This is a genomic window from Pseudomonas sp. R45(2017) (assembly GCF_002112305.1).
GTDB classification, from domain to species: domain Bacteria; phylum Pseudomonadota; class Gammaproteobacteria; order Pseudomonadales; family Pseudomonadaceae; genus Aquipseudomonas; species Aquipseudomonas paraglycinae.
Window position 1 is genome coordinate 230,687 of sequence record NZ_NEHH01000010.1, and the last position, 57,671, is coordinate 288,357.

General features: G+C 61.3%; 43 protein-coding genes (2 of these 43 running past the window's edge). 20 read left to right on the forward strand and 23 right to left on the reverse strand.

The genetic code is table 11. The annotated features are described in order from the left end of the window. From ligA to CAF74_RS23190, 4 genes are all read right to left on the reverse strand, one after another. Positions 1-400, reverse strand: the start of a protein-coding gene (gene ligA, locus CAF74_RS23175; RefSeq protein ID WP_085747894.1) for an NAD-dependent DNA ligase LigA. It extends 1,958 nt beyond the left edge of the window; only the first 400 of its 2,358 coding nucleotides appear in the window; its start codon is at positions 398-400; the stop codon falls past the left edge of the window. A gap of 87 nt (positions 401-487) precedes the next feature. Further along, positions 488-1,354 carry a cell division protein ZipA gene (zipA, locus tag CAF74_RS23180; protein ID WP_064378762.1) on the reverse strand — a complete coding sequence of 289 codons (867 nt, stop codon included), beginning with the start codon at positions 1,352-1,354 and terminating at the stop codon, positions 488-490. Between the two features lie 258 nt (positions 1,355-1,612). Continuing rightward, a complete protein-coding gene (smc, locus tag CAF74_RS23185) occupies positions 1,613-5,101 on the reverse strand; it encodes a chromosome segregation protein SMC (RefSeq protein WP_085747895.1) in 3,489 nt (1,162 codons plus the stop codon). A gap of 2 nt (positions 5,102-5,103) precedes the next feature. After that, entirely contained in the window at positions 5,104-5,763 is a 660-nt protein-coding gene (locus CAF74_RS23190; RefSeq protein ID WP_011333269.1) for a GntR family transcriptional regulator, read from the reverse strand. 266 nt (positions 5,764-6,029) lie between these two features. Between CAF74_RS23190 and xdhA the strand changes: the two genes are divergently transcribed. The 4 genes from xdhA (at position 6,030) to guaD (ending at position 12,187) form a co-directional block, all read left to right on the forward strand. Beyond that, the gene (gene xdhA, locus CAF74_RS23195) at positions 6,030-7,484 is read left to right on the forward strand and encodes a xanthine dehydrogenase small subunit (RefSeq protein ID WP_085747896.1); all 1,455 of its coding nucleotides are present in this window, start codon (positions 6,030-6,032) and stop codon (positions 7,482-7,484) included. Further along, entirely contained in the window at positions 7,477-9,870 is a 2,394-nt protein-coding gene (gene xdhB, locus CAF74_RS23200) for a xanthine dehydrogenase molybdopterin binding subunit (RefSeq protein ID WP_085747897.1), read from the forward strand. Before xdhA ends, xdhB begins: the two co-directional genes overlap by 8 nt. Positions 9,871-10,011: 141 nt before the next feature. Beyond that, positions 10,012-10,869 carry a xanthine dehydrogenase accessory protein XdhC gene (xdhC, locus tag CAF74_RS23205; RefSeq protein WP_085747898.1) on the forward strand — a complete coding sequence of 286 codons (858 nt, stop codon included), beginning with the start codon at positions 10,012-10,014 and terminating at the stop codon, positions 10,867-10,869. A 13-nt stretch (positions 10,870-10,882) separates the two neighbouring features. Then, positions 10,883-12,187: a guanine deaminase gene (guaD, locus tag CAF74_RS23210; RefSeq protein WP_085747899.1), complete on the forward strand. Its 1,305-nt coding sequence runs from the start codon at positions 10,883-10,885 to the stop codon at positions 12,185-12,187. A gap of 178 nt (positions 12,188-12,365) precedes the next feature. Here the strand turns inward: guaD and CAF74_RS23215 are convergent, their stop codons facing one another. Then, positions 12,366-13,130, reverse strand: coding sequence for a GntR family transcriptional regulator (locus tag CAF74_RS23215; protein WP_007952027.1), 765 nt, complete (start codon positions 13,128-13,130; stop codon positions 12,366-12,368). 224 nt (positions 13,131-13,354) lie between these two features. On the opposite strand from CAF74_RS23215, the gene CAF74_RS23220 reads away from it, so the two are divergent. Then, positions 13,355-14,545, forward strand: coding sequence for a benzoate/H(+) symporter BenE family transporter (locus CAF74_RS23220; protein WP_085747900.1), 1,191 nt, complete (start codon positions 13,355-13,357; stop codon positions 14,543-14,545). 61 nt (positions 14,546-14,606) lie between these two features. Here CAF74_RS23220 and CAF74_RS23225 read toward each other — a convergent pair whose 3' ends face one another. After that, the gene (locus tag CAF74_RS23225; RefSeq protein WP_085747901.1) at positions 14,607-14,951 is read right to left on the reverse strand and encodes a YggL family protein; all 345 of its coding nucleotides are present in this window, start codon (positions 14,949-14,951) and stop codon (positions 14,607-14,609) included. 234 nt (positions 14,952-15,185) lie between these two features. On the opposite strand from CAF74_RS23225, the gene dacB reads away from it, so the two are divergent. Next, positions 15,186-16,646 carry a D-alanyl-D-alanine carboxypeptidase/D-alanyl-D-alanine-endopeptidase gene (dacB, locus tag CAF74_RS23230; protein WP_007952030.1) on the forward strand — a complete coding sequence of 487 codons (1,461 nt, stop codon included), beginning with the start codon at positions 15,186-15,188 and terminating at the stop codon, positions 16,644-16,646. 129 nt (positions 16,647-16,775) lie between these two features. Here dacB and CAF74_RS23235 read toward each other — a convergent pair whose 3' ends face one another. After that, complete coding sequence (locus CAF74_RS23235) at positions 16,776-19,160, reverse strand: diguanylate cyclase (protein WP_085747902.1); 2,385 nt, start codon at positions 19,158-19,160, stop codon at positions 16,776-16,778. A gap of 146 nt (positions 19,161-19,306) precedes the next feature. Continuing rightward, positions 19,307-21,577: a bifunctional 23S rRNA (guanine(2069)-N(7))-methyltransferase RlmK/23S rRNA (guanine(2445)-N(2))-methyltransferase RlmL gene (gene rlmKL, locus CAF74_RS23240; protein WP_085747903.1), complete on the reverse strand. Its 2,271-nt coding sequence runs from the start codon at positions 21,575-21,577 to the stop codon at positions 19,307-19,309. A 530-nt stretch (positions 21,578-22,107) separates the two neighbouring features. On the opposite strand from rlmKL, the gene rmf reads away from it, so the two are divergent. Next, positions 22,108-22,323 (forward strand): ribosome modulation factor, encoded by a 216-nt coding sequence (gene rmf / locus CAF74_RS23250; protein WP_003223300.1) that lies wholly within the window; start codon positions 22,108-22,110, stop codon positions 22,321-22,323. 138 nt (positions 22,324-22,461) lie between these two features. On the opposite strand, the gene CAF74_RS23255 is transcribed toward rmf, so the two are convergent. Beyond that, complete coding sequence (locus CAF74_RS23255) at positions 22,462-23,481, reverse strand: quinone-dependent dihydroorotate dehydrogenase (protein ID WP_085747904.1); 1,020 nt, start codon at positions 23,479-23,481, stop codon at positions 22,462-22,464. A 222-nt stretch (positions 23,482-23,703) separates the two neighbouring features. Here CAF74_RS23255 and CAF74_RS23260 point away from each other — a divergent pair, with 222 nt between their 5' ends. The 8 genes from CAF74_RS23260 (at position 23,704) to cobA (ending at position 35,173) form a co-directional block, all read left to right on the forward strand. Continuing rightward, positions 23,704-24,915 carry a CmpA/NrtA family ABC transporter substrate-binding protein gene (locus tag CAF74_RS23260; protein ID WP_085747905.1) on the forward strand — a complete coding sequence of 404 codons (1,212 nt, stop codon included), beginning with the start codon at positions 23,704-23,706 and terminating at the stop codon, positions 24,913-24,915. Positions 24,916-24,930: 15 nt separating this feature from the next. Continuing rightward, entirely contained in the window at positions 24,931-25,506 is a 576-nt protein-coding gene (locus CAF74_RS23265; protein ID WP_007916390.1) for an ANTAR domain-containing response regulator, read from the forward strand. Between the two features lie 220 nt (positions 25,507-25,726). Further along, a complete protein-coding gene (locus CAF74_RS23270; RefSeq protein ID WP_007952035.1) occupies positions 25,727-26,938 on the forward strand; it encodes a NarK/NasA family nitrate transporter in 1,212 nt (403 codons plus the stop codon). Positions 26,939-26,945: 7 nt separating this feature from the next. Then, entirely contained in the window at positions 26,946-28,616 is a 1,671-nt protein-coding gene (locus CAF74_RS23275; RefSeq protein ID WP_085747906.1) for a bifunctional protein-serine/threonine kinase/phosphatase, read from the forward strand. Between the two features lie 309 nt (positions 28,617-28,925). Continuing rightward, the gene (nirB, locus tag CAF74_RS23280) at positions 28,926-31,379 is read left to right on the forward strand and encodes a nitrite reductase large subunit NirB (RefSeq protein WP_045121673.1); all 2,454 of its coding nucleotides are present in this window, start codon (positions 28,926-28,928) and stop codon (positions 31,377-31,379) included. After that, complete coding sequence (gene nirD / locus CAF74_RS23285) at positions 31,376-31,693, forward strand: nitrite reductase small subunit NirD (protein WP_007951992.1); 318 nt, start codon at positions 31,376-31,378, stop codon at positions 31,691-31,693. The genes nirB and nirD overlap by 4 nt, the downstream gene beginning before the upstream one ends. Then, the gene (locus tag CAF74_RS23290) at positions 31,693-34,407 is read left to right on the forward strand and encodes a nitrate reductase (protein ID WP_085747907.1); all 2,715 of its coding nucleotides are present in this window, start codon (positions 31,693-31,695) and stop codon (positions 34,405-34,407) included. Before nirD ends, CAF74_RS23290 begins: the two co-directional genes overlap by 1 nt. A gap of 13 nt (positions 34,408-34,420) precedes the next feature. Then, positions 34,421-35,173, forward strand: coding sequence for a uroporphyrinogen-III C-methyltransferase (gene cobA / locus CAF74_RS23295; RefSeq protein WP_085747908.1), 753 nt, complete (start codon positions 34,421-34,423; stop codon positions 35,171-35,173). Between the two features lie 74 nt (positions 35,174-35,247). On the opposite strand, the gene CAF74_RS23300 is transcribed toward cobA, so the two are convergent. The 8 genes from CAF74_RS23300 to ppsA all read right to left on the reverse strand — a co-directional run bounded on the left by CAF74_RS23300 (position 35,248) and on the right by ppsA (position 43,411). Then, positions 35,248-36,282 carry an OmpA family protein gene (locus tag CAF74_RS23300; RefSeq protein ID WP_085747909.1) on the reverse strand — a complete coding sequence of 345 codons (1,035 nt, stop codon included), beginning with the start codon at positions 36,280-36,282 and terminating at the stop codon, positions 35,248-35,250. 107 nt (positions 36,283-36,389) lie between these two features. After that, the gene (gene sigX / locus CAF74_RS23305) at positions 36,390-36,980 is read right to left on the reverse strand and encodes an RNA polymerase sigma factor SigX (RefSeq protein ID WP_011333251.1); all 591 of its coding nucleotides are present in this window, start codon (positions 36,978-36,980) and stop codon (positions 36,390-36,392) included. 90 nt (positions 36,981-37,070) lie between these two features. Further along, the gene (locus tag CAF74_RS23310; RefSeq protein ID WP_007951987.1) at positions 37,071-37,895 is read right to left on the reverse strand and encodes a mechanosensitive ion channel domain-containing protein; all 825 of its coding nucleotides are present in this window, start codon (positions 37,893-37,895) and stop codon (positions 37,071-37,073) included. A gap of 2 nt (positions 37,896-37,897) precedes the next feature. Beyond that, complete coding sequence (locus CAF74_RS23315; protein WP_085700244.1) at positions 37,898-38,146, reverse strand: CrfX protein; 249 nt, start codon at positions 38,144-38,146, stop codon at positions 37,898-37,900. A gap of 63 nt (positions 38,147-38,209) precedes the next feature. Continuing rightward, the gene (locus CAF74_RS23320; RefSeq protein ID WP_011333249.1) at positions 38,210-39,205 is read right to left on the reverse strand and encodes a zinc transporter ZntB; all 996 of its coding nucleotides are present in this window, start codon (positions 39,203-39,205) and stop codon (positions 38,210-38,212) included. A 24-nt stretch (positions 39,206-39,229) separates the two neighbouring features. Further along, on the reverse strand, positions 39,230-39,721 hold the full coding sequence (rraA, locus tag CAF74_RS23325) for a ribonuclease E activity regulator RraA (RefSeq protein WP_007951984.1): 492 nt from the start codon (positions 39,719-39,721) through the stop codon (positions 39,230-39,232). Between the two features lie 226 nt (positions 39,722-39,947). Continuing rightward, complete coding sequence (locus CAF74_RS23330; RefSeq protein WP_007951983.1) at positions 39,948-40,937, reverse strand: alpha/beta fold hydrolase; 990 nt, start codon at positions 40,935-40,937, stop codon at positions 39,948-39,950. A 98-nt stretch (positions 40,938-41,035) separates the two neighbouring features. Continuing rightward, positions 41,036-43,411, reverse strand: a complete 2,376-nt coding sequence (gene ppsA, locus CAF74_RS23335) for a phosphoenolpyruvate synthase (RefSeq protein ID WP_085747910.1) — start codon at positions 43,409-43,411, stop codon at positions 41,036-41,038. A gap of 174 nt (positions 43,412-43,585) precedes the next feature. Between ppsA and CAF74_RS23340 the strand changes: the two genes are divergently transcribed. Beyond that, positions 43,586-44,404, forward strand: a complete 819-nt coding sequence (locus CAF74_RS23340) for a pyruvate, water dikinase regulatory protein (protein WP_007951980.1) — start codon at positions 43,586-43,588, stop codon at positions 44,402-44,404. Here the strand turns inward: CAF74_RS23340 and prpD are convergent. The 6 genes from prpD to CAF74_RS23370 all read right to left on the reverse strand — a co-directional run bounded on the left by prpD (position 44,397) and on the right by CAF74_RS23370 (position 52,885). Beyond that, entirely contained in the window at positions 44,397-45,881 is a 1,485-nt protein-coding gene (gene prpD / locus CAF74_RS23345) for a 2-methylcitrate dehydratase (RefSeq protein ID WP_085747911.1), read from the reverse strand. The genes CAF74_RS23340 and prpD overlap by 8 nt on opposite strands. Before the next feature lie 310 nt (positions 45,882-46,191). Then, positions 46,192-47,394, reverse strand: a complete 1,203-nt coding sequence (gene prpF / locus CAF74_RS23350; RefSeq protein ID WP_085747912.1) for a 2-methylaconitate cis-trans isomerase PrpF — start codon at positions 47,392-47,394, stop codon at positions 46,192-46,194. Positions 47,395-47,448: 54 nt separating this feature from the next. Then, positions 47,449-50,043: a Fe/S-dependent 2-methylisocitrate dehydratase AcnD gene (acnD, locus tag CAF74_RS23355; RefSeq protein WP_011333242.1), complete on the reverse strand. Its 2,595-nt coding sequence runs from the start codon at positions 50,041-50,043 to the stop codon at positions 47,449-47,451. A 61-nt stretch (positions 50,044-50,104) separates the two neighbouring features. Then, positions 50,105-51,232 carry a 2-methylcitrate synthase gene (gene prpC / locus CAF74_RS23360; protein ID WP_085747913.1) on the reverse strand — a complete coding sequence of 376 codons (1,128 nt, stop codon included), beginning with the start codon at positions 51,230-51,232 and terminating at the stop codon, positions 50,105-50,107. Between the two features lie 43 nt (positions 51,233-51,275). Then, positions 51,276-52,166: a methylisocitrate lyase gene (gene prpB, locus CAF74_RS23365; protein ID WP_007951973.1), complete on the reverse strand. Its 891-nt coding sequence runs from the start codon at positions 52,164-52,166 to the stop codon at positions 51,276-51,278. Further along, positions 52,163-52,885 carry a GntR family transcriptional regulator gene (locus tag CAF74_RS23370; RefSeq protein ID WP_173892848.1) on the reverse strand — a complete coding sequence of 241 codons (723 nt, stop codon included), beginning with the start codon at positions 52,883-52,885 and terminating at the stop codon, positions 52,163-52,165. Before CAF74_RS23370 ends, prpB begins: the two co-directional genes overlap by 4 nt. A gap of 300 nt (positions 52,886-53,185) precedes the next feature. Between CAF74_RS23370 and CAF74_RS23375 the strand changes: the two genes are divergently transcribed. The 4 genes from CAF74_RS23375 to pabB form a co-directional block, all read left to right on the forward strand. Further along, positions 53,186-53,722, forward strand: a complete 537-nt coding sequence (locus CAF74_RS23375; protein WP_011333239.1) for an ATP-dependent zinc protease — start codon at positions 53,186-53,188, stop codon at positions 53,720-53,722. 5 nt (positions 53,723-53,727) lie between these two features. Next, positions 53,728-55,263 carry an inactive transglutaminase family protein gene (locus CAF74_RS23380; RefSeq protein WP_007951967.1) on the forward strand — a complete coding sequence of 512 codons (1,536 nt, stop codon included), beginning with the start codon at positions 53,728-53,730 and terminating at the stop codon, positions 55,261-55,263. Continuing rightward, entirely contained in the window at positions 55,263-56,249 is a 987-nt protein-coding gene (locus CAF74_RS23385; protein WP_085747914.1) for an alpha-L-glutamate ligase-like protein, read from the forward strand. Before CAF74_RS23380 ends, CAF74_RS23385 begins: the two co-directional genes overlap by 1 nt. Before the next feature lie 254 nt (positions 56,250-56,503). Next, positions 56,504-57,671, forward strand: partial view of an aminodeoxychorismate synthase component I gene (pabB, locus tag CAF74_RS23390; RefSeq protein WP_085747915.1) — the 5' portion only. The gene runs 176 nt beyond the window's last position; 1,168 of the gene's 1,344 nt are visible here — the first part of the coding sequence; it begins with the start codon at positions 56,504-56,506; its stop codon lies off the right edge, out of view.

Below are 57,671 nucleotides of genomic sequence, written 5' to 3' on the forward strand. Positions count from 1 at the left end.
GATACAGCAGGCTGACCGCCAGGCCATCGAGTTTCGGCTCGCAGCTGTATTCCACCGCCGCGCCACCGCCGAACAGGTCGCCGGCCGGGAGATCCAGACCTTCGGTCACCCGGCGATCGAACTCGCGCATGTCGGTTTCTTCGAAGGCGTTGCCGAGGCTGAGCATCGGCACTTCGTGACGCACCTGGGTGAACGCGGTCAGCGCCACGCTGCCGACACGCTGGGTCGGCGAGTCGCTGGTGATCAATTCCGGATTGGCCGCTTCCAGCGCCTTGAGCTCGTGGAACAACCGGTCGTACTCGGCATCCGGAATGCTCGGCTCATCGAGGACGTGGTAACGGTAGTTGTGCTGATCGAGTTCAGCGCGCAGCTCTAGAATGCGGTCTTTGGCGGCAGTCATGGGTGTTCTCTCATAAAGCAAAAGAGCAGCCGAGGCTGCTCAATCTATTTTGCCGATTGCCCCTTTATTGCGAGGCAACCTTTTCAATCAACGCTTCTGGGTCAGGGCGCGACGTTCGAATTCGACGATGCGCTGACGGTAGTGCTCGATGGTCTGCGCGGTCAGGACGCTGCGCTGGTCATCTTTCAACTCGCCGTTCAGTTCCTGGGACAGCTTGCGGGCTGCCGCGACCATCACATCGAAGGCCTGCTTCGGATGACGCGGGCCTGGCAGGCCGAGGAAGAAGCTCACCGCCGGGGTGCTGAAATGGTCGATGTCGTCCAGATCAAAGATGCCCGGCTTGACCGCGTTGGCCATGGAGAACAGCACTTCACCGTTGCCGGCCATGCTTTCGTGACGGTGGAAGATATCCATCTCGCCGAAACGCAGACCGCTTTCCAGAATGTTCTGCAGCAGTGCCGGGCCCTTGAAGCCGGCCGGGTCGCGGCAGATCACGCTGATCACCAGCACTTCTTCGGCTTGCGGCTGATCTTTATCAGCAACCGCCGGCGACGACTTGGCGGCAGGCTCGACGAAATCATCGTCGCGGCTGCTGAAGCTCGGGCCGCCGTCCAGATCCAGATCGAGGTTCAGGTCGCCCTGGGCCGGACCGTTGCTGCCGCGCTTGCCGCGCTTGGAACCGGATTCGCGAGGCTCGCGTGCTTCGCGGGCCGGCATGCTCACCGATGGCAGATCGTGTTCGTCCAGTTGCGGCTCTTTATGGGTATCCAGCACGCGGGCCGGGCCCAACAGCTCAGCGCTGGTGTCCTCGTCCGGCAGGTTGGACAGACTTCGGTCAAGACGGAATTTCAGTTTTCCCTTGCCGCCGCGCATACGGCGCCAGCCATCGAAAAGAATACCGGCTATCACAATGATGCCGATGACGATCAGCCACTCGCGCAGACCGATTTCCATGTAATCCCGTGCCTCTATAAAAAATGCTGAAAAATAAGGGGTTTACACTGTGCAAACCGCTTTAAAACGTGGCGCCAACTCTATGTTCTGACAGGCGTTTTGCCCACGTATACGAAAAATTGACATTAAACTAGCACGACCAAAGACAACTTTACACCGTCTGTCTCATTGGCTTGCGCGATTATATCGATTGGCCAGCAAGTCGAAGCCGGTAAATATGTCCTACAGACTACAAATACCTTTTCCGACAGCGCCGGCTCAGGCATCCACCATCGCCATCGCCTCCTCGACATCCACGGCTACCAGTCGCGAACAACCCGGCTCGTGCATCGTCACGCCCATCAACTGGTCAGCCATTTCCATGGCGATCTTGTTGTGGGTGATATAGATGAACTGCACGGTCTGCGACATCTCTTTGACCAATCGTGCGTAGCGTCCAACGTTAGCGTCATCCAGTGGTGCGTCAACTTCATCGAGCATGCAGAACGGCGCCGGATTCAACTTGAAGATCGCAAAAACCAGTGCCAGCGCGGTCAGGGCCTTCTCGCCACCGGAGAGCAAATGGATGGTGCTGTTCTTCTTCCCGGGCGGCTGCGCCATGATCGTCACCCCTGTATCGAGTAGATCTTCGCCCGTCAGTTCCAAATACGCCCGCCCGCCACCGAAAACTTTCGGGAAAAGCGCCTGTAAACCGCCATTGATCTGATCAAAGGTATCTTTGAAACGGTTACGGGTTTCCTTGTCGATCTTGCGGATGACGTTTTCCAGGGTCTCCAGGGCTTCGACCAGATCGGCGTCCTGGGCATCCAGATAACGTTTACGCTCGGATTGTTGCGTGTATTCGTCGATCGCCGCGAGGTTGATCGCGCCCAGGCGCTGAATGCGCGCGGCAATGCGTTCAAGTTCTTCTTCGGCAGCCTTCTCGCTGGCCTCGGCGGTCAGGGTGTTGAGCACGCCGTGCAGATCGTAGCCGTCTTCCAGCAATTGATCCTGCAGGGCCTTGCGGCGCACGGTCAGGGCTTGCCATTCCATGCGTTGCTGTTCGAGCTGGCCACGGATCAATTGCGATTGCTGCTCGGCCTGGGTCCGGCGTTTTTCCGCGTCGCGCAGTTCGCGATCGGCATCTTCCAGGGCGATCTGCGCGGTCTTGAGTTCGTCGTCGACGCTCATGCGCTTGTCGAGCAACTCTTCGAGTTTGAGGCGCAACTCTTCCAGCGGCGCCTCGCCCTCCTCCAGATTCAGGCTGAGCTGTTCACGTTTTTCGGTGAGGCGCTCGGCCTGCATTTCCAGACGTTCAAGGGCCTGGCGGGTCGAATCGTGTTGTGCGCGCAGCGAGCCGAGGCGCACGGCCAATTGATGGGCGTGATCCTTGTGCTGGCGCGCTTCCTGACGCACCCGATCCAGGCGTTCGCGCAGGCTGTCGCGCTGGGCCAGCAGCAATTCGCGCTGCTCGGTGTCGAGGGCCATCGCGTCGAGAGCGTCCTGCAACTGGATCCGCGCTTCGCCGATGTTTTCGTGTTCCAGCTCGCGCTGCTCGGCGAGCTCCACCAGTTCTTCGTCGAGACGGGTGCGACGCAGGTTCAACTGCTCGGCCTTGGCTTTACCGGCGGAAAGCTGAGCTTTCAGTTCGCCTTGCTGACGGGCTTCGTCCTGCAACAGTCGACGCAAATGTTCGCGACCGTTTTCCTGCTGACGCTGTTGCGCGCGCAGGGTTTGCAGACGGGTTTCCATGGCCTCGACCGTGGCTTCACGCTCTTCGCGTTCCGCATGCAGCGATTCGATTTCCTGGCCGCGCGCAAGCATGCCGCTTTCGGCTTCACTGGCGCGGCGCACCCGCAGGAAATGCCGGCCGACCCAGTAACCGTCGCGACTGATCAGGCTCTGGCCGGCAGCCAGTTGGCCACGCATAGCCAGCGCCTGTTCAAGGCTGTCGACCGGCTTGACCTGAGCGAGCCAGGGCGACAGATCGACCTGCGCCTCGACCTTGTCCAGCAGGCTGCCGGCCACGCGCACGCCGTCGTTGCCGGGGCTGAGCAAACGCAGATCGCCCTGGGCAAAACCAGACAGATCGAAGCCGTCGAAATCATCCACCAGCACCGCTTGCAGGTCGGCGCCGAGCACGGTTTCCACCGCCAGCTCCCAACCGGCCTCGACCTTCAGGCCTTCGGCGAGACGCGGGCGCTCGGCGAGGTTGTGTTCCTTCAGCCATTCGGCAGTGCCGGTGCCCGGATCGAGCGCGGCCTGCTGCAAGGCTTCCAGCGATGCAAGGCGACCATTGAGGCGCTGCAAATCGCCCTGCGCCTGTTGCTGCGCGGTCAGCGCTTGCTGCAATTCCTGACGCAGTTGCTCAAGTTTTTCGACCTGGGCTTCTTCGCTGGTCTGCAAATCTTCAAGGGTGGCTTCGGACTCGGCGAGCTGTTCGCTGAGTTCCATGATCGCCGCGTCTTCCGGATCGGCCGACAGCAGCGCGCGCTCTTCGCCCAGACGCTTTTGCCGATCGGCCAGGCGCTCCATGCTGGTTTCCAGCTGCTGGATGCGCGACTGCTGCACTTCGGCCTGACGACGGGGTTCGGCGGCGGTCAAATTGAAGGCGTCCCACTGCTCCTGCCAGCCGTGCATGACGGCTTCGGAATCTTCCAGCGCAGCGGCAGCTTCTTCGGCCGCGGCGTTGGTGATTTCCTGCTCGGGGGTCAGTTGATCGAGCTCTTCGCCGAGGGTCAGCAGCAAGGTGCGGTCGTGGCCCAGGTGCGATTCGGTTTCGAGGCGTGCGCGCTCGGCTTCTTTCAAATCGTCCTGCAATTGGCGCAAGCGCTGCTGGCCGTGCTGGATGCTCTGCTCGACCCGGGCGATGTCGCCGCCGACCGAATAGAAGCGCCCCTGCACCAGATTGAAGCGCTCGGACAGGTCATGGTGCCCGTCGCGCAGGCGTTCAATCGCCGCGTCGGCGTTGCGCTGTTCGGCGACCAGCGCTTCAAAGCTGATTTCCTGGTTGCCGATGATCGATTCGCGCTGACCGACCTGATCGTTCAGATCCTGCCAGCGCAGGGCCGACAATTGCGCCTTGAGCTGGCGTTCTTCGGCTTTGTATTCCTGATACTTCTTGGCGGCCTCGGCCTGACGGTGCAGGCGTTCGAGCTGGCGTTCAAGCTCTTCACGCAGGTCAGTCAGACGGGCAAGGTTTTCGTGGGTTCGACGGATGCGGTTTTCGGTCTCGCGCCGGCGCTCCTTGTACTTGGAGATGCCGGCGGCTTCTTCGATGAAGTTACGCAGGTCTTCCGGCTTGGACTCGATCAGCTTGGAGATCATCCCCTGCTCGATGATCGAGTAGCTGCGCGGGCCGAGGCCGGTGCCGAGGAAAATGTCGGTGATGTCGCGACGACGGCATTTGGCGCCGTTGAGGTAATAAGTCGTCTGGCTGTCGCGGGTCACTTTGCGGCGAATCGAGATTTCCGCATACGCCGCCCACTCGCCCAGCAGCGTGCCGTCGGAGTTGTCGAACACCAGTTCGATGCTCGCCTGGCTCACCGGTTTGCGGCTGGTCGAGCCGTTGAAGATGACGTCGGTCATCGACTCGCCACGCAGGTTCTTGGCCGAGCTTTCGCCCATCACCCAGCGCACGGCGTCGATGATGTTCGACTTGCCGCAACCGTTCGGCCCGACGACCGCCGCCATGTTACTGGGGAAGTTCACCGTGGTCGGATCGACGAAGGATTTGAACCCCGCCAGCTTGATGCACTTGAGCCGCAAGGTCAGGCAACCGTCAGGGCGGACACCACCAGATCGCAGCTGCGCTGGGCGTAAGCCGTCAGCACGATGCGGATCTGCGGCAGGTCACGGGCGAGGACGGCGGCCAGCAAGCGTTCGAACAGTTCGAGGAATTCGCTCATCTCGGCCTTGCGCTGCTCCAGCGCGAGGAAGTACGCACGGCTCATGGCCGGTTGCAGGTTCTCGACGGTTTCCTGCAGGTACGGGTTGTTGGCGAACGGATACGCGGCGCGCATCACGTTGAAGCTGTCGTCGACGAAGGTGCGGATGTCCTGACGCTCGTAGCTGGCGGTCAGACGCTGCTGGATCTGCACGAACGGCGCCATGTCGGCCTGGGTCTGCCAGCCATTGGCCACGGCGTTGCCGAGCAGGATGTACAACTCGCTCATCAACGTGCACAGGCTCTGCACCTTGTGCGCCGTCAGCTCAGTGACGTGGGCGCCGCGGCGCGGCAGGATCGCGATCAGGTGACGGCGCTCGAGGATCAGCAAGGCTTCGCGGACCGAGCCGCGGCTGACGTTCAGCGCCAGCGTGACCTTCTGTTCCTGGATGCGCTCTCCCGGCTTCATTTCGCCGCGAATGATCCGTTCGGCGAGGTGGTGAGCGATTTGCTCGGCGAGGCTGTCCGGCGCCTTGAACGTCATGGTTGTCCTTCAAACTCTTCGATCTGCACAAGCGGCGCAGTGTAGCGCAATGCGCGGTCATGGCGGAGTGCCCGCACAGCGGTTTTTGGCACGAATCCCGCAAAAAAGCGCTTGATCCAATGAGGGTCAATACTGAAGAGACACGAGGTTGAGCGACAAAACGGTTTTTCCTGACCTTTAAGTCAGAAAACAATTGACCGAAAAGTCAGACCTGCTAAATTCGGCTCAAGTCGCTCAACAACAATAATGAGTCTGCGAGGCCTTCCGTGATCCAGTTTTTACTTAACCAGGAACTCCGTAGCGAGCACGCCCTGGACCCGAACCTGACTGTGCTCAACTACCTGCGCGAACACGTGGGTAAATCCGGCACCAAAGAAGGCTGCGCCAGCGGTGACTGCGGCGCCTGTACGGTGGTGGTCGGCGAGTTGCAGACGGATGACGATGGCCGCGAGCACATTCGCTATCGCAGCCTCAACTCGTGCCTGACGTTCGTTTCGTCGCTGCACGGCAAGCAATTGATCAGCGTCGAAGACCTCAAGCACAAGGGCGAACTGCACAGCGTGCAGAAAGCCATGGTCGAGTGCCACGGTTCGCAGTGCGGTTTCTGCACCCCCGGTTTCGTGATGTCGCTGTTCGCCCTGCAAAAGAACAGCGATGCACCGGATCAGGCCAAGGCCCACGAAGCGCTGGCGGGCAATCTCTGCCGCTGCACCGGCTACCGGCCGATCCTGGCCGCCGCCGAACAATCCTGCTGCGCCAAGCAACCGGACCAGTTCGACGCCCGTGAAGCCGAAACCATCTCCCGCCTCAAAGCCATTGCCCCGACGTCGATCGGCGAACTCAACAGCGGCGACAAACGCTGCCTGGTGCCGCTGACCGTGGCCGATCTGGCCGATCTCTACGACGCTTATCCACAGGCCCGCCTGCTGGCTGGCGGCACTGATCTGGCGCTGGAAGTCACTCAGTTCCACCGCACCCTGCCGGTGATGATCTACGTCGGCAACGTCGCCGAAATGAAGCGCATCGAGCACTTCGACGATCGCATCGAAATCGGCGCCGCCACCGCCCTCTCCGACTGCTACGAAGCGCTGAACGCCGAGTACCCGGACTTCGGCGAACTGCTGCACCGCTTCGCCTCGCTGCAGATCCGCAACCAGGGCACCCTCGGCGGCAACATCGGCAACGCCTCGCCGATCGGTGACTCGCCGCCCCTGCTGATCGCCCTCGGCGCGCAGATCGTGCTGTGCAAAGGCGAGACCCGCCGCACGCTGGCGCTAGAGGATTACTTCATCGATTACCGGGTCACCGCGCGCCAGGAAAGCGAGTTCATCGAGAAAATCATCGTGCCGCGCGCCACGGCCGAGCAGCGCTTCCGCGCCTACAAAGTCTCCAAGCGTCTGGACGACGATATCTCTGCCGTCTGCGCCGCGTTCAACCTGCGGGTCGAGAACGGCGTGATCACCGACGCCCGCGTCGCCTTCGGTGGCATGGCCGCAATCCCGAAACGCGCCGCTCATTGCGAAGCCGTGCTGCTCGGTCAGCCGTTCAACAACGCTGTGGTCGAACGCGCCTGCACCGCGCTGGGCGAGGATTTCACCCCGCTCTCGGACTTCCGCGCCAGCAAGGAATACCGCCTGCTCAGCGCGCAGAACCTGCTGCGCAAATACTTCATCGAACTGCAAACACCGCACATCGAGACTCGGGTGACCGCTTATGTCTAACCATCACGGCGTAGAGAAAACTCAAGCTGAACTGGCTGAATTGTTCGCCAGGGACCTGACCACCGGCGTCGGCCGCAGCGTCAAGCACGACAGCGCCGCCAAGCATGTGTCCGGTGAAGCGCAGTACATCGACGACCGCCTGGAATTCCCCAACCAGTTGCACGTTTACGCACGGCTGTCGGATCGCGCCCACGCGAAAATCATCAGCATCGACACCAAGCCCTGCTACGCCTTCGAAGGCGTACGCATCGCCATCACCCACGAAGATGTGCCGGGCCTGAAAGACATCGGCCCGCTACTGCCGGGCGATCCGCTGCTGGCCATCGATGACGTGCAGTTCGTCGGTCAACCGGTGCTGGCCGTGGCCGCAAAAGATCTGGAAACCGCACGCAAGGCCGCCATGGCCGCGATCATCGAATACGAAGATCTGGAGCCGGTGCTGGACGTGGTCGAAGCCCTGCGCAAACGCCACTTCGTGCTCGACAGCCACACCCATCAGCGCGGCGATTCGACCACGGCTCTGGCCACGGCCGAACATCGTATTCAGGGCACGCTGCACATCGGCGGCCAGGAACACTTCTATCTGGAGACCCAGATATCCTCGGTGATGCCGACCGAAGACGGCGGCATGATCGTTTACTGCTCGACCCAGAACCCCACCGAAGTGCAGAAACTGGTGGCCGAAGTTCTCGATGTGTCGATGAACAAGATCGTGGTGGACATGCGCCGCATGGGCGGTGGTTTCGGCGGCAAGGAAACTCAGGCCGCGAGCCCGGCCTGCCTGTGCGCAGTGATCGCGCACCTCACCGGCCAGCCGACCAAGATGCGCCTGCCACGGGTCGAAGACATGCTGATGACCGGCAAGCGTCACCCGTTCTACGTCGAGTACGACGTCGGCTTCGACAGCACCGGGCGTCTGCACGGGATCGCGATGGATCTGGCCGGTAACTGCGGCTGCTCGCCTGACCTGTCGGCCTCGATCGTTGACCGGGCGATGTTCCACTCGGACAACTCGTACTACCTGGGCGATGCGACCATCAACGGTCACCGCTGCAAGACCAACACCGCGTCGAACACCGCGTACCGTGGTTTCGGCGGCCCGCAAGGAATGGTCGCGATCGAAGAAGTGATGGACGCCATCGCCCGTCACCTGAACCTCGATCCGCTGGCCGTGCGCAAGGCCAACTACTACGGCAAGACCGAGCGCAACGTCACCCACTACTACCAGACCGTCGAGCACAACATGCTCGAGGAGATGACCGCTGAACTGGAAGAAAGCAGCCAGTACGCCGAGCGCCGCGAAGCGATCCGTCGCTACAACGCCAACAGCCCGATCCTGAAAAAAGGCCTGGCGCTGACCCCGGTGAAATTCGGCATTTCCTTCACCGCCAGCTTCCTCAACCAGGCAGGTGCCTTGGTACACGTCTACACCGACGGCAGCATCCACCTGAACCATGGCGGCACGGAAATGGGCCAGGGTCTGAACACCAAAGTCGCGCAAGTCGTGGCCGAAGTGTTCCAGGTGGAAATGGACCGCGTGCAGATCACCGCGACCAACACCGACAAAGTGCCGAACACCTCGCCGACCGCGGCCTCCAGCGGCGCCGACCTCAACGGCAAAGCGGCGCAGAACGCTGCCGAGACAATCAAGCAGCGGCTGGTCGAATTCGCCGCGCGGCACTACAAAGTCAGCGAAGAAGACGTGGAATTCCACAACGGCCACGTACGGGTGCGTGACCACATTCTGACCTTCGAAGCGCTGATCCAGCTGGCGTATTTCAACCAGGTTTCGCTGTCGAGCACCGGGTTCTACAAGACCCCGAAAATCTACTACGACCGCAGCCAGGCCCGTGGCCGGCCGTTCTACTACTTCGCCTTCGGCGCGGCGTGCTGCGAAGTGATCGTCGACACCCTGACCGGCGAGTACAAAATGCTGCGTACCGACATCCTCCACGACGTCGGCGCCTCGCTGAACCCGGCCATCGACATCGGCCAGGTCGAGGGCGGTTTCGTTCAGGGCATGGGCTGGCTGACCATGGAAGAGCTGGTGTGGAACAACAAAGGCAAGCTGATGACCAACGGCCCGGCCAGCTACAAGATCCCGGCGGTGGCGGACATGCCGCTGGACCTGCGGGTGAAGCTGGTGGAAAACCGCAAGAACCCGGAAGACACGGTGTTCCATTCCAAGGCTGTGGGTGAGCCGCCGTTCATGCTCGGCATCGCCGCGTGGTGTGCGATCAAGGATGCGGTGGCCAGCCTTGGCGACTACAAGCATCAGCCGAAGATCGACGCGCCGGCGACCCCGGAGCGGGTCTTGTGGGGTTGCGAGCAGATGCGCCAGCTCAAGGCGGTGAAAGCCGTCGAAGCTGAAACCGAGGTCGTTTGATGATCGTTCCCACGCTCTGCGTGGGAATGCAGCCGGCGACGCTCTGCGTCGCATCCTGAACAGCGGACGCGGAGCGTCCAGTGATGCATTCCCACGCGACGGTTCGACGCCTCGACGTGGGAACGATCTGAGAGGTGAGATATGTACAACTGGATCGACGCCCTCGCCGACCTGCAGAACCAGGGCGAACCCTGTGTTCTGGTGACGATCATCGAAGAGCTCGGCTCGACGCCGCGCAATGCCGGCTCGAAGATGGTCGTCAGCACCCGCCAGACGTTCGACACCATCGGTGGCGGGCACCTGGAATACAAAGCCATGCAGATCGCCCGCGAGATGCTCGCCAGCGGCAAGCAGGACACCCATCTGGAGCGCTTCAGCCTCGGCGCCAGCCTCGGCCAGTGCTGCGGCGGCGCCACGGTGCTGCTGTTCGAACCGATGGGCCAGGTGCAGGCGCAGATCGCCGTGTTCGGCGCCGGTCATGTCGGTCGCGCGCTGGTACCCTTGCTCGCCAGCCTGCCCTGCCGGGTGCGCTGGATCGATTCCCGGGAAGAGGAATTCCCCGAGCAGATTCCCCACGGCGTGCGCAAAATCGTCGCCGAGGAGCCTGTGGATGAAATCGACGACCTGCCCGCCGGCAGCTACTGCATCGTCATGACCCACAACCATCAGCTGGATCTGGAACTCACCGCCGCGATCCTCAAGCGCAACGACTTTACCTGGTTCGGCCTGATCGGTTCGAAAACCAAACGGGCCAAGTTCGAACATCGCCTGCGTGACCGTGGCTTCGACGCCAGCGTCGTGCAACGCATGCGCTGCCCGATGGGCATCGGCGAAGTCAAAGGCAAGTTGCCTGTGGAAATCGCCATCTCCATCGCCGGCGAAATCATCGCCACCTATAACGCCAATTTCGGCCAGCACACCGCCAGCGCCGAACCGATTGCCAAACTGCTGCCGGTTTCGCGCCGCAGTCAGGCCGCCACACTCAAAGCCTCAAACTGATTAGAGAACCCTCATGCCTCTGACTCGCAAAGCCTACCGCGCCGCCATCCTGCACAGCATCGCCGACCCTGCCGAGGTCGGCATCGAAGCCTCCTACGAGTATTTCGAGGACGGCCTGCTGGTGGTCGATGACGGCAAGATCAGCGCCCTCGGCCACGCCAGCGAACTGCTGCCGACCCTGCCGGCGGACATCGAGATCACGCATCACAAGGATGCGCTGATCACCCCGGGCTTCATCGACACCCACATCCACCTGCCGCAGACCGGCATGGTCGGCGCCTATGGCGAGCAACTGCTGGACTGGCTGAACACCTACACCTTCCCGTGCGAAAGCCAGTTCGCCGACAAGGCCCACGCCGATGAAGTGGCGGACATTTTCATCAAGGAACTGCTGCGCAACGGCACCACCACCGCGCTGGTGTTCGGCAGCGTGCATCCGCAATCGGTGAACTCGTTCTTCGAAGCGGCCGAGAAGCTGGATCTGCGGATGATCGCCGGCAAGGTGATGATGGACCGCAACGCGCCGGACTACCTGACCGACACCCCGGAATCGAGCTACGTCGACAGCAAGGCGCTGATCGAGCGCTGGCACGGCAAGGGTCGTCTGCACTATGCCGTCACCCCGCGTTTCGCCCCGACCAGCACCCCGGAACAGCTGACCCTCGCCGGCCAGTTGCTCAGCGAATACCCGGATCTGTACATGCAGACCCACATCAGCGAAAACCTCAAGGAAGTCGAGTGGGTCAAGGCGCTGTTCCCTGAGCGCAAGGGCTATCTGGACGTCTACGACCACTACCAATTGCTCGGCGAGCGCTCGGTGTTCGCCCACGGCGTGCACCTGTGCGACGACGAATGTGCGCGTCTGGCGGAGACCGGTTCGGCGGTTGCGTTCTGCCCGACCTCGAACTTCTTCCTCGGCAGCGGCCTGTTCAACCTGCCGATGGCCGAGAAGCACAAACTGAACGTCGGCCTCGGGACTGACGTCGGCGGCGGCACCAGTTTCTCGCTGCTGCAAACCCTGAACGAAGCCTACAAGGTGATGCAACTGCAAGGCGCACGCCTGAGCCCGTTCAAATCGCTATACCTCGCTACCCTCGGCGGCGCGCGGGCACTGCGTCTGGAAGACAGGATCGGCAACCTGCAACCAGGCTCCGACGCCGACTTCCTGGTGCTGGACTACAACGCCACGCCGCTGCTGAGCTACCGCTTGAAGCAGGCCAACAACATTGCCGAAACGCTGTTCGTGCTGATGACCCTGGGCGATGACCGCACTGTGGCTCAGACCTATGCGGCGGGCGCGCTGGTGCACCAGCGCTAACTGATCGCTTGATCGTTCCCACGCTCCGCGTGGGAATGCAGCCCGTGACGCTCCGCGTCACTGGACGCGGAGCGTCCCCAGAGGCATTCCCACGCAGAGCGTGGGAACGATCAGACGGACAAAAAAAATCCCCCGGTACTTTGCAGTCCGGGGGATTTTTATTGCCTGTCGATTCGCCTCAGAGCTTGACCGCCGGACGCCCTGGCTTCTTGGTCTGCAACAGGTGCGAGAACACTGCATGCAGATCGTCCGAAGCACTTTCCTCGTCGAGGTTGAGCTTGCTGTCGATGTGATCCATGTGATGCATCATCAGGTCCACCGCCAGCTCGCCATTGCGCGCTTCGATGGCATCGATCAACTGGGTGTGCTCGTCGTAGGAACAGTGCGAGCGGTTGCCGCTTTCATATTGGGCAATGATCAGCGACGTCTGCGAAACCAGGCTGCGCTGGAAGCTGATCAACGGCGCGTTCTTCGCCGCTTCGGCCAGTTTCAGGTGGAATTCACCCGAGAGACGGATGCCGGCACCGCGATCGCCACGGGAGAAGCTGTCGCGCTCGTCGTTGACCATCTGGCGCAGTTCGGCGATCTGCTCGGCGGTGGCGTGTTGCACCGCCAGCTCGGTGATCGCGCGTTCCACCAGACGTCGGGCGAGGAACACCTGACGCGCCTCTTCAACGCTCGGGCTGGCAACGACTGCGCCACGGTTCGGCCGCAACAGCACCACGCCTTCATGGGCCAGACGCGAGAGCGCGCGGCGAATGATGGTGCGGCTGACCCCGAAAATTTCCCCCAGCGCTTCTTCGCTCAACTTTGTGCCGGGCGCCAGGCGCTGTTCGAGGATGGCCTCGAAGATATGCGCATAGACAATATCGTCCTGGGTTCCGCTGCGGCCGGCTTTGCCTGCTCGCGGTTGTTTCTTGAGGGGTTGCAACTGTTCGTTCATGGGCACTCGAGTCGGGAAGAACGGCGGCGAATTGACCGTGACTGTAATACGGCACAGTGGGTCGCTGGCAAGTATCGCGTAAAAAACAGCGCGATTGTACACAATGGAAGGTGGCAACACGACTGTACGGCTGTTTGTGGCTTCGGCTGTATTGCAACGCTCCGTTACGTTTGAGTTTAGGCTTAAACCCGAAATCCGTGGTTTGAACAAGGAACGCCGCTGTCATGAACGAAATTACCCACACCCGACTGCGCCCGCTGGCGGACACATCGCCCTCCGCCATCGTCGCCGGGTTCATCGCGATGATGACCGGCTACACCAGTTCGCTGGTGCTGATGTTCCAGGCAGGGCAAGCGGCGGGCCTGACCAGCGGGCAGATTTCGTCGTGGATCTGGGCGATCTCCATCGGCATGGCGGTGTGTTCGATCGGCCTGTCGCTGCGCTATCGCACGCCAATCACGATTGCCTGGTCGACGCCCGGCGCGGCGCTGCTGATCACCAGTCTTGGCGGCGTGAGCTACGGCGAAGCCATCGGTGCCTACATTACCTGCGCGGTGCTGGTGACGATTTGCGGCCTGACCGGCAGCTTCGAACGGCTGGTGAAAAAGATCCCGGCCTCCCTCGCCGCCGCGCTGCTGGCGGGGATTCTGTTCAAGATTGGCAGCGAAATCTTCGTCGCCGCGCAACACCGCACCGGTCTGGTGCTGGGGATGTTCTTCACTTATCTCATCGTCAAACGCCTGTCGCCACGCTATGCGGTGCTTGCCGCGCTGCTGATCGGCACCGCGCTGTCGGGTTTCATGGGTTTGCTGGACTTCAGCGGCTTTCATCTGGAAGTGGCGACACCGGTCTGGACCACGCCGCACTTTTCCCTGGCCGCGACCATCAGCATCGGCATTCCGCTGTTTGTCGTAGCGATGACCTCGCAAAACATGCCCGGCATCGCCGTGCTGCGGGCCGACGGCTACAACGTCCCGGCCTCGCCGCTGATCACCTCCACCGGCATCGCGTCCCTGCTGCTGGCGCCGTTTGGTTCCCACGGCATCAACCTCGCAGCGATCAGCGCGGCGATCTGCACCGGGCCGCATGCCCATGAGGATCGCAACAAACGTTACACCGCTGCGGTGTGGTGCGGGATTTTCTACGGGATTGCCGGGGTGTTCGGCGCCACGCTGGCGGCGCTGTTCGCCGCGCTGCCGAAGGAATTGGTGCTGTCGATTGCCGCACTGGCGCTTTTCGGCTCGATCATCAACGGCTTGAGCATCGCCATGACCGAGGTGAAGGAACGGGAAGCGGCGCTGATCACTTTCATGGTCACGGCGTCGGGGCTGACGCTGTTTTCCATCGGTTCGGCGTTCTGGGGGATTGTCGCGGGGGTGTTGACCTTGCTGATCCTCAACTGGCGCAAGGCTTGAGGCCTCGTTAAAAAGCAGGCATAAAAAAACGGCGACCCTCAGGTCGCCGTTTTTTTCAGTATCACTTAGCCGGGTTGATCGGCTTTTCCGGATACCAAACGTCCAGCAGCGGGCTGATTTCAGTAGAAGTCAGCTCGGAGCGGGTTTTCAGCCAGGCTTCAACAGCAGCGCGCTGCTCTTCGGAGACCGAACCACGCTTCTGCAGGCAAACCAGACCGAAGTCGTCGCCGCCGACATAGCCCAGACCGTTGGCTTCCATGGCTTCTTTGATGAATGCTTCGAGGAAAGCGTCAATGGCTTCTTCGGACAGGTCTTCTTTGAAGCCCAGGTTCAGTTCGAAACCCAGCTCTTGAAATTCATCGACGCACAGTTTTTTGCGCAGACGCTGGGAACGGTTAGTCGCCATTGGAACAATCCTCTTAAGTAATAACGGCCGGCACTTTACCAGTTTAAGCCGGCGATTGCCCGACTCTCTGGGACGTGCGTGCGACCGCCTGTAAAAAAATAACGAATTGGCGCCCTTGCGAAAGGCACAAGCTGTTACACCTTGGGGCATAATGCCGACACTTTCATGACCACTGAGGGCCTTTTCATCCATGTCCTCGTCTTTTTTCCCCTCGGCTGTAGGGTTTTATTTCATATGATCAAATCGTTGCGTCCTCTGCTCCTGGCCGGTCTTCTTCTGCCGCTGGCCCTGCCCGTCTCCGCTGCCACCATCAACACCGCCCTGACCCCCAACGTCGAAAAAGCCCTCAAGGCCAGCAAGCTGCAGCCCACCGCCCTGTCGCTGGTGATGGTGCCGCTGGACGGCCCGGGCACGCCGACCGTGTACAACGCCGACGTCTCGGTCAACCCGGCCTCGACCATGAAGCTGGTCACCACGTACGCGGCGCTGGAAATGCTCGGCCCCAACCATCAGTGGAAAACCGAGTTCTACACCGACGGCGACCTGAACGGCGGGATCCTCAACGGCAACCTCTACCTCAAGGGTGGCGGCGATCCGAAGCTGAACATGGAAAAACTCTGGCTGCTGATGCGCGACCTGCGTGCCAACGGCGTAACCCAGGTCACCGGTGATCTGGTATTGGATCGCAGCTTCTTCGTGCAGCCGCAACTGCCGGAATTCAACGATGACGGCAACGACGAGAACAAGCCGTTCCTGGTCAAGCCGGATTCACTGCTGGTCAACCTCAAGGCCCTGCGTTTCGTGGCCCGCAACGACAATGGTCGGGTGTTGATCTCGGTTGAACCGCCGATTGCCAGCATCAACATCGAAAACACCGTCAAAGCGCTCAACTCCAAACAATGCACCGGCGGCGTGCGCTACAACCCGGTGCCGCAAGCCGATGGCAGCGTGACCGTGACCGTGGCCGGCCAGTTGGGCGAAGGCTGCAGCTCGCAGACTTATCTGTCGCTGCTCGACCACGCGACCTACACCGCCGGCGCCGTGCGGGCGATCTGGAAGGAACTGGGCGGCAGCATCCAGGGCAAGGATCGTCTGGCCCCGACCCCGAGCAGCGCCAAAGTGCTGGCCCGCGCGTTTTCGCCGGATCTGGCGGAAATCATCCGCGACATCAACAAGTACAGTAACAACACCATGGCTCAGCAGCTGTTCCTGAGCCTGGGCCAGAAATTCCGCAACGACGCCGACGGCGATGACGCCAAGGCCGCGCAACGCGTGGTGCGTCAGTGGCTGGCGAAGAAAGGCATCACCGCGCCGCACCTGGTGATGGAGAACGGCTCCGGTCTGTCGCGCTCCGAGCGAGTCAGTGCCCGTGAAATGGCCAGCATGCTGCAAGCGGCCTGGCACAGCCCGTACGCCGCCGAGTACATCAGCTCGCTGCCGATTGCCGGCACCGACGGCACCATGCGCAAACGCCTGAAGACCACCGCGATGCGCGGCGAAGCCCACGTCAAGACCGGCACCCTGAACACCGTACGGGCGATTGCCGGCTTCAGCCGCGACGTCAACGGCAACACCTGGGCGGTGGTGGCGATCCTCAACGATAAGGCCCCGTTCGGCGCGTCGTCGGTGCTGGATCAGGTGCTGCTGGATCTCTACAAACAGCCGCGGACGCCGCAGACTGCTTCGGTTCTGTAATCCCCCGTACATGATTGTTCCCACGCTCTGCGTGCGAATACAGCCCGTGACGCTCTGCGTCACTGGACGCGGAGCGTCCCCGGAGGCATTCCCACGCAGAGCGTGGGAACGATCAGGTGGCAGAGGGGCTCAGTTCATCTGCCGCTCAACCCGATCCCGTCCGCCCTGCTTCGCCGCATAGACCCCGGAATCCGCCCGCAGCAACAGCGCGTCCGCGCCCTCTCCCGGTCGCCAGCTGGCAATCCCGAAACTGGCCGTCACCACCCCCACCACGTCGATCGGCGCACTGCGCAGGCTGTGCCATAACTCCTCGGCCAGCATGTGGGCGTGATCGCCGTCGATGTCCGGGCACAGCACCATGAACTCTTCGCCGCCCAACCGGCAGAACACGTCGGTACGCCGCAGACGATGGCCGATGCGCTCGCAGACCGCCTGCAATACGCGGTCGCCCACCGCGTGACCGTACTGATCGTTGATCCGCTTGAAGTGGTCGATGTCGAGCATGATCACCGACAACTCGCCGCCCCCACGCTCGACTCGGGCCATTTCGGTGGTCAAGCGCTCCTGGAAATAGCGCCGATTGTGAATGCCTGTCAGGGAATCGGTCACAGACAGTGCGCGCAGTTCTTCTTCGACGCGCTTCAGGTCGGAAATGTCGGAGATATAACCGTGCCACAGCACGCCGCCGCCCGGCAATTCCTCCGGGGTCGCCTCACCGCGAACCCAGCGCAGACCGCGCCCGGGTAACTGCACGCGGTATTCCTCGCGCCACGGGCTGAGGTTGTCCGCCGAGGCACGGATCGACTTGCGCACGCGGCTGACGTCCTGCGGGTGGATGCGGGTGAAGATCGCTTCGGCGTTGAGCAGCAGCACGTCCGGCTCCAGCTCGTAGATCTCACGGATGCCGTCGCTGGCGTAGATCACGCTGAAGCGACCGTCGAACTCCATTTTGAATTGATAGATCCCACCGGGCACGTGGGCGCTGAGTTTCTTCAACAGCACGTCCCGTGCGGCCAGCGCTTCGTGCACGCGCTTGCGCTCGGTGATGTCGATGCAGATCGCCAGATGGCCGACCCACAGCCCCTGCTCGTCCAGCACCGGCGTGGCCAGCATGTTCACTGGAATGTGGCTGCCGTCCTTGCGCACCAGCGTCCACTCGCGCGCCTCGTGCCCGCCCACTTCCCCGCCCTCCACCAGCATCGCCTGACAGGTCGGAATGGTCTTGCCATAACGGGCGCTGAGCTCCGCCGCGCGGGCCACCAGTTCCCGGGGAAAGTGCAGATTTTCCAGGGTCATGTGGCCGACCACTTCGCTGCTGAGATAACCGAGCATCTGCTCGGCGCCGGGGTTGAAGGTGTTGATCACCCCGCGCAGGTCAGTGGCGATGATTGCCACCTGGGTCGCCGCGTTGAGCACCCCGCGCAACTGACCGTGGGTGCCGCGCAGTTCCTGTTCGCGCTCATGCAGTTCCTGGGTGCGCAATTCGACCATGCGCAACGCGCGCTGGCGCTGACTGACCAGCACATAAAGCAGCGCGCTCAGCAGCAGACTGAGCAGTCCGCCCAGCACCACCACGCTGCCAACCGACGAATGGTTGGCCTGCATGAACGCTTCGCTCGGCAGGATATCCACCTGATAGTCGTGATCGGCCATGCGCACCAGCCGGGTAGCGGACAGATCGCTCGGCGCCGGTTCATTGGTCGATTCGAACAGCACTTCATGCTGATCGTTGGTAGACAGATCGAGAATGCGCACCGACAGATAGTCATGAAATGCATCCGGCAAGCCGTCTGCCAGCAGCTGACGCATGCTGATCACAGCCATCACATAGCCGTATGATCTGGGCTCGCCTTCGCGCAACACCGGTGCCACCAGCAATACGCCGCGGGCGTAAGCCGGCTCGATACCGACCAGATGCATCGGCTGCGACACTGCCAGACTGCGAAGCTGGTCGGCGCGCTCCAGTGTCGTGCGGCGCAACGGTTGTGCAAGCAGGTCGTACCCCAACGGTGAGCCGAGCCGGCTCTGGGTCTGGCTGTACAACACCACCACGTATTCATCGCGGGCGGAGGCCAGTTGCAGTTCGCCGCGCGCATTGAGTTCGCGCACGCTGAAGGTGCTCAGGCCCTCATCTCGCACGCGCTGCTCGAAGGCGGCACGTTCGGCACCGCTCACCCGCAAGGCAAACGAATAAGCCTGGGTGCGCAGCAATAGAGGATGGGTGTAACCGTCGAATTCGGCGCGAGACACCGATTCGGAGTTGGCGAAGAACCGGCGCAGGCCGTCGAGGCGTTGCTCCTGATCCTGAAAACGTTCTTCGATGCGGCTATAGCGTTCGTTGGCCAGCAGCTGAAAGCGTTGGCGCAACTGGCTGTGAAACTGATTGAGGGTGCCCCAGGCGAGCAGCCCCGTGAGAATTCCGCCGGCGAGCAATACCAGCACCCCGACCAGCCAGGCCGAGACGTCTTCGCTGATAAAACCCAATATCTTCGGGCGCACGGGGTGCAACGACATAAAAGCCACTCACTACGTCAGCATCTGCGGGAAAAACCCCATCGGCCGTGTGTGAGTTATAGCTATTAGCCACTAATTTGGCTAGCTCTGAACGGATCCAAGAGCCTTTAAAAATCAAGGCTCTGTGGATCCAATTTTGCAGAGCGTCAACGAGCCGTGATTTTCCAGGCGCGGTGGATCTTGCCGTTACGGGCGAAATCCGGGTCGATGGTGCTGGCGGTGATTTCCTCGACCGCGTAACGCTCGGCCAGGTTATCTTCGAGCTGGAACTTGCGGAAGTTGTTGGAGAAGTACAACACCCCACCGCTCGCCAGTCGGGCCATGGCCAGGTCGATCAGTTGCACCTGGTCACGCTGCACGTCGAAGATGCCTTCCATGCGCTTGGAGTTGGAGAAGGTCGGCGGATCGATGAAGATCAGGTCGTATTCGTCGCGGGAATTCTCCAGCCACGCCATCACATCGCCCTGCTCCAGACGGTTCTTGTCGGAGAAACCGTTGAGCGACAGGTTGCGGCGCGCCCAGTCGAGGTAGGTTTTCGACAGGTCGACGCTGGTGGTGCTGCGCGCGCCGCCCTTGGCCGCGTGCACGCTGGCGGTCGCGGTGTAGCAGAACAGGTTGAGGAAGCGCTTGCCGGCGGCCTCTTTCTGGATCCGCATGCGCATTGGCCGGTGGTCGAGGAACAGCCCGGTGTCGAGGTAGTCGGTGAGGTTGACCAGCAACTTCACGCCGCCCTCGGTCACTTCATTGAACTTGCCCTGGGCCGCCTGACGCTCGTACTGCTTGGTGCCGCTCTGACGCTCGCGACGCTTGACCACCACGCGGCTCTTGTCGATGTTCAGCGCCTGCGGGATGGCCGCCAGCGCATCGAACATGCGGATCGAGGCTTTTTCCGGGTCGATCGACTTCGGCGCGGCGTATTCCTGAACGTGCACCCAGTCGTGGTACAGGTCGATGGCCATGGCGTATTCCGGCATGTCCGCATCGTAGACGCGGTAGCAATCGATGCCTTCGCGCTTGACCCACTTGCTCATGGCCTTGAGGTTCTTTTGCAGGCGGTTGGCAAACATCTGCCCGCCTTCGCTCAGGCGCGGTTGCTCAATCACTGGCGCCGGGGCCGGCGTCGGTTTGATCGGGTTGCCGTTCTTGTTGAACTTGCGCTCTTGCGGCTCGTTCGGCGTCTGATCGTAAGCAGCCTGCTCGCGTTCGGCCTGACGCTGCTCCGGGGTACGACGCTCGCCAGTGACGAACTGATCCGGCAGGACTTTGATCAACAACAGCTTGCACGGCAGCGCGCCGTTCCAGAACGAATACTGTTTGTGGCTGCGGATGCCCATGCGCTTGCCCAGGTCCGGCGCGCCGGTGAACACCGCCGCTTCCCAGTTCAGGCAGGCCTGACGCAGACGCTCGCCAAGATTCTGGTAGAGGTACAACAGGCTGGCTTCATCACCCAGACGCTCGCCGTACGGCGGGTTGCAGATGACCAGGCCTTTCTGGTTCTGGTCCGGACGCGGCTCGAAGGTCGCCACTTCGCCCTGATAGATCTTGATCCACTCGCTCAGGCCGGCGCGTTCGACGTTGTTGCGGCCCGGCTGAATCAGGCGTGGGTCGGCTTCATAACCACGAATCCACAGCGGCGGCTTGGCCAGACCGGCAGCAGCACGCTCGACCGCTTCTTCATGCAGCTTTTTCCACAGCGCCGGCACGTGGCCGAGCCAGGCGGTGAAGCCCCACTGCTCGCGACGCAGGTTCGGCGCCATGTCCGCGGCGATCATGCCGGCTTCGACCAGGAACGTGCCGACACCGCACATCGGGTCAGCCAGCGCGCCACCTTCGGCGGCGATGCGCGGCCAGCCGGACCGGATCAGGATCGCGGCCGCGAGGTTTTCCTTCAGCGGCGCGGCGCCCTGCTGCAAGCGATAGCCGCGCTGGTGCAGGCTGTGGCCGGAAAGGTCGAGGGACAGAATCGCTTCGCCGCGATCCAGGCGCAGGTGAATGCGCAGATCCGGGTTGAGCTTGTCGATGCTTGGGCGGTCGCCCTGCGGGGTGCGCAGTTTGTCGACGATGGCGTCCTTGACCTTCAGGGCGCCGAAGTGGGTGTTGTCGATGCCCGAACCGTGGCCGCTGAATTCCACGGCCAGGGTGCCATCGGCCAGCATGTGATCCTGCCAGTCGACGTCGAGTACACCGTGGTACAGGTCTTCGGCGTTTTTCATCGGGAAACGCTTGAGCACCAGCAGCACCCGGTTGGCCAGACGCGACCAGAGGCACAGGCGATAAGCGGTTTCCATGGTCGCCATACCACGCACGGCGGAGGTGTGTTCGCGGGCCTCTTCAAGGCCAAGCCCGACGGCTTCCTCGATGAGCAGGCCTTCAAGGCCTTTGGGGCAAGTGAGGAAGAGTTCGAAACGGTCGGACATGGTTTTTCCAGAGCCTTTGGCTAATGAACCGGCAACGCATTGCCGATCCGGTTTTCAATCAGGCGCTTTTCTACAAGAGCGCCCGCGTGGCACGAAGGTGTGCCGTTCCATCCCCGCTGCTCGGGTTAAAAGAGCTTAGATGCCGGGACAGATAAAAAAGTTGAAGCAACAAAATGACTCAAAGCAACCCTTCGTCGAATAGTACCCCAGCGTAAACGTGGGTCATTCTCACTAAAGGATTAACCTCATCATCCAGCGCGGGGCCGATCATACCGGGGTTTGGCCAATAGACGCTGGATAAATACGCGGTTACTTATGGCCATAGCATCTTTTTCGTTACGTCCTTATGACAAAACGGTCATTCCATCGATGTGACTCATTGGTTAGAACTGGACACAGGTTGACGTCGCAACGGCGTCAACACCTTGGCTCGCCACGCCGGCAGCGAGCCGCCAACGGCAGAGTTTTTCTGCCAGACCTCAATTGAGGTCGACGCGACAAAAACAGTCAACAAGTGAGGGAAACACCCTATGAGAAGACTTAAGCGTGATCCGTTGGAAAGAGCATTTTTGCGCGGATATCAATATGGCGTTGGTGGCAAATCCCGTGAGCTTTGCCCATTTACTCTACCGTCGGTACGTCAAGCCTGGATCAACGGCTGGCGAGAAGGACGCGGCGACAACTGGGACGGTATGACCGGCACTGCGGGAATCCACAGACTCAACGAACTTCACGCCGTCGGCTGACACAGGGCACTTATTCCGACACGACAATCTGATTTCGTAACAACCTGATCACCATGCACGTCCTTCCCGGACGGCGGGCTACGGCCCAGGGGCTCCTTCGAGGAGCCCTTTTTTATGCCTGCCTTTTATTTCCGTCGATCAGCGCTTGGCGGCGATCGCGTCCACGGACTCGCGGATCAGCGCCGGGCCCTTATAGATGAAGCCGGAGTAGATCTGCACCAGGCTCGCGCCGGCAGCGATCTTCTCCGCCGCATGCTTGCCTTCGGTGATACCGCCCGCCGCGATGATCGGCAGCTTGCCGCCCAGCTCGGACGCCAGCACTTTCACGGTGTGAGTGCTCTTCTCACACACCGGCGCGCCGGACAGACCGCCCGCCTCGTCACCATGTTCCATGCCTTCGACGCCCACGCGGCTGAGGGTGGTGTTGGTGGCAATCACCGCGTCCATCCCGGTTTCGATCAGTGCTTGCGCAACCTGCGCGGTTTCTTCGTCGGTCATGTCCGGCGCGATCTTGATCGCCAGCGGTACATGTTTGCCATGGCGCAGGGCCAGTTCAGCGCGGCGCGTGGCCAGATCCGCCAACAATTGCTTGAGTGAGTCGCCAAATTGCAGGCTGCGCAGGCCCGGGGTGTTCGGCGAACTGACGTTGACCGTGACGTAGCTGGCGTGGGCGTAGACCTTGTCCAGGCAGATCAGGTAGTCGTCTACCGCGCGCTCGACCGGGGTGTCGAAGTTCTTGCCGATGTTGATCCCCAGCACGCCCTTGTATTTGGCCGCCGCCACCCGCGCCAGCAGGTTATCCACACCGAGGTTGTTGAAACCCATGCGGTTGATGATCGCCTCGGCTTCCGGCAGACGGAAAATCCGTGGTTTCGGGTTGCCCGGCTGCGGGCGCGGGGTCACGGTGCCGATTTCGACAAAACCGAACCCCAGCTGCGCGAAGCCGTCGATGGCCGCGCCGTTCTTGTCCAGACCGGCCGCCAGACCGACAGGGTTCGGGAACTCCAGGCCCATGACGGTCACCGGCAGCGACGCCGGGGCCTTGCACAGCAAGCCGTTGATGCCCAAACGCCCGCCCGCGCCGATCAGATCCAGCGACAGATCGTGGGAGGTTTCCGGGGAAAGTTTGAACAACAGCTGACGGGCCAGGGTGTACATGGGCGGCTATGACTCGGGCGGCGAAAAGAGGCGGCGATTATAGCCGGGCATCGCCCCGCCGCGCGAGGCGCACGGGTAAATCCGTGCGCATGGCATATGCCTTGCACCTTCCTCGGCATCAGCCCGCAGGCCAATGGTGGCGTGCAGGCAAGGACAATGGCGTCGTCTCTCGGTTTTGCGCGGGCAAAGCCTGGGACGACGTTTTTTTTGAGGGTGGCTTTCATGACTCAAACCTCCGCCGGGCCGCTGGCCTGGGTCAACGGCAGCGATGCCCCGGAAAAAAGCGCGATCAACCTCGGCTTCATGGCCCTGAGCGACTGCGCCTCGCTGGTGGTCGCGGCCACTCAGGGCTTTGCCCAGCCTTACGGCTTGACCCTGAATCTCAAGCGCCAGAGTTCCTGGGCCAACTTGCGGGACAATCTGGTCAGCGGCGAACTCGACGCCGCCCACAGCCTTTACGGCCTGATCTACGCGGTGCATCTGGGCATCGGCGGTGTCGCGCCGACCGACATGGCGGTACTGATGGGGCTGAACCAGAACGGTCAGAGCCTCAACCTGTCCCACGGTTTGCAGGGCCTAGGCGTGACCGGTCCTGAAGCGCTGCACCACCATGTGCACCAAACCCGCGCAAAACTGACCTTCGCCCAGACTTTCCCGACCGGCACCCATGCCATGTGGCTTTATTACTGGCTCGCGAGCCAGGGCATTCATCCGTTGCAGGATGTCGACAGCGTGGTGGTGCCGCCGCCGCAAATGGTCGCGCACTTGCAGGCCGGACGCATTGATGGCCTCTGCGTCGGCGAGCCGTGGGCGGCCAGCGCCGTGCAGCAGGATCTCGGGTTCACACTGGCGACCAGCCAGACCATCTGGCCCGATCACCCGGAAAAAGTCCTCGGCTGCACCCGCGCCTTCGTCGAGCAATACCCCAACACCGCCCGCGCGCTGGTGATGTCGATCCTCGAAGCCAGCCGTTTTATCGAAGAAAGCCCGGAAAACCGCCGCAGCACCGCGCAGTTGCTCAGCGCCAGCGAGTACCTCGACGCCCCGGTGTCCTGCATCGAACCGCGCTTTCTCGGCAACTACGCCGATGGCCTCGGCAATCGCTGGCAGGATCCGCACGCCCTGCGCTTTCACGGCGATGGCGCGGTGAATCTGCCGTACCTGTCGGATGGCATGTGGTTCATGACCCAGTTCCGCCGTTGGGGTTTGCTGCGCGATGACCCGGATTACCTCGCCGTCGCCCGTCAGGTGCAGCGACTGGAGATCTATCGCGACGCGGCGACTGCTGTGGGCGTCGCAGCCTGGGGCAAGGACATGCGCAGCAGCCACTTGATCGACGGCAAAATCTGGGACGGCAGCGACCCGGCCGCCTACGCCCGAAGCTTCAAGCTCCACGCGCTGAGCGACAGCGCGCCCCTTCTCGCCCACCGCTGACAGGAGACCGCGAACATGCTGCGCATTCTGCTGATCAACGACACCGCGAAAAAAGTCGGACGCCTGAAAGCCGCGCTGACCGAGGCCGGTTTCGAGGTGATCGACGAGTCGGGCCTGACCATCGACCTGCCGGCGCGCGTCGAAACGGTGCGTCCGGACGTGATCCTGATCGATACCGAGTCACCGAGCCGCGATGTGATGGAGCAAGTGGTGCTGGTCAGCCGCGACCAGCCCCGGCCGATCGTGATGTTCACCGACGAACATGACCCCGGCGTGATGCGTCAGGCGATCAAGTCCGGGGTCAGTGCCTACATCGTCGAAGGCATTCACGCACAACGCCTGCAGCCGATTCTCGACGTGGCCATGGCCCGCTTCGAAAGCGACCAGGCCTTGCGCGCCCAGCTTCAGGCCCGCGACCAGCAATTGGCCGAGCGCAAGCGCATCGAACTGGCCAAAGGACTGCTGATGAAAATGAAGGACTGCAACGAGGAAGAGGCCTACACCCTGATGCGCCGCCAGGCCATGAGCCGCCAGCAGAAACTGATTCAGGTGGCGGAGCAGATCATTGCGATGAGCGAGCTGCTTGGCTGAGCTGGCACAAATCTCGCTAAGCAATCCCTACAGGTAACCAACGGCGGTTGCCCCACCTACGACAAAGACGTCGCTCACCTTCTTCGCCCCTTTCGGCGATCCGGGTAGCGGCGTTTTTGCGTTTTGGCCCCACAGCCCGGGGCCGGTGGTGCGGCCGTGGCGGCGCCCCACTGTGCTGGTTCTGACTCCTTCTCGAGATTCTCTACAGCTGAGGTGCGCGATGAATAAAAGCTTCTGGAAATCCGGCCACACCCCGACCCTGTTCGCGGCATTCCTGTATTTCGACCTGAGCTTCATGGTCTGGTACCTGCTCGGCCCGCTGGCGGTGCAGATTGCCGCCGACCTGCACCTGACCACCCAACAGCGCGGCCTCGTGGTGGCCACGCCGATTCTGGCCGGCGCGGTGCTGCGCTTTGCGATGGGCATGCTCGCCGATCGCCTGTCGCCGAAAACCGCCGGGCTGATCGGCCAGGTGATCGTGATCTGCGCACTGTTCGGCGCCTGGAAGCTTGGCATCCACAGTTACGAACAGGCCCTGCTGCTCGGTTTGTTCCTCGGCATGGCCGGCGCCTCGTTCGCCGTGGCCCTACCGCTGGCCTCGCAGTGGTATCCGCCGGAGCATCAGGGCAAGGCGATGGGCATCGCCGGGGCCGGCAATTCCGGGACTGTGTTCGCGGCACTGATCGCCCCGGTGCTGGCGGCGGCGTTCGGCTGGAGCAATGTGTTCGGGTTCGCCCTGATTCCGCTGATCCTGACCCTGGTGCTGTTCGCCTGGCTGGCGAAAAACGCGCCGGAGCGGCCGAAAGCCAAGTCCATGGCCGACTACTTCAAGGCCCTGGGCGATCGCGACAGCTGGTGGTTCATGTTTTTCTACAGCGTCACCTTCGGCGGCTTCATCGGCCTGGCCAGCGCCCTGCCCGGCTACTTCAACGATCAATACGGCCTGAGCCCGGTGACCGCCGGTTATTACACCGCGGCCTGCGTGTTCGGCGGCAGCCTGATGCGTCCACTGGGCGGCGCGCTGGCTGATCGTTTCGGTGGTATTCGCACGCTCTTGGCGATGTACACGGTGGCCGCAGTTTGTATCGCAGCGGTCGGTTTCAACCTGCCAAGTTCCTACGCGGCGCTGGCACTTTTCGTCTGCACCATGCTCGGTCTCGGCGCAGGTAACGGCGCGGTGTTCCAACTGGTGCCGCAACGTTTCCGGCGCGAAATCGGCGTGATGACCGGACTGATCGGCATGGCCGGGGGTATCGGCGGTTTTGCCCTGGCGGCAGGCATGGGCGCGATCAAACAGAGCACCGGCAGCTATCAACTGGCGCTTTGGCTGTTCGCCAGCCTGGGTGTGTTGGCGTGGTTCGGTCTGCACGGGGTCAAACGTCGCTGGAGAACCACCTGGGGTTCGGCGGCCGTGACCGCTGCCCGGGTCTGAAGCCCGAATGGCTCTGCAACTGAGCTTTGCCGAAGCCAGCGCCACCGGCCCCCGTGTGGAAAACCAGGACGCCTTGCGCCTGGTGACCCCGGCCCCGGCGCTGGCGGCCAGCAAGGGTTTCCTGTTCGCCATCGCCGACGGCGTCAGCCAGTGCGCCGATGGCGGGCTGGCCGCACGTTCGACCTTGCAGGCGCTGGCACTGGACTATTACGCCACTCCGGAAACCTGGAGCGTGGCCCAGGCCCTCGATCGTCTGCTGCTCGCACAAAACCGCTGGTTGCAGGCCAACGGTAGCGGACAGCCGCTGCTCACCACGGTCAGTGCGCTGGTACTGCGCGGCCGGCGATTTACCTTGGCCCACGTAGGCGATTGCCGGGTCTATCGCTGGCACGCCGAGACCTTGCAGCGGATCAGCGAAGATCACGTCTGGGATCAACCGGGCATGCAGCATGTGCTCAAGCGGGCATTGGGACTGGATCAGCATCTGGTGCTGGATTTTCTCGATGGCGAACTGCGTGACGGCGAATGTTTTGTACTGCTCAGCGATGGCGTGTGGGCTGCGCTTGGCGATACCACCATCGCCGGGATTCTGCGCGATCAACCGGACCTGCACAGTGCCGCGCAAACGTTGGTCAACGCCGCGCACTTGGCCGGCAGTCAAGACAACGCCAGCGCGCTGTTGGTGCGGGTGGATGCCGTCGGCGAGGCCAGCCTTGGCGATGCACTGATTCATTTGCAGCAGTGGCCGCTGCCCCCGCCGCTGAAACCGGGTCAGGCATTCGAAGGCTGGCAGGTGCAAGGGATCGTCGGTCAGAGCCAGCAATCATTGCTGTATCGCGTGCTCGATGGTCAGGGCCAAGCATGGCTGTTGAAGACTTTGCCTGCACAACTGGCAGACGATGCCCATGCTGGTCAGGCCTTGCTGGCGGAGGAATGGTTTCTCAAACGCGTCGCCGGGCGGCACTTTCCCGAAGTCCATAGCGCCGGCCAGCGTCAGCATTTGTACTACGTGATGCGTGAATATTCGGGGACGACCCTGGCTCAGTTGTTCGCACAAAGCGGCCCTCTGCCACTGGCTCAGTGGCAGGATCTGGCCGAACGCCTGCTGCGGGCTGTCGGCCTGTTGCATCGACGGCAGATCCTGCACCGCGACATCAAACCGGAAAACCTGCACCTGGGGGACGACGGCGAGTTGCGCCTGCTGGATTTCGGTCTGGCGTATTGCCCCGGTCTGTCGCAGGACGCACCGTCGACCCTGCCCGGAACCCCGAGCTACATCGCACCGGAAGCCTTTCAAAGCGCAGTACCCAGCGCACAACAGGATCTGTATGCGGTGGGCGTGACCTTGTATTTCTTGCTCACCGGGCATTTTCCCTACGGCGAGATCGAACCCTTCCAGCGCCCGCGTTTCGGGGTGCCGGTGAGTGCCGGTCGCTATCGCCCGGATCTGCCGGAGTGGCTGGCGCAGTGTCTGGAGCACGGTGTGGCAGCTGATCCTTTGCAACGCTATGAAACCGCCGAGGAATGGTTGCTGACGCTGGAGCAAGGTGAGCGCCGCAGCCTGAATGTACGCCCTCGCCCCTTGCTGGAACGTGAGCCGCTGAAGGTCTGGCGGACACTGGCGTTACTGGCACTGCTGGGCAATCTGGTGCTGCTGTTTCTGTTGTTTCATGGCTGATGCGGCGCTCCATTAACGGGCGTGCCGCTTCCATTCAGTGCAAAAACCACAATGAACATCTGGCCAATTCCAGCATTACCCCAGTGAAATCGCGGCTCAGCGCAACTTGGCACAACCACTGCATTAACGTTTCCAACTGACATAAAGCCCGACCTTCAACGACGAAGGCCAGGCTTCCCGAGAGAACGGGACAAGGACAAAGGCGTCCTCGCTAGGTAACTGGCGGGACGCCTTTTTTGTTTGCGCCATTTTTGTCGAGCAAGGCCTGACTGCCCACAAGAGGCAAGCCCGATGCTCCCGGAGAACCTGATGAAAAAACTCAAACTGGTGATGATCGGCAATGGCATGGCCGGGGTCCGCACCCTGGAAGAACTGCTCAAGCTGAGCAACGAGCTGTACGACATCACGGTCTTCGGCGCCGAACCGCACACCAACTACAACCGCATCCTGTTGTCGCCGGTGCTGGCCGGCGAACAGACCTTCGAAGAGATCGTGCTCAATGACCTCGACTGGTACCTGGAAAACAACATCAAACTGCTGCTCAACCGCAAAGTGGTGGAGATCGACCGGGTCAAACGCCGGGTGATCGCCGAGGACGGCACCGAGGCCGAGTACGACCGCCTGCTGATCGCCACCGGCTCGACCCCGTTCATCCTGCCGATCCCCGGCAACACCTTGCAGGGTGTGATCGGCTACCGCGACATCGCCGACACCCAGGCCATGATCGACACCGCAAAAACTCACAAGCACGCCGTGGTGATCGGCGGCGGCCTGCTCGGCCTCGAGGCCGCCAACGGCCTGATGCTGCGCGGCATGCACGTCACCGTGGTGCACCTCGGTGAGTGGCTGCTGGAGCGGCAACTGGACAAGACCAGCGGCCAACTCCTGCAAACCGCCCTCGAATCCCGTGGCCTGCACTTTCGCCTGTGCGAACAGACCCAGGCCCTGCATGACGCCGGCAATGGTCGCGTCGGCTCGGTGCAATTCAAGAACGGCGACATCATCCCCGCCGATCTGGTGGTCATGGCCGCCGGGATCCGCCCCAATACCGAACTGGCGGAAAAGGCCGGTATCCCGTGCAATCGCGGGATTCTGGTCAACGACACCCTGCAAACCTACGACCCGCGCATCTATGCCATCGGCGAATGCGCCAGCCACCGTGGCATCGCCTACGGCCTGGTGGCGCCGTTGTTCGAACAGGCCAAGGTCTGCGCCAATCACCTGGCGCAACTGGGTTTCGCCCGTTATCAGGGCTCGGTGACGTCGACCAAATTGAAAGTCACCGGCATCGACCTGTTTTCCGCCGGCGACTTCATGGGCGGCGAAGGCACCGAGACCATCACCCTCTCCGACCCGATCGGCGGGGTGTACAAAAAACTGGTGATCAAGGATGACGTGCTGGTCGGCGCCTGTCTGTACGGCGATACGGCAGATGGCGGTTGGTATTTCCGGCAGATTCGTGAGAATCACGCCATTGGTGAGATCCGCGATCACCTCATGTTCGGAGAAAACGCACTTGGCGATGTAGGACATCAGGGCCAGGACAAAGCCATGAGCATGGCCGACAACGCCGAGGTCTGCGGCTGTAACGGCGTGTGCAAGGGCACCATCGTCAAGGCCATTCAGGAACACGGACTGTTCAGCGTCGACGAGGTGAAAAAACACACCAAGGCCGCCAGCTCCTGCGGCTCCTGCGCCGGGCTGGTCGAGCAGATCCTGATCAACACCGTTGGCGGTGCAGCCGACGTCAAACCGAAAAGCGAAAAAGCCATCTGCGGTTGCAGCGACCTCAATCACGGCCAGATTCGCCAGGCCATTCGCGAACAGCATCTGCTGACCATCGCCGGCACCATGAGTTACCTCAACTGGCGCACCCCGAACGGCTGCGCCACCTGCCGCCCGGCCCTCAACTACTACTTGATTTCCACCTGGCCCGGCGAAGCCAAGGACGATCCGCAGTCGCGCCTGATCAACGAACGGGCCCACGCCAACATTCAGAAGGACGGCACTTATTCGGTGGTGCCACGGATGTGGGGCGGCGTGACCAACCCGTCGGAACTGCGGCGTATCGCCGACGTGGCGGACAAATATCAGGTGCCGATGGTCAAGGTCACCGGCGGCCAGCGCATCGACCTGCTGGGGATCAAGAAACAGGATCTGCCCGGTGTGTGGAAAGACCTCGACATGCCGTCCGGCCACGCCTACGGCAAATCGATCCGCACCGTGAAAACCTGCGTCGGCAGCGAGTTCTGCCGCTTCGGCACGCAGAATTCGACCCAGTTGGGCATCGACCTCGAGCACGATCTGTTCAACATGTGGTCGCCGCACAAAGTGAAACTGGCGGTCTCCGGATGCCCACGCAACTGTTCGGAAGCGGGGATCAAGGACGTAGGAATCATCGGCGTCGATTCCGGCTGGGAGATGTACATCGGCGGCAACGGCGGGATCAAGACCGAAGTCGCCGAGTTCTTCGTCAAGCTCAAGACCGCCGAGGAGGTGCGCGAGTACAACGGCGCGTTCCTGCAGTTGTACCGTGAGGAAGCCTTCTACCTCGAACGTACCGTGCACTACCTGCAACGGGTCGGCATGGAGCACATCAAAAAAGCCGTGCTGGAAGATCCCGAGCGCCGCAAGGCCCTGAACGAGCGCCTGCAATTCTCCCTGTCGTTCGAACAGGATCCGTGGAAAGAGCGCCTCGCCCAGCCACAACTGAAGAAAGAATTCGACGTGATCCCCGTGAAAAACCTGGAGGTGCCGGCATGAACTGGCTCGATATCTGTGCCCTGGAAGAGATCAATGCCCTCGGTTCGCGGATCATTGCCGGGCCCAAAGGTGACATTGCGATCTTTCGCACAAGCGACGACGAAGTTTTCGCACTCGATGACCGCTGCCCGCACAAGGGCGGCCCATTGTCCCAAGGCCTGATCTACGGCAAACGTGTCGCCTGCCCGCTGCACAACTGGCAGATCGACCTGCAATCCGGCGAAGCCCAGGCACCGGACGTCGGTTGCGCTCACCATCACCCGGCCCGGGTCGAGAACGGCCGTGTGCAACTGGCCCTGCGGGACGCCGTCTGATGAACCGCCAGACGACCGCCTCGACCTGCTGCTACTGCGGGGTCGGCTGCGGCGTGCTGATCGAGCATGACGGCGAGCGCATTCTCGGCGTCAGCGGCGATCCGGCGCATCCGGCCAACTTCGGCAAACTGTGCAGCAAAGGCTCGACCCTGCACCTGACCGGTGATTTGGCAGCACGGGCGTTGTACCCGGAATTGCGCCTGGGCAAAGGCCTGGCGCGCAGTCGCTGCGACTGGAACACCGCGCTGGATCACGCCACCAACGTGTTCGCCGACACCATCGCCGAACATGGCCCGGACAGCGTGGCGTTCTACATCTCCGGGCAGTTGCTGACCGAGGATTACTACGCCTTCAACAAACTGGCGCGGGCGCTGGTCGGGACCAATAACATCGACAGCAATTCGCGGCTGTGCATGTCTTCGGCGGTGGTCGGCTACAAACGCAGCCTCGGCGCCGACGCACCACCGTGCAGCTACGAAGACCTGGAGTTGAGCGATTGCGTGGTGATCGTCGGCAGTAACATGGCCTACGCCCACCCGGTACTTTTTCGCCGCCTCGAAGAAGCCAAATCCCACCGCCCGCAGATGAAAGTCGTCGTTATTGATCCACGGCGCACCGACACCTGCGATCTGGCGGACCTGCATCTGGCGATTCTGCCGGGCACCGATGTCGCGTTGTTCCATGGGATTTTGCATCTGCTGTTGTGGGAAGACTGGATCGACCGCGACTTCATCAAGGCGCACACCGACGGGCTCGCCGAGCTGAAAAGCCTGGTGCGCGATTACACGCCGGCCATGGTGTCGCAGTTGTGCGGGATCAGCGTCGAGCAGTTGCAGCAATGTGCGGAATGGATCGGCACCGCGCCGAGTTTTCTGTCGCTGTGGTGCATGGGCCTGAACCAGTCCACCGCTGGCAGCGCGAAGAACAGTGCGCTGATCAATCTGCACCTGGCCACCGGGCAAATCGGCCGGCCGGGTGCAGGACCTTTCTCTTTGACCGGTCAGCCAAATGCCATGGGCGGACGGGAAACCGGCAGCCTCTCAAACCTGTTGCCCGGGCATCGCGAAGTGGCCAATCCGGAGCACCGCGCCGAAGTGGCGGCGTATTGGGGTGTGGATAAGCTGCCGGAAAGTACCGGCCTCAGTACTATCGAACTGTTTGAACAAGTGCGTAGCGGCAAGATCAAGGCGCTGTGGATTGCCTGCACCAACCCCGCACAATCGATGCCTGACCAGAACGCTGTGCGCGCCGCGCTGGAGGCTTGTCCGTTCGTGGTTTTGCAGGAGGCATTCCGTACCACCGAAACCGCAGCGTTTGCCGATCTGCTGTTGCCGGCGGCCAGTTGGGGCGAGAAGGAAGGTTCGGTGACCAACTCCGAGCGGCGGATTTCCCACGTCCGCCAGGCCATTGCTGCACCGGGTGAAGCGCGTCCGGACTGGGCGATCACGGTGGATTTCGCACAACGCCTGGAGAAACGTCTGCGCCCGCAACAGCCGGGTCTGTTTGCGTTCGAGCAACCGGGTCAGTTGTTTGACGAGTACAAACAACTGACCCGTGGCCGCGATCTGGATTTGTCCGGGATCAGCCATGGGTTGATTGATGAGCTTGGGCCACAACAATGGCCCTTCCCCGCTGGCGCCCGCCAAGGCACAGCCCGGCTGTATGTCGATGGGATCTTTCCTACGGCGAACGGGCGCGCGCAGTTCGTTGCCGATCCCTATCGCGCCGCCAAGGAACAACGCGACGCACGCTTTCCACTGACCCTGATCACCGGCCGCCTGCGTGATCAATGGCACGGTATGAGTCGCACCGGTACCGCAGCGCAGCTATTCGGTCATGTCAGCGAAGCAGTGTTGAGCCTGCACCCGGACGAGGTGCGCCGCCACCGCTTGCAGCCGGGGGATCTGGTGAATCTGAAAAGTCGTCGGGGCGCAATGATTGTGGCGGTCGCCAGCGATGACAGCGTGCGTCCGGGCCAGGCGTTCCTGCCGATGCACTGGGGCGATCGTTTCCTCAAGGGCGGCGTGAATAGCTTGACCCTGCCCGCCTTCGATCCTTTGTCGAAACAGCCGGAACTCAAGCACAGCGGTGTACGGCTGGAACCGGTGAATTTGCCCTGGCAACTGTTCGCACTGATCGAGGGCGATGTTCAACGGCATTTCGAGGCGCTTCGACCGCTCTGTGAGGCGTTTTCCTACGCAAGTCTCAGCCTTGTCGGACGTGAACGGCCTGCGCTGCTGATACGCGCAGCCAGCGCCGTGGCGCCGGAGCCGCAATTGCTGCGTGAAATCGACCAGTGCCTGGCCCTGATCGACGGGCCGGTGCTGGCCTATGACGATCCTCGCCGCGCCATCGGCAAACGGGTACGGATTGAAAACGGACGAATCACCGCGATCCGTCTGGCCGGTGAAACCCTTGCCCAACACTGGTTGCAAGGCCTGTGGCTGGAGGGTCGTGCCGACGAACAACTGCGGCGCTGGCTGCTGGCACCGATGAGTGCGCCGCCGGGCAATGCCGGCGCGCAGGTTGTGGCGGACAAAACCTTGTGCAACTGCAAGAACGTCAGCCACAGCGCGGTCTGCGCCGGTATCCGTGAAGGTCTGGATCTGCAGGGTTTGAAAAACAAGTTGGGGTGCGGGACGCAATGCGGCTCCTGCGTCCCGGAAATCAAGCGTTTGCTGGCCGCCGAAGTGCGTCCGGTCGCCGTCATCTGAAGAGGAAAACACCATGAACGCGAAAGTCTGGCTGGTGGGCGCGGGCCCCGGTGATCCTGAACTGCTGACGCTCAAAGCGGTGCGTGCCTTGCGCGAAGCCGAGGTGGTGCTGATCGACGATCTGGTCAATGAGGCGGTGCTTGAGCACTGCCCTGCTGCGCGAATCATCGCGGTCGGCAAACGCGGCGGCTGCCGCTCGACGCCCCAGGCGTTCATCCATCGGCTAATGCTGCGTTATGCGCGTCAGGGTAAATGCGTAGTACGGCTCAAGGGCGGCGATCCATGCATTTTCGGGCGTGGGGGTGAGGAAGCGCAGTGGTTGCGCGAGCGCGGGGTCGAGGTGGAGCTGGTCAATGGCATCACCGCCGGACTGGCCGGCGCGACCCAGTGTGATATTCCGCTGACGTTACGCGGCGTGGCCCGGGGCGTGACGCTGGTCACGGCTCATACCCAGGACGACAGTCAGTTGAACTGGCGGGCGCTGGCGCAAGGCGGGACGACGCTGGTGATTTACATGGGAGTGGCGAAGCTCGGCGAGATTCGCGAGCAACTGCTGGCGGGCGGTATGGCAGCGGATACGCCGGTGGCGATGATCGAGAATGCCTCGTTGCCAGAGCAGCGCGAATGTCGCAGCAAGCTGACAGCCATGGAAGACGATGCCCTTGGTTTCCAGCTCAAGAGTCCTGCGATTCTGGTCATAGGTGCCGTCGCCGCGGCTGTGACCCAGTTCGACTCGATTAGCTGGCCAGCTGATCGCCTGGCCTGACAATCCCGGTTTCACCAAATCGCAGGCAAAGAAAAGCCCGGCCTAAGCCGGGCTTTTCTCGGAGCGGCAGCTAATTACTTAGCTTGAGCTTCAACCTGCGCTTCTACGCGACGGTTAACAGCACGGCCAGCTTCAGTTTTGTTGTCAGCAACTGGACGGGTTTCGCCGTAGCCAACAGAGTCAACGCGGGACGATTCAACACCGTACTGGTTGGTCAGAACTTGCTTAACGGCGTTCGCACGACGCTCGGACAGTTTCTGGTTGTAAGCGTCAGGACCGACGGAGTCAGTGTGACCTTCAACAGTGGTGCGAGTCGATGGGTACTGCTTCATGAAGTCAGCCAGGTTTTTGATGTCGCCGTAGCTGTTTGGCTTAACAACCGACTTGTCGAAGTCAAACTTCACGTCCAGCTCAACACGAACAACTTCAGCAACTGCTGGGCAGCCATCAGCGTCAACAGTTACGTTGGCTGGGGTGTCCGGGCACTTGTCAACGTTGTCGCAAACGCCGTCGTTGTCGCTGTCGGAGCAGACTTCAGCCGGAGCTGGAACTGGAGCAGCAGCTGGCTTGGAGCCGCCACCGAAGTTCACACCGATACCGACGCTAGGAGCCCACTCGGTGTCGCCCTGGTCGATGTTGTATTGAGCTTCAACGCCAGCACGGGCGTAGAAGTTCTCGGTGAAGTACAGCTTGGCACCGCCGCCAACGTTGGCGAAGGTAGAGCGGTTACGACCGCCAGTGCCGTTCTGACCGATGCTCTGATCGGAGAAACCAGCCGAGACGTATGGACGCAGCATGTCGCCTGGGTTGTTGAAGTGGTACAGAGCATCCAGAGCGGTGTTGGCGCCCTTGATGTTACGACCGTCGTCGGAACGCACGTTGTGCACTTCGTCGTAGCCCAGACGCAGTTCAACGTCGTCGGTCAGGAAGTAACCGACCGAGCCGCCGAACAGGTTGCCGTTGTTCTTGAAGTTACGAGCGCTGTCGAATTGTTCTTTCTTTGCGAAGCCTTCGATTTCAACTGCGCCTTGGCCTTGTGCCAGAGCGCCGAAAGAAGTGGCGGCAATCAAAGAACCAATGGCCAAGCCCAAGGTGTTTTTCAGTTTCATCCGTTAAATCCCCATCTGGTGATTGTGAAGCAGTCCCGCAAACCGGGGGACAACTCGGCGGCAAGTCTATCAGAACTTGCCTACACGTAAGAGATATTTGCGCCGAACTAAGTTTCAGCAATGCCTGCAAATTTCTCACGCAATTTATCAAGAGCGCGTTTGTAACGCATTTTTGTCGCACTCAAACCCATGTGCATGATGTCTGCGATCTCCTGGAACTCCAGCTCTGCGACAAATCGTAGCACCAGAATTTCCCGGTCAATCGGGTTCACATACACCAGCCAGCGATCCAGTCCGCCCTTCTCCTCGGGTTTCGGCGCCTTTTCTTCGGACGCTTCCTCGAGGGGGTCAAGACTCAGTGCGTCCATCAAGCGACGCTTTCGCCGTTCCTTCCGATACTGTGTGATGCACTCGTTGTACGTGATGCTATATAGCCATGTCTTGAACTTCGATTTCCCCTCGAAGTTCTTCAGGCCGTACAGCACCTTCAACATCACCTCCTGACAGACATCGTCCGCGTCGCGATCGTTCCCGAGATATCGCGCACAAACGTTAAATAATGTCCGCTGGTAACGCCGCATCAATTCTTCATACGCGCGCGTCACGTGAAAAAGCTCGGTATGCGAGCGCGCGACCAACTCCTCATCAGAGAGCTCGCGGGGGTCGTAGCGCGTGGATAGCGTTTGGGCTTTATTCAAAACAAGTCGTGCCGACAGTCAGGTCAATGTCCACCGCAGCCAGCGACAGCTGGCATTTTGCGGCGGCATACATTAGCAGGGTTTGCCGGGTTAGCGGCTACTCACATGCTGCTCCAGCAGGATCCGATTGGAGAGAGAGACTAGCTCACCCTCATCGGTCAGCAATGTGGTCTTAACCGTGCCGATCTCTTCGATCTGGCCTTCGACCTCGCCAATACGCACTTGTTGCCCAACCTGATACAACTCACGCACATAGATTCCCGCAAGAATCTGACCGGCAATTTCCCGGCTTCCCAAACCCATGGCCAGCGCAACCGCCAGACCAACGGTAATCAATACGATAACGATCACATGGTTCAGCAGGTCGGTCTTGACCTCCAGCTGACTGATCGCGACCGAAATGCTGATGATGATCACCAGGCCCTGGGCAATTCGCCCAAGTCCTGAAGCGTAGTCCAGGCCTACGCCTTCTGCCGCCCCGCGAACCAGGCCATTGGCCAGTTGCGCAAGAAGGACCCCCACCAGCAACACCAGCGCCGCGCCGAACACTTTTGGTAAATACAGCGCGAGCATGTCAAGCGTAGCTGAAACTCGCTCAAGTCCAAGGGATTCTGCTGCCGAAACAAGAAAAATCAGCAGAACGAACCAATAGACGATTTTGCCGATCAACGTCGAGATCGGCACTTGCAGCCCCGCGCGGGACATCAGCTTGGTCAGGCCGGTGCCACCCATCAGCCGATCGAGCCCCAGTTTGGCCAGCAATTTGGACAGCAAGGTGTCCAGCAGCTTGGCCACGACAAAACCCAACAGCAGCACAACCAGTGCGCCGAACAGGTTCGGAATGAAGTTAGCGACTTTGGTCCACAACGCAGTCATTGCAGTGACGAGGCTCTGAGTCCAGAGATCAAGTTCCATATTCAATCAGCCTTATCAGCAGTGCGAGCGGTAGGTTTACGGAGACGGGAGACCGGCGCGACATGGGCCGAGCCGTTATTCAGGGCGATCATCAGCGCGGGCAGCCAGCGGCCCAGCAGGCTGAACAGATCGCCGGCGCCAACCTGGCGGTTGGCGGTTTTGAGTACGCGGCCCAGGCAGGCATCGTCGTCGCGACCGGACGGCGAGGCGTTGAGCATGTCGCGCAAAGACTGTTCAAACGGATCGTGCATACGCACCTCTCGTGATGTCTGTGAAAGACGCGGGCAAATTTGGTCGGGTCACATGGCGCATCTTCATACCCAGCGCAAACGGCGAAACAACCACCATTGTCCGAACGCCAGGGCGAGCACCGTCAGACAGGCGATCAGGAAACCATAAGGGCTGCTCGAGAACGGAATGCCGCCGACGTTGATGCCCAGCAGACCGGTAATAAAACTCATCGGCAAAAAGATGCAGGTGATGATCCCGAAGCGGTACATCGTGCGATTCATGTGCACGCTCAAGCGCCGGTCTTCAGCCTCCAGCACAAGCCCCACGCGCTCTCGGGTCAATTCGAGCTCTTCGAGATAACGGGTCAGGCTGTTGTTCAATTCGTTCCAGTAGTCGGCATCGTCATCGACGAACCACGGCAGTTTTATCCGCGTCAGCTGTCCGAAAATATCCCGCTGCGGTGCCAGAAAACGCTTCAGCCCGGCAGCCCGGCGACGGATGTGCAAAATGGCACCATGCTCGGGGGTATACCGTTCGTCGGCATCCAGTTTTTCTTCCTCTTCATCGACCACTTCGGAGAGGCAAGTCACCAGATCCTGCACCTTGTTGGTGAGGAATTGCGCCAGATAGAGCATCAGTTCGGACGAGGTTTTCGGCCCCTTGCCCTCGCCCAGCATCACCAGCAACTCATCGGTGGCGCGCAATGGACGCAAACGCAGGGAAATCACCCGCTGGGCCGAAGCGAAAATCCGCACCGACACCATGTCTTCCGGCTCGGCACCCGGGTTGAGGTTGACCCCGCGCAAAAACAACAGCAGCTCGGAATCCGGCAGCGGCAACAGGCGTGGTCGGGTGTTTTCTTCCAGCAGCAGATCGCAGGTGAACTCGTTGAGCCCACTGGATTTGCGCAGCCAGGTCTGGGTCTGCGGGTGACTGCGATCCCAATGCAGCCACAAGCTTTCATGAGCCTGCAGCTGCAGATCGTCGAGATCAGTCCGGGCTATCGAACGCGCACCGCCTTTACCGTCAAGCACCAGGGCATGCACCAGCCCCCATTGCGCGTTTTCTTCCTCGAACATCCTCACCCCTGTGGTTACCGCGATTTATTCAGGCATTTTCAGCGGACTTGGCGAGATGATCACGCCATTGTTGTCCGCATAGATGTACTGGCCGGGATGGAAAGTGACACCCGCAAACGTCACCGGCACGTTGAGGTCGCCGATACCGCGCTTGTCGGTTTTCATCGGGTGGCTGGCCAGGGCCTGCACGCCAAGATCGGTCTGGGCGATGACGTCCACATCACGAATGCAGCCGTAGATGACCAGCCCTTCCCAACCATTTTTCGAGGCTTTCTCGGCGAGCATGTCGCCCAGCAGCGCACGGCGCAGGGAACCGCCACCGTCCACCACCAGCACCTTGCCATTACCCTTGAGCTCGACCTGTTCCTTGACCAGCGAGTTGTCTTCGAAGCACTTGATGGTCACGATCTCGCCGCCGAACGAATCACGGCCGCCGAAATTGCTGAACATCGGGTCCAGCACCTGAACCAGCTCCGGATAGGCGTCGCACAGGTCAGGCGTAAGGTAATGGTTCATCGAATAACTCCTGTAACAAGGAAGACGATCAAGGATGTCGCACTCTTTTGAAACGAGTCCCGGCGGTCGTTGTTTACCTTAGCCCATGTCATGGTCGCTGAACGAACCTGAACACAAGCTGAAACGTAATAGCGAAACAGTCACTAAATATGACCAGAACCGTCCAATGCGTCATATCTTAGCCGCAAGCCGACTCGAACGAAATGCCCTTTTCAGGGCGCCGCGTTCAGACCGCTGCCGCCAGATCCGGCTTCTCGCCAAGCAATGGCGTGTGCTGATCCGCCAGCCAACGCGCCACCAGCGGCCAGACCTCAGCCTGCGCTGCCTTGCTGACCAGCATCTCGACATGCCCGAACTGATCGTTGAAACCCTGTTCACGGCCCAGGTTGATGAACTGCTTGTGCTCGGAGCCGATCTGTTCGAACAGTTTCTGGCACGCCCAGGCCGGATCCTGATGATCGCCCGCCGCGCTCACTGCCAGCACCGGCACCTGCACATCGGCAAGGCCCGCCCACCAATCCTTGTCCTTGTCGCCGAAACGGCCGAACAGGCCATACCAGCGCATGCTTTCCAGCGCCAGGCCGATCGGCTCGTCCTCGGGGCCGCGCTTGAGCCGCGAACCAGACAATTGGGCAAAACGCTTGAGAATGAAGCGCCCGCTCCACTCCACCGGCGGAATTTTCAGCGGCCAGTACGTGCGGCTGACCTGGGTGCCGAAAAACGCCGCCGAGGCCACCGCCGGCTCACCTAGGTATTCGCCGCCCAGCGCGGCCGCCAACGTGATGCCACCCAGCGAGTGGCCGATCCAGTGCGGAATCTGCCCGCTCTGCTCCCGGACGAACGCGGCGATGGCCGGCAGATCGTAACGGGCATAGTCGGCGACGCGGTTGCGGCGGTAGTCCTCGTTGCGCTGGGACAGACCGTGACCGCGCATTTCCGGGATCCACACATCGAAGCCCAGCCGCGTCAAATACGCGCCCAGGCCCAGGCCCTTCGGCGAAAACCAGAAGCGCCGGTTGGAGAAACTGCCGTGCAGCAAGATCACCGGCACGCCGCGCGACGCCGGCTCATCCGCCATGCCGAGACGGGTCACCGCGATTTCCACGGACCAGTCAGGGCTGTTGCCCGGTTTCAAACGGTAAACGTCTTCGCTCAGATCACCGCGTCGTTCGGCGCTGATCAGGGCGACAGGAAATAGGTTGCTGCTGCTTTGCATAATGCTCTTGCACAAAAAAGGGCGGCATCCGGAGAGCTCGCCCTACTTCAATCTTAAAGCCCCGACCCGGTTCAACGGGCCGGGGCTTCATTCACGGCTTATTCCGCCGCCTGGCCTTCGGCAAGGAAGAACCAGGTTTCCAGCACGGTGTCCGGGTTCAGCGACACGCTTTCGATGCCCTGCTCCATCAGCCACTTGGCCAGGTCAGGGTGGTCCGAAGGACCCTGACCGCAGATGCCGATGTACTTGCCGGCCTTGTTGCACGCAGCAATCGCGTTGGCCAACAGCTTCTTGACCGCCGGATTACGCTCGTCGAACAGGTGCGCAATGATCCCGGAGTCACGGTCCAGACCCAGTGTCAGCTGAGTCAGGTCGTTGGAGCCGATCGAGAAACCGTCGAAGAATTCGAGGAACTCTTCAGCCAGGATCGCGTTGGATGGCAGTTCGCACATCATGATCACGCGCAGACCGTTTTCGCCACGCTTGAGGCCATTCTCGGCCAGCAGATCAACAACCTGGCTGGCTTCGCCGAGGGTACGGACGAACGGCACCATGATTTCGACGTTGGTCAGGCCCATCTCGTTGCGCACGCGTTTCAGCGCACGGCACTCGAGTTCGAAGCAGTCACGGAACGATTCGCTGATGTAACGCGAAGCGCCACGGAAGCCCAGCATCGGGTTTTCTTCTTCCGGCTCGTAGAGTTTGCCGCCGATCAGGTTGGCGTATTCGTTGGACTTGAAGTCCGACAGACGCACGATGACCTTCTTCGGTGCGAACGCAGCGGCCAGGGTGCTGATGCCTTCAACCAGTTTCTCGACATAGAAGCCGACCGGATCGTCGTAACCGGCGATGCGCTTGTCGACGCTTTCCTTGATGTCCTGTGGCAGGCCGTCGTAGTTCAACAGCGCTTTCGGGTGAACACCGATCATGCGGTTGATGATGAATTCCAGACGGGCCAGGCCCACACCGGCGTTCGGCAGCTGCGCGAAGTCGAAGGCGCGGTCCGGGTTGCCGACGTTCATCATGATCTTGAACGGCAGCTCCGGCATGGCGTCGACGGAGTTCTTCTTGATGTCGAAACCCAGTTCGCCTTCGAAGATGTAACCGGTGTCGCCTTCGGCACAGGACACGGTCACGCCCTGGCCATCCTTCAGCAGTTGGGTGGCGTTGCCGCAACCGACAACAGCAGGAATACCCAGCTCACGAGCAATGATCGCCGCGTGGCAGGTACGGCCGCCACGGTTGGTGACGATGGCGCTGGCGCGCTTCATGACCGGTTCCCAGTCCGGGTCGGTCATGTCGGAGACCAGTACGTCGCCCGGCTGAACCTTGTCCATCTCGGAGACGTCCTTGATGATCCGCACCTTGCCGGCGCCGATGCGCTGGCCAATGGCACGGCCTTCCACCAGCACGGTGCCGGTTTCTTTCAACAGGTAACGTTCCATGACGTTGGCCTGGGTGCGGCTCTTCACGGTTTCCGGACGGGCCTGCACGATGTACAGCTTGCCGTCGTCACCGTCTTTGGCCCACTCGATGTCCATCGGGCAGCCATAGTGCTTCTCGATGATCATCGCCTGCTTGGCCAGCTCGCTGACTTCAGCGTCGGTCAGGCAGAAACGCGCGCGTTCGGCCTTGTCGACATCAACGGTTTTCACGGAACGACCGGCCTTGGCCTCGTCGCCGTAGATCATCTTGATGGCCTTGCTGCCCAGGTTGCGACGCAGGATCGCCGGGCGACCGGCTGCCAGCGTGCCCTTGTGGACGTAGAATTCGTCCGGGTTCACCGCGCCTTGTACAACGGTTTCGCCCAGGCCGTAGGCGCCGGTGATGAACACCACGTCACGGAAGCCGGATTCGGTATCGAGGGTGAACATCACGCCGGCAGTACCGGTTTCCGAACGCACCATGCGCTGCACGCCGGCCGACAGGGCGACCAGTTTGTGGTCGAAGCCCTGGTGGACGCGGTAGGAAATGGCACGGTCGTTGAACAGGGAAGCGAACACTTCCTTGGCCGCGCGGATGACGTTTTCCACGCCACGGATGTTCAGGAAAGTTTCCTGCTGACCGGCGAACGAAGCGTCCGGCAAGTCTTCGGCGGTGGCGGAGGAACGCACGGCCACGGCCACGTCAGGATTGCCGGCCGACAGCGCGGCGAACGCGGTGCGGATCTCGGTGTTCAGTTTTTCAGGGAATTCGGCTTCCATGATCCATTGGCGGATCTGAGCGCCGGTCTTGGCCAGGGCATTGACGTCATCGACGTCCAGCGCATCGAGGGCCTTGTGGATCTGATCGTTCAGACCGCTCAGTTCCAGGAAGTCGCGATAGGCTTGCGCCGTGGTGGCGAAGCCGCCGGGGACCGAAACACCGGCACCGGCCAGGTTACTGATCATCTCGCCCAGGGATGCGTTCTTGCCCCCCACATGCTCAACATCGTGTTTGCCGAGCTTATCGAGGGAAACTACGTACTCTACCAAGGTGATCTCTCCACTAACTGTGTTGGAAAAGCTCAGAAACCGGCGGCTCGGGGGAGCGTTGGCCGGCTGTATGGCCTGGACCTGGAAAATAAGTGAGAATGCGGGCCAATGGCGGCCGGCAAATCGCGCCTATCATATCCAGAAATACTCATTAGCTTAAGGCCCAAGGTGCAAATGAAACGATCTGCTTTCTTTATCTCCGATGGCACCGGCATCACCGCCGAAACCCTGGGTCAAAGCCTTCTGGCGCAGTTCGAAAACATTACCTTCAGCAAATTCACGCGGCCGTACATCGACAGCGTTGAAAAAGCGCGGGCCATGGTACAACAAATCAACAAAGCCGCTGAAACCGACGGTTTCCGGCCGATCATCTTCGACACCATCGTCAATCAGGACATTCGTGAGATTCTCGCAACCTCCAATGGTTTCATGATCGACATCTTCTCGACGTTCCTCGCCCCGCTCGAGCAGGAACTGACCGAGCATTCTTCCTACACCGTCGGCAAGTCCCACTCCATCGGTCACAACTCCAATTACATGGAGCGGATCGAGGCCGTGAACTTCGCCCTCGACAACGACGATGGCGCCCGCACCCACTATTACGACAAGGCCGACCTGATACTAGTGGGCGTGTCGCGTTGTGGTAAGACGCCGACGTGCCTGTACATGGCGATGCAGTTCGGCATCCGCGCGGCCAACTACCCGCTGACCGAAGACGACATGGAACGCCTGCAACTGCCGGCCGCCCTGCGCGCCCACCAGCACAAGCTGTTCGGCCTGACCATCGACCCGGACCGCCTCACCGCGATCCGCAACGAACGCAAGCCCAACAGCCGTTATTCGAGCTACGCCCAGTGCGAGTTCGAGGTGCGCGAGGTGGAAAACCTGTTCCGCCGCGAGAACATCCCGAACATCAACTCCACGCATTTCTCGGTAGAAGAAATTTCCGCGAAGATCCTCGTGGAAAAAGGCGTGGAGCGGCGCTTCAAATAACCAATAAATCGACAAACCGGTTCACCGGCGTGGTTTCAAGCCGCGCCTGATCCTTGCACAGCACAAGAATCTCCCCGCTGCGCTGCCCGGTGAAACGGGTGGCCAGATTTGCCCTGAACTTGTCCTCCAGCAATGGAATGCCCTCGGCGCGACGCCGGCGATGGCCAATCGGGTATTCCACCACCACGTTCTCCGTGCTCGAACCGTCCTTGAAAAACACCTGCACCGCGTTGGCAATCGAGCGTTTGTCGGCCTCCAGGTATTCACGGGTGAAGCGCGGGTCCTCGACGATGACCATTTTCTCGCGCAGCACATCGATGACCGGATGGGCCTTGTGGAAATCGTCTTCGTACTGCTCGGCCACCAGATTGCCGAACGCCAGCGGCACGGCGGTCATGTACTGGAGGCAGTGATCGCGGTCGGCGGCATTGGCCAGCGGCCCGACCTTGGAAATGATGCGAATCGCCGATTCGTGGGTGGTGATGACGATCCGGTCGATCTCATGCAGACGATTACGCACCTGCGGGTGCAAGGTCACGGCGGCTTCGCAGGCGGTTTGCGCGTGGAATTCGGCGGGGAAGCTGATTTTGAACAGCACGTTCTCCATCACGTAGCTGCCGAACGGTCGGGAAAAACTGAAGGCGCGCTTGTCTTCGGGCTTGAGCGCCAGATCGTTGTTGGTGTGGCTGAACAAAACGTCGTAAAAGCCCCATTGTTTGGCACTCAAGACGCCGGGGATTCCCATTTCGCCGCGCATCGCGATATCCGCCAGCCGCACGCCCCGGCTCGATGCATCCCCCGCCGCCCAGGATTTGCGTGAACCGGCGTTCGGCGCATGGCGGTACGTGCGCAATGCCTGGCCGTCGGCGAACGCGTGGGACAACGCTGATAACAGCTGCTCACGGTTGGCGCCCATCAGTTTGGCGGTCACGGCAGTCGAGGCCACCTTCACCAGAATGACGTGGTCGAGACCTACGCGATTGAACGAGTTTTCCAGTGCGATCACGCCTTGAATCTCATGGGCCATGATCATCGCTTCGAGCACATCGCGCACGGTCAGCGGCGCTTCGCCGTTCGCCAGGCGCTTTTGCGACAGGTGATCGGCCACCGCGAGAATCCCGCCGAGGTTGTCCGACGGATGCCCCCATTCGGCGGCGAGCCAGGTGTCGTTGTAATCGAGCCAGCGCACGATGCAACCGATGTCCCACGCCGCTTTCACCGGATCGAGGCGATAGGAGGTGCCAGGGACTCGGGCGCCGAATGGGACGACGGTGCCTTCGACGATTGGGCCAAGGTGCTTGGTGCATTCGGGGAAACGCAGGGCCAGCAGGCCGCAGCCCAGCGTGTCCATCAGGCAGTTGCGGGCGGTGTCGAGGGCTTCGGCAGATTCGATTTTGCAGGTGAGGACGTAATCGGCGATGTCCTGCAGGACACGGTCGTAGTCGGGGCGGTTGTTCAGGTCGACGTTGGCGCTCATTGCGGTTCTCCTGGGTGGGGAATGATGAGTGGTGGGGTCTTCCTCAGGGGGCCGGTTGGTTTTTTTGTTTAGAGCAGATCGTGGGTGTCTGCTTTGGGGTGTTTCTTCAGTTGGATTGTTGCCCTCACCCTAGCCCTCTCCCGGAGGGAGAGGGGACCGAATGGGGGATATTCAAGCGTTACGCCGACCTGAACGTCTTTCTGTGAATCCATAATCGCCAAGATGCTTCAGGTCGCAGGACATCTAATTACAACTCGGCCAGCCCCCTCTCCCTCCGGGAGAGGGGGCTGGGGTGAGGGAGCTCTTGATCTTAAAAAGAGTCGCCAGGAACGCGCACGTAACCTTCCATCAGGACGCGTGCACTGCGGCTCATGATCGCTTTCTTCACAACCCATTCGCCATTTTCAAGGCTGGCCTCAGCCCCCACACGCAACGTCCCGGACGGATGCCCGAACCGCACGGCATTGCGTTCAACGCCGCCGGCCGCCAGGTTTACCAAGGTGCCGGAGATCGCTGCGGCGGTGCCGATCGCCACCGCCGCCGTCCCCATCATCGCGTGGTGCAGCTTGCCCATCGACAACGCCCGCACCAGCAAATCCACATCCCCAGCGCCAATGGCTTTGCCACTGGATGCCACGTAATCCGCAGGTTTGGCAACGAACGCCACTTTCGGCGTGTGCTGACGCTTGGCCGCTTCATCCAGACTGGAAATCAGCCCCATGCGCAAAGCACCGTAGGCACGAATGGTCTCAAACATCTGTAACGCTTTCGGATCGCTGTTGATCGCGCTTTGCAATTCAGTACCGGTGTAACCGATGTCTTCGGCGTTGACGAAGATCGTCGGGATACCCGCGTTGATCATGGTCGCCTTGAACGTGCCGATGCCCGGCACCTCCAGCTCATCGATCAGGTTGCCGGTAGGGAACATCGAGCCACCGCCCCCCTCTTCTTCCGCCGCCGGGTCCATGAATTCGACCTGAACTTCGGCGGCCGGAAAGGTCACGCCGTCGAGTTCGAAATCGCCGGTTTCCTGGACTTCGCCATTGGTGATCGGCACGTGGGCAATGATCGTTTTACCGATGTTGGCCTGCCACACGCGAACCACCGCCACACCGTTGTGCGGAATGCGGCTGGCGTCCACCAGACCGTTGCTGATGGCGAACGAACCGACTGCCGCCGACAGGTTGCCGCAGTTGCCGCTCCAGTCCACGAACGGCTTGTCGATCGACACCTGACCGAACAGGTAATCGACGTCGTGATCGGCCTTGATGCTTTTCGACAGGATCACGGTTTTGCTGGTGCTCGAGGTGGCGCCGCCCATGCCGTCGATCTGCTTGTCGTACGGATCGGGGCTGCCGATGACCCGCAGCAACAGCGCATCACGGGCCGGGCCGGGAATCTGCGCCGCTTCGGGCAGATCCTTGAGGCTGAAAAACACGCCTTTGCTGGTGCCGCCACGCATGTAGGTAGCGGGGATTTTGATCTGCGGTGCGAAATTAGCTGCGTGAGCCATGGTGCTCCTTAACGAAGGCATGGGACTTGAAGTCCCATGCCCACATCAGTTGATTTAAACGGCAACCGCCGACTCTTCGAGGAAGTCCTGAGCGAAGCGCTGCAACACGCCGCCGGCCTCGTAGATCGACACTTCTTCGGCGGTGTCGAGGCGGCAGGTCACCGGCACATCGACGCGTTCACCGTTCTTGCGATGGATTACCAGCGTCAGGTCGGCGCGCGGCGTGCGCTCACCGATCACGTCATAGGTTTCGCTGCCGTCGATGCCCAGGGTCTTGCGGTCGGTGCCCGGTTTGAATTCCAGCGGCAACACGCCCATGCCCACCAGGTTGGTGCGGTGGATACGTTCGAAACCTTCAGCGGCGATCGCTTCCACACCCGCCAGCCGCACGCCTTTGGCTGCCCAGTCGCGGGATGAACCCTGACCGTAGTCGGCACCGGCGATAATGATCAGCGGCTGCTTGCGCTCCATGTAGGTCTCGATGGCTTCCCACATGCGCATCACTTGGCCTTCCGGCTCGACACGGGCCAGCGAACCCTGCTTGACCTTGCCGTTTTCCACGACCATTTCGTTGAACAGTTTCGGGTTGGCAAACGTTGCGCGCTGCGCGGTCAAGTGGTCGCCCCGGTGAGTCGCGTAGGAGTTGAAGTCCTCTTCCGGCAGGCCCATTTTCGCCAGGTATTCGCCGGCGGCGCTGTCGAGCATGATCGCGTTCGACGGCGACAGGTGATCAGTGGTGATGTTGTCCGGCAGCACCGCCAGCGGGCGCATGCCCTTGAGCGGTCGCGCCCCGGCCAGCGCGCCTTCCCAGTACGGCGGACGGCGGATGTAGGTGCTCATCTCGCGCCAGTCGTACAGCGGCGTGACTTTCGGGCCGGTGTCTTCATGGATGGCGAACATCGGGATGTAGACCTGACGGAACTGCTCAGGCTTGACCGAGGATTTCACCACCGCGTCGATTTCTTCGTCGCTCGGCCAGATGTCTTTCAGGCGGATTTCCTTGCCGTCGACCACGCCCAGCACATCTTTTTCGATGTCGAAACGGATGGTGCCAGCAATCGCGTAGGCCACCACCAGCGGCGGCGAAGCGAGGAACGCCTGCTTAGCGTAGGGGTGAATCCGGCCGTCGAAGTTGCGGTTGCCGGACAGCACAGCGGTGGCGTACAGGTCGCGGTCGATGATCTCTTGCTGGATCACCGGATCCAGCGCGCCGGACATGCCGTTGCAGGTGGTGCAGGCAAACGCGACGACGCCGAAACCGAGCTGCTCCAGCTCCGTGGTCAGCCCCGCTTCATCGAGGTACAGCGCCACGGTTTTCGAACCCGGCGCCAGCGACGACTTGACCCACGGCTTGCGGGTCAGCCCGAGCTTGTTGGCGTTGCGCGCCAGCAGGCCGGCGGCGATCACGTTGCGCGGGTTGCTGGTGTTGGTGCAACTGGTGATGGCGGCGATGATCACCGCGCCGTCAGGCATTTGCCCCGGCACGTCTTCCCACTGACCGGCGATGCCTTTGGCCGCCAGATCCGACACCGCCACACGGGCGTGCGGGTTGCTCGGGCCGGCCATGTTGCGCACCACCGAAGACAGATCGAAGGTCAGGCCGCGCTCGTATTGCGCGCCTTTCAGGCTGTCGGCCCAGAGACCGATCTGCTTGGCGTATTGCTCGACCAGCTGAACTTGCTGGTCTTCGCGACCGGTGAGTTTCAGGTAATCGATAGTCTGCTGGTCGATGTAGAACATCGCCGCCGTGGCGCCGTATTCCGGGGCCATGTTGGAGATGGTCGCGCGGTCGCCGAGGGTCAGTGCCGAAGCACCTTCGCCGAAGAACTCCAGCCACGCGCCGACCACTTTCTGTTTGCGCAGGTATTCGGTCAGCGCCAGCACCATGTCGGTGGCGGTGATGCCCGGTTGCAGCTTGCCGGTCAGTTCGACGCCGACGCTTTCCGGCAGGCGCATCCACGACGCGCGGCCGAGCATCACGCTTTCGGCTTCCAGACCACCGACACCGATGGCGATCACGCCCAGCGCATCGACGTGCGGGGTGTGGCTGTCGGTGCCGACGCAGGTATCCGGGAATGCCACGCCGTCGCGCACCTGAATCACCGGAGACATTTTCTCCAGGTTGATCTGGTGCATGATGCCGTTGCCCGGCGGGATCACGTCGACGTTCTTGAACGCCTTCTTGGTCCAGTTGATGAAGTGGAAGCGGTCTTCGTTGCGACGGTCTTCGATGGCGCGGTTCTTCTCGAACGCCTGGGCGTCAAAACCGCCCGCTTCAACCGCCAGCGAGTGGTCGACGATCAGTTGGGTCGGCACCACCGGGTTGACCTGCGCCGGGTCGCCGCCCTGCTGGGCAATCGCGTCGCGCAGGCCGGCCAGATCCACCAGCGCGGTCTGGCCGAGAATGTCGTGGCACACCACGCGAGCCGGGAACCACGGGAAGTCGAGGTCGCGTTTGCGCTCGATCAGTTGTTTCAGGGAATCGGTGAGCGTGGCCGGGTCGCAGCGACGCACGAGGTTTTCCGCCAGCACGCGAGAGGTGTACGGCAGGGTGTCGTAGCTGCCGGGCTGGATCCCATCGACAGCCGCGCGGACGTCGAAAAAGTCCAGCGGCGTGCCGGGCAGGTTCTTGCGAAATTCTGTGTTCATCGGTCAGGACTCGGTCACGGTAGTTTCAAAGAGGGGGCGCCTGTGCCGGCGCCCTCCCCGGTCAGCGCTGGTCGATTGGCACGAACTTGCGCTGTTCGACGCCGGTGTACTCGGCGCTTGGACGGATGATGCGGTTGCTGGCGCGCTGTTCGAACACGTGCGCTGCCCAGCCGGTCAGGCGCGAGCAGACGAAGATCGGGGTGAACAGCTTGGTCGGGATGCCCATGAAGTGGTACGCCGAGGCATGGTAGAAGTCGGCGTTGGGGAACAGTTTCTTTTGCTCCCACATGGTCTTGTCGATGGCTTCAGAAACCGCGAACAACACCTTGTCGCCCACTTCGTCGGCGAGTTTTTTCGACCAGCCCTTGATCACCTCGTTGCGCGGATCGCTGTCCTTATAGATCGCGTGGCCGAAGCCCATGATCTTGTCCTTGCGCTCGAGCATGCCGAGGGTGCCTTTGATCGCCTCTTCCGGCGACGAGAAGCGCTCGATCATTTCCATCGCCGCTTCGTTGGCGCCACCGTGCAGTGGGCCGCGCAACGAGCCGATGGCCGCCGTGACGCAGGAATACAGATCTGACAGGGTCGAAGCACACACCCGAGCGGTAAAGGTCGAGGCGTTGAATTCGTGCTCGGCGTAGAGGATCAGCGACACGTTCATCACTTTGACGTGCAGTTCGCTCGGCTTCTTGTCGTGCAGCAGGTGCAGGAAGTGGCCGCCGATGGACTGCTCGTCCGTTACGCAATTAATGCGTTTGCCGTCGTGGCTGAAGCGATACCAGTAGCACATGATCGCCGGGAACGCGGCCAGCAGGCGGTCGGTCTTGTCGCGTTGCTCGGAGAAATCTTTCTCCGGCTCGATGTTGCCCAGGAACGAGCAACCGGTGCGCATCACGTCCATCGGGTGGGCGTCGGCGGGGATGCGTTCCAGCACTTCTTTCAGTGCTTGTGGCAGGTCGCGCAGCTTGCTCAGCTTGCCTTGATAGTCGGCGAGCTGTGCCTTGGTCGGCAGTTCTCCGTAGAGCAGCAAGTACGCCACTTCTTCAAATTGTGCGTCTGCCGCCAGTTCGCGCACGTCGTAGCCGCGATAGGTCAGCCCGGCACCGGCCTGGCCTACGGTGGACAGTGCGGTTTGCCCGGCGACCTGGCCCCGGAGCCCGGCGCCACTGAGTACTTTTGCTTCGGCCATTGTTGTCTCCAATCTTGAATTTATTAGGGAGTACGGTTGCGGCTTACTTCTTCGCCGCAAACAACGCGTCGAGCTTCTGCTCGAAGGTGTGGTAATCGATGCGATCGTAGAGCTCCATGCGAGTCTGCATGGTGTCGATGACATTCTGCTGAGTGCCGTCGCGGCGGATCGCGGTGTAGACGTTTTCCGCGGCCTTGTTCATCGCGCGGAACGCCGACAGCGGGTACAGCACCAGCGACACATCGGCGCCGGCCAGTTGCTCGGTGGTGTACAGCGGCGTCGAGCCGAATTCGGTGATGTTGGCCAGGATCGGCGCTTTCACACGGCTGGCGAACAACTTGTACATCTCAAGCTCAGTGATGGCTTCCGGAAAGATCATGTCGGCGCCGGCCTCGATGCACGCAGCGGCGCGATCCAGTGCCGATTCCAGACCTTCAACGGCCAGGGCGTCGGTGCGGGCCATGATCACAAAACTGTCGTCGGTGCGGGCATCGACGGCAGCCTTGATGCGATCGACCATTTCCTGCTGGGTCACGATTTCTTTATTAGGGCGGTGACCGCAGCGTTTGGCGCCGACCTGGTCTTCGATGTGAATCGCTGCTGCGCCGAACTTGATCATCGACTTGACGGTGCGGGCCACGTTGAACGCCGAGGCGCCGAAACCGGTGTCGACGTCCACCAGCAGCGGCAGGTCGCAGACGTCGGTGATGCGGCGCACGTCGGTCAGCACGTCATCCAGGCCGGTGATGCCCAGGTCCGGCACGCCGAGGGAGCCGGCAGCCACCCCGCCACCCGACAGGTAGATCGCCTTGAAACCGGCGCGCTTGGCCAGCAGCGCGTGGTTGGCGTTGATCGCCCCGACCACTTGCAGCGGATGTTCGCTGGCGACCGCATCGCGGAAACGCTGGCCTGGAGTGCTCTTGTTGGAACTCATGACTCACCTCGTTCAGTGGCTGTCTTATTGTCGGCGCCGTCCTGGTAGTGACGGGCGATGTTGCGTTTCGAGGCGCCGATGTGACGGCGCATCAACAATTCCGCGAGCTCGCCGTCACGGTCGGCGATGGCATCGAGAATCCGGTGGTGTTCGGCAAAGGCCTGGCGCGGGCGGTTGGGCGTGGTGGAAAACTGGATGCGGTACATGCGCACCAGTTGATAGAGCTCGCCGCAGAGCATTTGCGTGAGGGTGCGGTTGCCGCTGCCCTGGATGATCCGGTAGTGAAAGTCGAAATCGCCTTCCTGCTGGTAGTAGCCGACACCGGCCTGGAAGGCTGCATCGCGTTCATGGGTTTCCAGCACCCGGCGCAGTTCGTCGATTTCTTCGACGCTCATGCGTTCGGCCGCCAGACGGCAGGCCATGCCTTCGAGGGATTCACGGATTTCGTAGAGTTCGAGCAATTCGGCGTGGCTCAGCGACACCACCCGCGCCCCGACGTGCGGTACGCGCACCAGCAGGCGCTGGCCTTCCAGCCGGTGGATCGCCTCGCGCAGCGGCCCGCGGCTGATGCCGTAGGTGCGCGCCAGTTCCGGCTCGGAGATCTTGCTGCCCGGGGCGATCTCGCCTTTGACGATGGCCGCCTGGATGCGTCGGAAGACGTTTTCCGAGAGCGTCTCGGAATCGTCGCCGTTGATCACCGGGGGATCGAGTTGATCCAGCATATTGTCGACACCTTCAAATCCAATGCGGCAAAAACTAGCGAACCAGCCCGCATCAGTCAAAGGATAAATACAGATTGTCGACAATCGTCTAATAAGCCTTCATATCAGCCCCAAGGGTTATAGACCGGTCCCGCCGCTGGCGCCATAAAACCACCGTGCTAGAATGCCGCCCGCATTTGCGAGTCATTTGCACGGCTTGTCATAAAAAGCTGATAGGCACACGAAGGCGCATGGGCAGACAGGATTTCCTGATGCCATGGCCCTGAACCGAGAACGGAACGCTGCTCGCCAGGATTTATGAGACTCAAGCCCTTCCCCACATTCTTTGCACTGTTTTGCCTGCCCGGCCTCGCCGCGGCGGGGGAAAAGACCGTGTACGGCCTCAACGAATACGCTGCCCTCGACGGGATCAACCTGGAAGTGGCGGCGAAACTCGACACCGGGGCGAAAACCGCCTCCCTGAGCGCCCGCGACATCAAACGTTTCAAACGCAACGGCGAGTCCTGGGTACGTTTCTACCTGGCCATCGACGCCGCGCATTCGCACCCGATCGAACGGCCGCTGGCCCGGGTCAGCAAGATCAAGCGCCGCGCCGGCGACTACGACCCTGAAGAAGGCAAGAAGTACACCGCGCGCCCGGTGATCGAGCTGGACATCTGCATGGGTTCGGCAATGCGCAGCATCGAAGTGAACCTGACCGACCGTAGTGCGTTCCAATACCCGCTTTTGATCGGCTCCGAGGCGCTGAAACGCTTCGATGCGCTGGTCGATCCCAGTCTTAAATACGCTGCCGGCAAACCCGCCTGCGCCATCGCCGCTCATACCGCCGAGTAATTTCCATGCGTTCTCTAACCTTCCACCTGAAAGTCCTGATCACCATCCTGGTGTTGCTGGGCGTTTCGGTTACGGCCTATCAGATTTTCGTGCTCGGCATTCCAGTGACCGAAGACGCCACCGACGACTTGTGGAACATCGACGCCAAGGTCGAGTTCGTTGCTAGCACCAAGGATCCGGTCAAGATCCAGATGTTCGTGCCGCCCCTGAGCCGCGATTACGTCAGCCTCAATGAAAGCTTCATCTCCAACAATTACGGTGTGGCGGTCAACCGTGTCGACGGCAACCGCAAGGTCACCTGGTCGGCACGCCGGGCCAAGGGCAACCAGACCCTTTATTACCGCCTGGTGCTGACCAAGCGTTACACCGCCGAGAAAACCAAGATCAAAGGCCCGACCTTCCGCGACAGCATGGCCATCGAAGGCCCGGAAAAGATCGCCGCCGAAGCCCTGCTCGCCCCGATCCGCCAGCACTCGGCCGACGTCGAGACCTTCATTGGCGAAGCGATCAAACGCGTCAACAACGTCAACGACGACAACGTGAAACTGCTGCTGGCCGGCGATCCGTCGACGCCGCACAAAGCCAAAATCGTCGAGCTGCTGCTGTCCATCGCCCACGTGCCGGTGGAGAAAGTCCACACCATCCGCCTCGTCGCCGATCAGCCGCAAACTCCGGAACTGTGGCTGCGCAGCTTCAACGGCACCGACTGGCTGTATTTCAACCCGGAAACCGGTGAACAAGGCCTGCCGACCGACCGCCTGCTGTGGTGGAGCGGTGATGAAAACCTGATCACTGTCGACGGCGGCAAGAAGGCCAACGTGACCTTCAGCCTGAACAACAGCGAGATGAACGCGATTCGTCTGGCCAAGCTGACCGACGAAAACACCGACGCCAACTTCCTCGAATACTCGCTGTACGGCCTGCCGCTGCAAACCCAGCAGACGTTCATGATCATGGTGATGATCCCGATCGGCGTGCTGGTGATCCTGATCCTGCGCAACCTGATCGGCCTGCAGACCCTCGGCACGTTCACACCGGTGCTGATCGCCCTGGCCTTCCGCGAGACACAACTGGGCTTCGGCATCCTGCTGTTTACCGTGATCACCGCGCTTGGGCTGTCGCTGCGTTCGTACCTGGAACACTTGAAGTTGCAAATGCTGCCGCGTCTGTCGGTGGTGCTGACCTTTGTGGTGGTGCTGATTGCGGCGATCAGTCTGTTCAGTCACAAGCTCGGTCTGGAGCGCGGCCTGTCGGTGGCGCTGTTCCCGATGGTGATTCTGACCATGACCATCGAACGCCTGTCGATCACCTGGGAAGAGCGCGGCGCCAGCCATGCCATGAAAGTGGCGATCGGCACGCTGTTCGCAGCGTCCCTGGCGCACCTGATCATGACCGTTCCTGAGCTGGTGTACTTCGTGTTCACCTTCCCGGCGATCCTGCTGATCCTGGTGGGCTTCATGCTGGCCATGGGTCGTTATCGCGGTTATCGCCTGACTGAACTCGTACGTTTCAAGGCTTTCCTGAAGAAGGCTGACGCCTGATGTTCGGTTTCTGGAAGACCTGGAAGGCCCTGGAAGCCCGGGGCATCATGGGCATCAATCGGCGTAACGCCGACTACGTGCTCAAGTACAACAAGCGCAGCCTGTACCCGATCGTCGATGACAAGATCATCACCAAGGAACGCGCGATCAAGGCCGGCATTCACGTGCCGGAACTGTATGGCGTGATTTCCACGGAGAAGGAAATCGACAAGCTCGGCGAGATCATCGGCGGGCGCAACGACTTCGTGATCAAGCCGGCCCAGGGCGCCGGCGGTGACGGCATCATCGTCATCGCCGACCGTTTCGAGGGCCGCTATCGCACGGTGTCGGGCAAGATCATTGCCCACGAAGAGCTGGAGCATCACATCTCCAGCATCCTCACCGGTCTGTATTCGCTGGGCGGCCACCGTGATCGGGCGCTGATCGAATACCGGGTGACCCCGGACCAGATCTTCAAGAGCATCAGCTACGAAGGCGTGCCGGACATCCGCATCATAGTGCTGATGGGTTACCCGGTGATGGCGATGTTGCGTCTGCCGACCCGTCAGTCCGGGGGCAAGGCCAACCTGCACCAGGGCGCCATCGGCGTCGGTGTCGACCTGGCCACCGGCCTGACCCTGCGCGGCACCTGGCTGAACAACATCATCACCAAACACCCGGACACCACCAATGCGGTAGACGGCGTGCAACTGCCCTACTGGGACGGTTTCATGAAGCTCGCGGCCGGTTGTTATGAGCTGTGTGGTTTGGGCTATATCGGCGTAGACATGGTGCTGGACCAGGAGAAAGGCCCGCTGATTCTGGAGCTGAATGCGCGGCCGGGGCTGAATATCCAGATTGCCAATGATTGCGGGCTGACGTTGCGCACCCATGCGGTGGAAGCGCATCTGGAAGAGCTGAAGGCGCGCGGCGTGACGGAGTCGGTTGAAGAGCGGGTGGCGTTTGCTCAGGAATTGTTTGGGCATATTCCGGCGGTCGAGGGCTGAAGCTCAGAAGCAAAAGCACCCTCACCCCAGCCCTCTCCCGGAGGGAGAGGGAGCCGACGGTGTTGAACATTCGAGTTACATCGACCTGAATGACCGAGTCGAACTCAGGCTTTGAAAAGCATGAAGATCTGCTCCCTTTCCCCTCGCCCCCTTGGGGGAGAGGGCTGGGGTGAGGGGGTAGGCTTTTGACTTTGATCTGGCATCGGAGAGGACTACAATCCCCACCCCGCCTCGATGGCCGATCTGCCCCGCCCATGTTGATCTGTTCCGTACACCCGCTGCCCTACCGCGCCAACCCCGCCGACTATTTCGCGGCCGTCCGCCATGCGCCTGGCGCCGTGCTGCTCGACAGTGGCCGGCCGAGTGCCGACCGTGGCCGTTATGACCTGCTCAGTGCCTGGCCGCTGGAACAACTGGCGGTATTGCCGGACGAGCGCGGCGACGATTTCCTGCAACGTCTGCGGGATAATCTGACCCGGTTGGGCGAAGCGCAATTGCCCGATGGGTACGAATTGCCTTTCGCCGGTGGCCTGATCGGTTACCTGAGCTACGACTTCGGCCGGCATCTGGAAAACCTGCCGAGTCAGGCCCGGGATGATCTGCAATTGCCCGATGCGCGATTTGGTCTGTACAACTGGGCCTTGATCAGCGATCACCAATCGGCCACCAGCCAACTGGTGTTTCACCCGTCGGTCAGCGCCAGCGAAAAACAACGGCTGATCGATGTATTCAGCCAACCGGTGGGCACGGAACTGATCCCGTTCAAGCTGAACAGCACGATGGCGGCTGATCTCTCAGCCGACGAGTACCGTCAAGCGTTCGAACGCATCCAGCATTACATCCAGGCTGGCGACTGCTATCAGGTCAACTTCGCCCAGCGCTTCCGCGCGCCGTGCCAGGGCGATCCATGGCTGGCCTACTGCAAACTGCGTGAGGCCTGCCCGACGCCGTTTTCCGGTTTCCAGAGCCTGCCCGACGGCAACGCGGTACTGAGCCTGTCGCCCGAGCGCTTCGTCAAAGTCAGCCAGCGCCAGGTGGAAACCCGCCCGATCAAGGGCACCCGCCCCCGTGGCGCGACCCAGGCCGAAGACGCGGCCAACGCCGCCGAACTGCTGGCCAGCCCCAAGGATCGCGCGGAAAACCTGATGATCGTCGACCTGCTGCGCAACGACCTGGGCCGCACCTGCCGCATCGGCTCGGTGCGGGTGCCGGAGTTGTTCAGCCTGGAAAGTTATCCGAACGTGCATCACCTGGTCAGCAGCGTGACCGGTGAGCTGGCGGAAGATCGCGACGCCCTGGACCTGATCGCCGGCAGCTTCCCCGGCGGCTCGATCACCGGCGCACCGAAGATTCGTGCGATGCAGATCATCGACGAACTCGAACCGACCCGACGTGGGTTGTATTGCGGTTCGTTGCTGTATC

Bases quoted from the DNA above. Each gene is read 5' to 3' on its own strand.
- zipA (WP_064378762.1), bottom strand. From the start codon at position 1,354: ATGGAAATCGGTCTGCGCGAGTGGCTGATCGTCATCGGCATCATTGTG.
- CAF74_RS23190 (WP_011333269.1), bottom strand. From the start codon at position 5,763: ATGACGTTCAAGGCGCCGGACAGCCTCGCCGAGCAAATCGCTCACCAC.
- xdhB (WP_085747897.1), top strand. From the start codon at position 7,477: ATGTCTAACCATCACGGCGTAGAGAAAACTCAAGCTGAACTGGCTGAA.
- xdhC (WP_085747898.1), top strand. From the start codon at position 10,012: ATGTACAACTGGATCGACGCCCTCGCCGACCTGCAGAACCAGGGCGAA.
- guaD (WP_085747899.1), top strand. From the start codon at position 10,883: ATGCCTCTGACTCGCAAAGCCTACCGCGCCGCCATCCTGCACAGCATC.
- CAF74_RS23215 (WP_007952027.1), bottom strand. From the start codon at position 13,130: ATGAACGAACAGTTGCAACCCCTCAAGAAACAACCGCGAGCAGGCAAA.
- CAF74_RS23220 (WP_085747900.1), top strand. From the start codon at position 13,355: ATGAACGAAATTACCCACACCCGACTGCGCCCGCTGGCGGACACATCG.
- CAF74_RS23225 (WP_085747901.1), bottom strand. From the start codon at position 14,951: ATGGCGACTAACCGTTCCCAGCGTCTGCGCAAAAAACTGTGCGTCGAT.
- dacB (WP_007952030.1), top strand. From the start codon at position 15,186: ATGATCAAATCGTTGCGTCCTCTGCTCCTGGCCGGTCTTCTTCTGCCG.
- CAF74_RS23235 (WP_085747902.1), bottom strand. From the start codon at position 19,160: ATGTCGTTGCACCCCGTGCGCCCGAAGATATTGGGTTTTATCAGCGAA.
- rlmKL (WP_085747903.1), bottom strand. From the start codon at position 21,577: ATGTCCGACCGTTTCGAACTCTTCCTCACTTGCCCCAAAGGCCTTGAA.
- rmf (WP_003223300.1), top strand. From the start codon at position 22,108: ATGAGAAGACTTAAGCGTGATCCGTTGGAAAGAGCATTTTTGCGCGGA.
- CAF74_RS23255 (WP_085747904.1), bottom strand. From the start codon at position 23,481: ATGTACACCCTGGCCCGTCAGCTGTTGTTCAAACTTTCCCCGGAAACC.
- CAF74_RS23260 (WP_085747905.1), top strand. From the start codon at position 23,704: ATGACTCAAACCTCCGCCGGGCCGCTGGCCTGGGTCAACGGCAGCGAT.
- CAF74_RS23265 (WP_007916390.1), top strand. From the start codon at position 24,931: ATGCTGCGCATTCTGCTGATCAACGACACCGCGAAAAAAGTCGGACGC.
- CAF74_RS23270 (WP_007952035.1), top strand. From the start codon at position 25,727: ATGAATAAAAGCTTCTGGAAATCCGGCCACACCCCGACCCTGTTCGCG.
- CAF74_RS23275 (WP_085747906.1), top strand. From the start codon at position 26,946: ATGGCTCTGCAACTGAGCTTTGCCGAAGCCAGCGCCACCGGCCCCCGT.
- nirB (WP_045121673.1), top strand. From the start codon at position 28,926: ATGAAAAAACTCAAACTGGTGATGATCGGCAATGGCATGGCCGGGGTC.
- nirD (WP_007951992.1), top strand. From the start codon at position 31,376: ATGAACTGGCTCGATATCTGTGCCCTGGAAGAGATCAATGCCCTCGGT.
- CAF74_RS23290 (WP_085747907.1), top strand. From the start codon at position 31,693: ATGAACCGCCAGACGACCGCCTCGACCTGCTGCTACTGCGGGGTCGGC.
- cobA (WP_085747908.1), top strand. From the start codon at position 34,421: ATGAACGCGAAAGTCTGGCTGGTGGGCGCGGGCCCCGGTGATCCTGAA.
- CAF74_RS23300 (WP_085747909.1), bottom strand. From the start codon at position 36,282: ATGAAACTGAAAAACACCTTGGGCTTGGCCATTGGTTCTTTGATTGCC.
- CAF74_RS23310 (WP_007951987.1), bottom strand. From the start codon at position 37,895: ATGGAACTTGATCTCTGGACTCAGAGCCTCGTCACTGCAATGACTGCG.
- CAF74_RS23315 (WP_085700244.1), bottom strand. From the start codon at position 38,146: ATGCACGATCCGTTTGAACAGTCTTTGCGCGACATGCTCAACGCCTCG.
- CAF74_RS23320 (WP_011333249.1), bottom strand. From the start codon at position 39,205: ATGTTCGAGGAAGAAAACGCGCAATGGGGGCTGGTGCATGCCCTGGTG.
- rraA (WP_007951984.1), bottom strand. From the start codon at position 39,721: ATGAACCATTACCTTACGCCTGACCTGTGCGACGCCTATCCGGAGCTG.
- CAF74_RS23330 (WP_007951983.1), bottom strand. From the start codon at position 40,937: ATGCAAAGCAGCAGCAACCTATTTCCTGTCGCCCTGATCAGCGCCGAA.
- CAF74_RS23340 (WP_007951980.1), top strand. From the start codon at position 43,586: ATGAAACGATCTGCTTTCTTTATCTCCGATGGCACCGGCATCACCGCC.
- prpD (WP_085747911.1), bottom strand. From the start codon at position 45,881: ATGAGCGCCAACGTCGACCTGAACAACCGCCCCGACTACGACCGTGTC.
- prpF (WP_085747912.1), bottom strand. From the start codon at position 47,394: ATGGCTCACGCAGCTAATTTCGCACCGCAGATCAAAATCCCCGCTACC.
- acnD (WP_011333242.1), bottom strand. From the start codon at position 50,043: ATGAACACAGAATTTCGCAAGAACCTGCCCGGCACGCCGCTGGACTTT.
- prpC (WP_085747913.1), bottom strand. From the start codon at position 51,232: ATGGCCGAAGCAAAAGTACTCAGTGGCGCCGGGCTCCGGGGCCAGGTC.
- prpB (WP_007951973.1), bottom strand. From the start codon at position 52,166: ATGAGTTCCAACAAGAGCACTCCAGGCCAGCGTTTCCGCGATGCGGTC.
- CAF74_RS23375 (WP_011333239.1), top strand. From the start codon at position 53,186: ATGAGACTCAAGCCCTTCCCCACATTCTTTGCACTGTTTTGCCTGCCC.
- CAF74_RS23380 (WP_007951967.1), top strand. From the start codon at position 53,728: ATGCGTTCTCTAACCTTCCACCTGAAAGTCCTGATCACCATCCTGGTG.
- CAF74_RS23385 (WP_085747914.1), top strand. From the start codon at position 55,263: ATGTTCGGTTTCTGGAAGACCTGGAAGGCCCTGGAAGCCCGGGGCATC.